This window comes from Enterobacter bugandensis (genome assembly GCF_900324475.1).
Taxonomy (GTDB): Bacteria; Pseudomonadota; Gammaproteobacteria; order Enterobacterales; family Enterobacteriaceae; genus Enterobacter; species Enterobacter bugandensis.
Window position 1 is genome coordinate 2522608 of sequence record NZ_LT992502.1, and the last position, 55783, is coordinate 2578390.

68 protein-coding genes and 1 pseudogene (2 of these 69 running past the window's edge) are annotated in these 55783 nt (G+C 50.5%); 22 read left to right on the forward strand and 47 right to left on the reverse strand.

The annotated features are described in order from the left end of the window. From DG357_RS12265 to DG357_RS12410, 31 genes are all read right to left on the reverse strand, one after another. A protein-coding gene (locus DG357_RS12265; RefSeq protein ID WP_088205519.1) for a phage minor tail protein L crosses the window boundary here: on the reverse strand, window positions 1-72 show its start. The gene continues 684 nt to the left of window position 1, outside the view; 72 of the gene's 756 nt are visible here — the first part of the coding sequence; the start codon lies at window positions 70-72; its stop codon lies beyond the left edge, outside the window. Further along, window positions 69-416, reverse strand: coding sequence for a phage tail protein (locus DG357_RS12270; RefSeq protein ID WP_088205520.1), 348 nt, complete (start codon window positions 414-416; stop codon window positions 69-71). The genes DG357_RS12265 and DG357_RS12270 overlap by 4 nt, the downstream gene beginning before the upstream one ends. Window positions 417-472: 56 nt before the next feature. Beyond that, a complete protein-coding gene (locus DG357_RS12275; RefSeq protein WP_023617196.1) occupies window positions 473-826 on the reverse strand; it encodes a hypothetical protein in 354 nt (117 codons plus the stop codon). A 76-nt stretch (window positions 827-902) separates the two neighbouring features. Then, window positions 903-3815 (reverse strand): phage tail tape measure protein, encoded by a 2913-nt coding sequence (locus DG357_RS12280; RefSeq protein ID WP_088205521.1) that lies wholly within the window; start codon window positions 3813-3815, stop codon window positions 903-905. Next, the gene (locus tag DG357_RS12285; RefSeq protein WP_032618388.1) at window positions 3812-4126 is read right to left on the reverse strand and encodes a DUF1799 domain-containing protein; all 315 of its coding nucleotides are present in this window, start codon (window positions 4124-4126) and stop codon (window positions 3812-3814) included. The genes DG357_RS12280 and DG357_RS12285 overlap by 4 nt, the downstream gene beginning before the upstream one ends. Continuing rightward, window positions 4123-4434: a phage tail assembly chaperone gene (locus DG357_RS12290; protein ID WP_023344275.1), complete on the reverse strand. Its 312-nt coding sequence runs from the start codon at window positions 4432-4434 to the stop codon at window positions 4123-4125. Before DG357_RS12290 ends, DG357_RS12285 begins: the two co-directional genes overlap by 4 nt. 64 nt (window positions 4435-4498) lie before the next feature. Beyond that, window positions 4499-5170 (reverse strand): phage tail protein, encoded by a 672-nt coding sequence (locus DG357_RS12295; protein ID WP_049136381.1) that lies wholly within the window; start codon window positions 5168-5170, stop codon window positions 4499-4501. 69 nt (window positions 5171-5239) lie between these two features. After that, window positions 5240-5650, reverse strand: a complete 411-nt coding sequence (locus DG357_RS12300) for a DUF4128 domain-containing protein (protein ID WP_088205522.1) — start codon at window positions 5648-5650, stop codon at window positions 5240-5242. Further along, window positions 5651-6232 (reverse strand): hypothetical protein, encoded by a 582-nt coding sequence (locus DG357_RS12305; RefSeq protein ID WP_108780334.1) that lies wholly within the window; start codon window positions 6230-6232, stop codon window positions 5651-5653. It lies immediately after the preceding gene. Between the two features lies 1 nt (window position 6233). Beyond that, window positions 6234-6584 (reverse strand): hypothetical protein, encoded by a 351-nt coding sequence (locus DG357_RS12310; protein ID WP_045336384.1) that lies wholly within the window; start codon window positions 6582-6584, stop codon window positions 6234-6236. Beyond that, a complete protein-coding gene (locus DG357_RS12315; RefSeq protein WP_088205524.1) occupies window positions 6584-7066 on the reverse strand; it encodes a DnaT-like ssDNA-binding protein in 483 nt (160 codons plus the stop codon). The genes DG357_RS12310 and DG357_RS12315 overlap by 1 nt, the downstream gene beginning before the upstream one ends. A 36-nt stretch (window positions 7067-7102) precedes the next feature. Next, window positions 7103-7402 (reverse strand): Ig-like domain-containing protein, encoded by a 300-nt coding sequence (locus DG357_RS23335; RefSeq protein WP_162497085.1) that lies wholly within the window; start codon window positions 7400-7402, stop codon window positions 7103-7105. Beyond that, the gene (locus tag DG357_RS12320; RefSeq protein WP_038419633.1) at window positions 7384-8337 is read right to left on the reverse strand and encodes a major capsid protein; all 954 of its coding nucleotides are present in this window, start codon (window positions 8335-8337) and stop codon (window positions 7384-7386) included. Before DG357_RS12320 ends, DG357_RS23335 begins: the two co-directional genes overlap by 19 nt. 11 nt (window positions 8338-8348) lie before the next feature. Next, window positions 8349-9119, reverse strand: a complete 771-nt coding sequence (locus DG357_RS12325) for a hypothetical protein (protein WP_022651278.1) — start codon at window positions 9117-9119, stop codon at window positions 8349-8351. An 80-nt stretch (window positions 9120-9199) separates the two neighbouring features. After that, window positions 9200-10297 carry a phage minor head protein gene (locus DG357_RS12330; RefSeq protein WP_088205525.1) on the reverse strand — a complete coding sequence of 366 codons (1098 nt, stop codon included), beginning with the start codon at window positions 10295-10297 and terminating at the stop codon, window positions 9200-9202. A 1-nt stretch (window position 10298) separates the two neighbouring features. Then, on the reverse strand, window positions 10299-11687 hold the full coding sequence (locus DG357_RS12335; RefSeq protein ID WP_088205526.1) for a DUF4055 domain-containing protein: 1389 nt from the start codon (window positions 11685-11687) through the stop codon (window positions 10299-10301). A 1-nt stretch (window position 11688) separates the two neighbouring features. Continuing rightward, a complete protein-coding gene (locus DG357_RS12340; RefSeq protein WP_025913025.1) occupies window positions 11689-12996 on the reverse strand; it encodes a terminase large subunit domain-containing protein in 1308 nt (435 codons plus the stop codon). After that, window positions 12974-13966: a terminase small subunit gene (locus DG357_RS12345; protein WP_063154286.1), complete on the reverse strand. Its 993-nt coding sequence runs from the start codon at window positions 13964-13966 to the stop codon at window positions 12974-12976. The genes DG357_RS12340 and DG357_RS12345 overlap by 23 nt, the downstream gene beginning before the upstream one ends. A 77-nt stretch (window positions 13967-14043) precedes the next feature. Next, entirely contained in the window at window positions 14044-14217 is a 174-nt protein-coding gene (locus DG357_RS12350; RefSeq protein ID WP_065419808.1) for a GnsA/GnsB family addiction module toxin, read from the reverse strand. A 966-nt stretch (window positions 14218-15183) separates the two neighbouring features. Continuing rightward, a complete protein-coding gene (locus tag DG357_RS12355) occupies window positions 15184-15702 on the reverse strand; it encodes a hypothetical protein (protein ID WP_088205527.1) in 519 nt (172 codons plus the stop codon). Then, the gene (locus DG357_RS12360; protein ID WP_088205528.1) at window positions 15699-16235 is read right to left on the reverse strand and encodes a lysozyme; all 537 of its coding nucleotides are present in this window, start codon (window positions 16233-16235) and stop codon (window positions 15699-15701) included. Before DG357_RS12360 ends, DG357_RS12355 begins: the two co-directional genes overlap by 4 nt. Next, window positions 16235-16537 carry a hypothetical protein gene (locus tag DG357_RS12365; RefSeq protein ID WP_088205529.1) on the reverse strand — a complete coding sequence of 101 codons (303 nt, stop codon included), beginning with the start codon at window positions 16535-16537 and terminating at the stop codon, window positions 16235-16237. The genes DG357_RS12360 and DG357_RS12365 overlap by 1 nt, the downstream gene beginning before the upstream one ends. A 985-nt stretch (window positions 16538-17522) precedes the next feature. Then, window positions 17523-17714: a hypothetical protein gene (locus DG357_RS12370; RefSeq protein ID WP_088205530.1), complete on the reverse strand. Its 192-nt coding sequence runs from the start codon at window positions 17712-17714 to the stop codon at window positions 17523-17525. Window positions 17715-17906: 192 nt separating this feature from the next. Then, the gene (locus DG357_RS12375; protein ID WP_088205531.1) at window positions 17907-18740 is read right to left on the reverse strand and encodes an antitermination protein; all 834 of its coding nucleotides are present in this window, start codon (window positions 18738-18740) and stop codon (window positions 17907-17909) included. Further along, on the reverse strand, window positions 18737-19099 hold the full coding sequence (gene rusA, locus DG357_RS12380; RefSeq protein ID WP_088205606.1) for a crossover junction endodeoxyribonuclease RusA: 363 nt from the start codon (window positions 19097-19099) through the stop codon (window positions 18737-18739). Before rusA ends, DG357_RS12375 begins: the two co-directional genes overlap by 4 nt. Window positions 19100-19101: 2 nt before the next feature. Continuing rightward, a complete protein-coding gene (locus tag DG357_RS23155; protein WP_088205532.1) occupies window positions 19102-19308 on the reverse strand; it encodes a hypothetical protein in 207 nt (68 codons plus the stop codon). Beyond that, window positions 19308-19910, reverse strand: coding sequence for a DUF1367 family protein (locus DG357_RS12390; RefSeq protein WP_088205533.1), 603 nt, complete (start codon window positions 19908-19910; stop codon window positions 19308-19310). Before DG357_RS12390 ends, DG357_RS23155 begins: the two co-directional genes overlap by 1 nt. A 39-nt stretch (window positions 19911-19949) precedes the next feature. Then, window positions 19950-20192 carry a hypothetical protein gene (locus tag DG357_RS23340; protein ID WP_224065701.1) on the reverse strand — a complete coding sequence of 81 codons (243 nt, stop codon included), beginning with the start codon at window positions 20190-20192 and terminating at the stop codon, window positions 19950-19952. 106 nt (window positions 20193-20298) lie between these two features. Beyond that, complete coding sequence (locus DG357_RS12400) at window positions 20299-20523, reverse strand: DinI family protein (protein ID WP_088205534.1); 225 nt, start codon at window positions 20521-20523, stop codon at window positions 20299-20301. A 366-nt stretch (window positions 20524-20889) separates the two neighbouring features. Beyond that, a complete protein-coding gene (locus DG357_RS12405; RefSeq protein ID WP_088205535.1) occupies window positions 20890-21339 on the reverse strand; it encodes a VOC family protein in 450 nt (149 codons plus the stop codon). A 614-nt stretch (window positions 21340-21953) separates the two neighbouring features. Next, the gene (locus tag DG357_RS12410; RefSeq protein WP_023324740.1) at window positions 21954-22739 is read right to left on the reverse strand and encodes an IclR family transcriptional regulator; all 786 of its coding nucleotides are present in this window, start codon (window positions 22737-22739) and stop codon (window positions 21954-21956) included. A 149-nt stretch (window positions 22740-22888) separates the two neighbouring features. Here DG357_RS12410 and DG357_RS12415 point away from each other — a divergent pair, with 149 nt between their 5' ends. Beyond that, entirely contained in the window at window positions 22889-24481 is a 1593-nt protein-coding gene (locus tag DG357_RS12415) for an MFS transporter (protein ID WP_088205536.1), read from the forward strand. Window positions 24482-24491: 10 nt separating this feature from the next. Next, window positions 24492-25520 carry an HlyD family secretion protein gene (locus DG357_RS12420; RefSeq protein ID WP_045337414.1) on the forward strand — a complete coding sequence of 343 codons (1029 nt, stop codon included), beginning with the start codon at window positions 24492-24494 and terminating at the stop codon, window positions 25518-25520. Window positions 25521-25776: 256 nt separating this feature from the next. On the opposite strand, the gene pdxR is transcribed toward DG357_RS12420, so the two are convergent. Further along, complete coding sequence (gene pdxR / locus DG357_RS12425; RefSeq protein WP_023324743.1) at window positions 25777-27156, reverse strand: MocR-like pyridoxine biosynthesis transcription factor PdxR; 1380 nt, start codon at window positions 27154-27156, stop codon at window positions 25777-25779. Window positions 27157-27265: 109 nt separating this feature from the next. Between pdxR and DG357_RS12430 the strand changes: the two genes are divergently transcribed. Genes DG357_RS12430 through DG357_RS12440 form a run of 3 tightly spaced genes read left to right on the forward strand, consistent with a single transcriptional unit; the run spans window position 27266 to window position 28803 of the window. Next, a complete protein-coding gene (locus DG357_RS12430; protein ID WP_023324744.1) occupies window positions 27266-27691 on the forward strand; it encodes a GNAT family N-acetyltransferase in 426 nt (141 codons plus the stop codon). Between the two features lie 8 nt (window positions 27692-27699). Beyond that, window positions 27700-28308, forward strand: coding sequence for an FMN-dependent NADH-azoreductase (locus tag DG357_RS12435; RefSeq protein WP_224222677.1), 609 nt, complete (start codon window positions 27700-27702; stop codon window positions 28306-28308). A gap of 15 nt (window positions 28309-28323) precedes the next feature. Beyond that, window positions 28324-28803 carry a carboxymuconolactone decarboxylase family protein gene (locus DG357_RS12440; RefSeq protein WP_059356660.1) on the forward strand — a complete coding sequence of 160 codons (480 nt, stop codon included), beginning with the start codon at window positions 28324-28326 and terminating at the stop codon, window positions 28801-28803. A 246-nt stretch (window positions 28804-29049) separates the two neighbouring features. On the opposite strand, the gene DG357_RS12445 is transcribed toward DG357_RS12440, so the two are convergent. The 5 genes from DG357_RS12445 to DG357_RS12465 form a co-directional block, all read right to left on the reverse strand. After that, window positions 29050-29499, reverse strand: a complete 450-nt coding sequence (locus tag DG357_RS12445; RefSeq protein ID WP_005131814.1) for a carboxymuconolactone decarboxylase family protein — start codon at window positions 29497-29499, stop codon at window positions 29050-29052. 479 nt (window positions 29500-29978) lie between these two features. Continuing rightward, complete coding sequence (locus tag DG357_RS12450; RefSeq protein ID WP_088205537.1) at window positions 29979-30665, reverse strand: replication protein P; 687 nt, start codon at window positions 30663-30665, stop codon at window positions 29979-29981. Further along, window positions 30662-31579, reverse strand: coding sequence for a replication protein (locus DG357_RS12455; protein WP_167401633.1), 918 nt, complete (start codon window positions 31577-31579; stop codon window positions 30662-30664). Before DG357_RS12455 ends, DG357_RS12450 begins: the two co-directional genes overlap by 4 nt. An 84-nt stretch (window positions 31580-31663) precedes the next feature. Further along, window positions 31664-32215 carry a toxin YdaT family protein gene (locus DG357_RS12460; RefSeq protein WP_088205538.1) on the reverse strand — a complete coding sequence of 184 codons (552 nt, stop codon included), beginning with the start codon at window positions 32213-32215 and terminating at the stop codon, window positions 31664-31666. A gap of 2 nt (window positions 32216-32217) precedes the next feature. Next, on the reverse strand, window positions 32218-32445 hold the full coding sequence (locus tag DG357_RS12465) for a transcriptional regulator (RefSeq protein WP_078774391.1): 228 nt from the start codon (window positions 32443-32445) through the stop codon (window positions 32218-32220). Between the two features lie 100 nt (window positions 32446-32545). Here DG357_RS12465 and DG357_RS12470 point away from each other — a divergent pair, with 100 nt between their 5' ends. The 12 genes and pseudogenes from DG357_RS12470 to ttcA all read left to right on the forward strand — a co-directional run bounded on the left by DG357_RS12470 (window position 32546) and on the right by ttcA (window position 42508). After that, entirely contained in the window at window positions 32546-32938 is a 393-nt protein-coding gene (locus tag DG357_RS12470) for a helix-turn-helix domain-containing protein (protein ID WP_078774392.1), read from the forward strand. A 108-nt stretch (window positions 32939-33046) separates the two neighbouring features. Continuing rightward, complete coding sequence (locus tag DG357_RS12475) at window positions 33047-33505, forward strand: hypothetical protein (RefSeq protein WP_078774393.1); 459 nt, start codon at window positions 33047-33049, stop codon at window positions 33503-33505. Next, entirely contained in the window at window positions 33502-34545 is a 1044-nt protein-coding gene (locus tag DG357_RS12480) for a serine/threonine-protein kinase (RefSeq protein ID WP_078774394.1), read from the forward strand. Before DG357_RS12475 ends, DG357_RS12480 begins: the two co-directional genes overlap by 4 nt. 2 nt (window positions 34546-34547) lie before the next feature. Then, window positions 34548-34715 carry a hypothetical protein gene (locus tag DG357_RS23030; protein WP_167401634.1) on the forward strand — a complete coding sequence of 56 codons (168 nt, stop codon included), beginning with the start codon at window positions 34548-34550 and terminating at the stop codon, window positions 34713-34715. A 324-nt stretch (window positions 34716-35039) separates the two neighbouring features. Further along, window positions 35040-35195: pseudogene (locus DG357_RS23165) on the forward strand (hypothetical protein); the annotation flags it as partial. Beyond that, on the forward strand, window positions 35188-35352 hold the full coding sequence (locus DG357_RS23170; RefSeq protein ID WP_088205539.1) for a YdaE family protein: 165 nt from the start codon (window positions 35188-35190) through the stop codon (window positions 35350-35352). The pseudogene DG357_RS23165 and the gene DG357_RS23170, both read left to right, overlap by 8 nt. Window positions 35353-35492: 140 nt before the next feature. Beyond that, window positions 35493-38630 carry a RecE family exodeoxyribonuclease gene (locus DG357_RS12485; protein WP_088205540.1) on the forward strand — a complete coding sequence of 1046 codons (3138 nt, stop codon included), beginning with the start codon at window positions 35493-35495 and terminating at the stop codon, window positions 38628-38630. Window positions 38631-38639: 9 nt separating this feature from the next. Continuing rightward, on the forward strand, window positions 38640-39725 hold the full coding sequence (locus DG357_RS12490; RefSeq protein WP_088205541.1) for a RecT family recombinase: 1086 nt from the start codon (window positions 38640-38642) through the stop codon (window positions 39723-39725). A 38-nt stretch (window positions 39726-39763) separates the two neighbouring features. Next, on the forward strand, window positions 39764-40006 hold the full coding sequence (locus tag DG357_RS12495) for a DUF4060 family protein (protein ID WP_020882485.1): 243 nt from the start codon (window positions 39764-39766) through the stop codon (window positions 40004-40006). 64 nt (window positions 40007-40070) lie between these two features. After that, the gene (gene xisR / locus DG357_RS12500; RefSeq protein WP_088205542.1) at window positions 40071-40283 is read left to right on the forward strand and encodes an excisionase family protein; all 213 of its coding nucleotides are present in this window, start codon (window positions 40071-40073) and stop codon (window positions 40281-40283) included. A gap of 1 nt (window position 40284) precedes the next feature. Beyond that, on the forward strand, window positions 40285-41523 hold the full coding sequence (locus DG357_RS12505; RefSeq protein ID WP_088205543.1) for a site-specific integrase: 1239 nt from the start codon (window positions 40285-40287) through the stop codon (window positions 41521-41523). A gap of 49 nt (window positions 41524-41572) precedes the next feature. Further along, window positions 41573-42508, forward strand: a complete 936-nt coding sequence (gene ttcA, locus DG357_RS12510) for a tRNA 2-thiocytidine(32) synthetase TtcA (RefSeq protein WP_088205544.1) — start codon at window positions 41573-41575, stop codon at window positions 42506-42508. Between the two features lie 42 nt (window positions 42509-42550). Here the strand turns inward: ttcA and dbpA are convergent, their stop codons facing one another. The 4 genes from dbpA to DG357_RS12530 all read right to left on the reverse strand — a co-directional run bounded on the left by dbpA (window position 42551) and on the right by DG357_RS12530 (window position 46688). After that, window positions 42551-43924, reverse strand: a complete 1374-nt coding sequence (gene dbpA, locus DG357_RS12515) for an ATP-dependent RNA helicase DbpA (protein ID WP_047368661.1) — start codon at window positions 43922-43924, stop codon at window positions 42551-42553. Window positions 43925-43951: 27 nt separating this feature from the next. Then, the gene (ynaL, locus tag DG357_RS23260; RefSeq protein ID WP_126345854.1) at window positions 43952-44134 is read right to left on the reverse strand and encodes a proline-rich small protein YnaL; all 183 of its coding nucleotides are present in this window, start codon (window positions 44132-44134) and stop codon (window positions 43952-43954) included. Window positions 44135-44407: 273 nt separating this feature from the next. Continuing rightward, window positions 44408-45391, reverse strand: a complete 984-nt coding sequence (zntB, locus tag DG357_RS12525) for a zinc transporter ZntB (RefSeq protein WP_028013350.1) — start codon at window positions 45389-45391, stop codon at window positions 44408-44410. Window positions 45392-45545: 154 nt separating this feature from the next. Further along, a complete protein-coding gene (locus DG357_RS12530; protein ID WP_063437906.1) occupies window positions 45546-46688 on the reverse strand; it encodes a methyl-accepting chemotaxis protein in 1143 nt (380 codons plus the stop codon). Between the two features lie 444 nt (window positions 46689-47132). On the opposite strand from DG357_RS12530, the gene DG357_RS12535 reads away from it, so the two are divergent. From DG357_RS12535 to DG357_RS22950, 3 genes are all read left to right on the forward strand, one after another. Continuing rightward, window positions 47133-49262, forward strand: a complete 2130-nt coding sequence (locus DG357_RS12535) for a putative bifunctional diguanylate cyclase/phosphodiesterase (protein WP_088205545.1) — start codon at window positions 47133-47135, stop codon at window positions 49260-49262. 92 nt (window positions 49263-49354) lie between these two features. Then, entirely contained in the window at window positions 49355-50587 is a 1233-nt protein-coding gene (locus DG357_RS12540; RefSeq protein ID WP_088205546.1) for a sensor domain-containing diguanylate cyclase, read from the forward strand. A 74-nt stretch (window positions 50588-50661) separates the two neighbouring features. Further along, a complete protein-coding gene (locus DG357_RS22950; protein WP_048338867.1) occupies window positions 50662-50802 on the forward strand; it encodes an Ecr family regulatory small membrane protein in 141 nt (46 codons plus the stop codon). Between the two features lie 190 nt (window positions 50803-50992). Here the strand turns inward: DG357_RS22950 and DG357_RS12545 are convergent, their stop codons facing one another. After that, the gene (locus DG357_RS12545) at window positions 50993-51892 is read right to left on the reverse strand and encodes a LysR family transcriptional regulator (protein WP_088205547.1); all 900 of its coding nucleotides are present in this window, start codon (window positions 51890-51892) and stop codon (window positions 50993-50995) included. 142 nt (window positions 51893-52034) lie between these two features. Between DG357_RS12545 and DG357_RS12550 the strand changes: the two genes are divergently transcribed. Continuing rightward, entirely contained in the window at window positions 52035-52964 is a 930-nt protein-coding gene (locus tag DG357_RS12550; RefSeq protein WP_063437903.1) for an aromatic alcohol reductase, read from the forward strand. Window positions 52965-53096: 132 nt separating this feature from the next. Beyond that, a complete protein-coding gene (locus DG357_RS12555; RefSeq protein WP_088205548.1) occupies window positions 53097-53423 on the forward strand; it encodes a conjugal transfer nickase/helicase domain-containing protein in 327 nt (108 codons plus the stop codon). 154 nt (window positions 53424-53577) lie between these two features. Here the strand turns inward: DG357_RS12555 and DG357_RS12560 are convergent, their stop codons facing one another. The 5 genes from DG357_RS12560 to DG357_RS12575 form a co-directional block, all read right to left on the reverse strand. Beyond that, window positions 53578-54060 carry a hypothetical protein gene (locus DG357_RS12560; RefSeq protein ID WP_088205549.1) on the reverse strand — a complete coding sequence of 161 codons (483 nt, stop codon included), beginning with the start codon at window positions 54058-54060 and terminating at the stop codon, window positions 53578-53580. A gap of 13 nt (window positions 54061-54073) precedes the next feature. After that, window positions 54074-54526 (reverse strand): hypothetical protein, encoded by a 453-nt coding sequence (locus DG357_RS12565; RefSeq protein ID WP_088205550.1) that lies wholly within the window; start codon window positions 54524-54526, stop codon window positions 54074-54076. A gap of 277 nt (window positions 54527-54803) precedes the next feature. Further along, window positions 54804-54932 carry a hypothetical protein gene (locus DG357_RS23265; protein WP_260603484.1) on the reverse strand — a complete coding sequence of 43 codons (129 nt, stop codon included), beginning with the start codon at window positions 54930-54932 and terminating at the stop codon, window positions 54804-54806. Window positions 54933-55014: 82 nt separating this feature from the next. Continuing rightward, on the reverse strand, window positions 55015-55440 hold the full coding sequence (locus DG357_RS22955; protein ID WP_126818153.1) for a DUF6201 family protein: 426 nt from the start codon (window positions 55438-55440) through the stop codon (window positions 55015-55017). Beyond that, window positions 55437-55783, reverse strand: partial view of a DUF6402 family protein gene (locus tag DG357_RS12575; RefSeq protein ID WP_088205551.1) — the final stretch only. The gene runs 535 nt beyond the window's last position; only the last 347 of its 882 coding nucleotides appear in the window; the start codon falls outside the window, past its right edge; it ends in the stop codon at window positions 55437-55439. Before DG357_RS12575 ends, DG357_RS22955 begins: the two co-directional genes overlap by 4 nt.

Consider the following 55783-nt stretch of genomic DNA (forward strand, 5'->3'; position numbering starts at 1 on the left):
CGCAGAACCGTCTACCTCAAGAAGACGTATTTTTTCACCCGGTTCGAGGCGTTGATAATCTTCAGTAATCATGGTGCGTATGCCTGTTTGAAGGTTGCTTTTATGGTCATCACTTTGCTGGATAGCGGCTGGGCTTTAATGGAATCAGCTTCAATCCGGTATAAACCGGTTTCGCCAACAGGAGACGTCCAGATAAAGGATTTTGTGATGTGCTTGCGGCAAAAACTCAGCGCATCGAGCATCTCAGCCTTTTTTCCCGTTAAGGTCATCGGCCATGACTGTTTTTCAGGGTTGATGCCTTCACCGGCGATCTGTTCAAATCCGTCTCCGAAGGATGCAGAGCGTGTTGCGTAAGTGAGCTCCCCTTCCATTCCCGCCTGAATCTGGGTTCGCCAGGTGAACGTTTCTAAGGCCATGTTTGCTCCATAAAAAAAGCCACCCGAGGGTGGCTTGTGACAGTATGAGAAGGAAATTAGCGGGTTTCACAACCAAGCTGAGATTTGTCGATAATCTGCGTGCCTTCAACACGGTAACCATATGTGCCGAACAGAAATGCGTGGTTTAATTGATAAATAACAACGTCGCTTAAGCCCACGGAACACTTATCTTTTTCAATAGCCCGATCCATTGCAGTTTTAACGCTTGGAATGCCCAGCGGGAAAATAACAATTGGAGCTTTGTCTTCACCAGTCACACGTTGACCTTTTTCAAACTTAGCTGCGTTCAGGTTGTAATTTTTGGTACTACCAACGGTCATATCAGCAACACGAACAGTACAGCCAGACAACATTAAAGCCCCAACAGCTAAAGCCACTACCTTCTTCATTTTACGTTTCCTTTGATTGCAATCGGAAACATCTTAACATGATGAATAATATGATCAAAAAAAACACCGATTAGTCTTATCTTGATTTTGTTGCATTCCAGATGAGACCACCAGGCTGGAGCTGTTTGGCAATACCTGCGCGCACTGACTGATCAATGGTCTGCTTGTAAGCCCGCGAAATAGCGTCGTTGTCACCAGAAGTCTGCTGCTGAGTGTTCTGGTTATGAACGATCACGGAAGTTTGAACGGTTACGCCACCAGCTGCATTCGATTGCAGCCCATACATTGGGGCTGTGCCAACATAACCGCCGTTTGCATACCCCTGAGCTCCACGCATAAGCGCATAGAGATTGCCGACACCTAATGCACTTGTCGCTTCCTTCGTAAACACAAACTCACCGCCGTGTACCACGCCTTTCGGTTGGTACTTACCCCCATCTCCCGTGTAGCCGCCTCCATCAAAACCGGGGACCAAACCACCACCTGAGAAACCAAAGAACGCACCGATACCGGTTCCACCAAACGCTGACTTCATTCCATTAACCAGAGCCAGTTGGGTCAGCATCTGGGCAATGCCCTTGAGGAAAGTGGAAAGGAAATCTGAGAAGTTAGATTTACCTGTTGTGAAGAAATCAGTCAGGGTGCTGGCCATGCCGGTGAACGCGTTACTGGTAACCGTTTGCACCTGGGAGTACACATTGGTCGCGCTGTCTTCAAACTCCGCCCAGCCCTTTTTCGCACCTGTCAGCCAGTCACCGCGCAGCTGGTCCTCGGCATCGTAATAATCATTAGCTGCCTTAAGCTGTTTCTGATAACCCTCGTCGTCAAGCGTGCCGCCTGAGTTGATCCAGCCAGAAGAAAGCTGGCTCTTTGCCAGTTCACGTTGTGACAGGCGGTCACTCATCCCGCCACCACTCACTAATGCAGCCTGCTTCTCTGCCATCTGAGTGACGTATTTCTGCGAGGTATCCATTCGCTTGTTCAGCTGTTCCTGTGCGGTAATCTGATCACCTAACAGGGCTTTCTGCCGTGCCAACTGAAGCACTTGGTCTTTACTCGCCAGCAGGGATTGCTCCTGCTTTGTCAGAGAGCGAGATCGGGAGGCCTCTTCCAGCACCTGAAATTTCGCTTCCGTAGTCCAGAGGTCTTTGCGCTGTTGGCTAATACTATCGTTCAGCCCTTTATGCTGCTGCAGGGCCCGAAACTGTGCCTGAAGCGCTAACAACTCGGCCTGGGCACCATACATGCTGCGATCGCCAACCGATACAGTGCCCTGTTTTCCGGGTTTCGTCTTTTTGCCAAAAGCAGCGACCTCTTCTCGATCCTTATGAGTGGTCGCGGTTTTTATCTTGCGGGTGGTATCAAGGTATTTACTTGCACTAATGTCTGCGGCATCCCAGTCTTTTTTCAGTTGAGATACGCTGTCGCCATAAGCACCGGCCATTTGTTCGTTATAGTCCTGCCATCCCTGCAAAGTATCCGTTTTCGCCCAGTCGGGAACGAGATTAATCGCAGCAGCGATAGAGGAAGAAATGATCTGGTTCAGCTTCTGGAAAACGATCGCTACGCTGTAATAAATTGCGTTGAATTCCTTCAGTGTGTTTGATGCCAGCTCTGCTACCCACTGACCGATATTTTGCATGGCCTCAGATGCCCAGTCTTTGATATCCAGCCACAGGCGACCAAACGGTGTCAGCGAGTCATAAGCCTGCTCTCCGCGCTCAGCCATTGTATCGCCAAACAAATCCATGGCCTGTGTAACTGCAGCAGTCTGGTCCTTCTGCTTCACCAGCTCATCAATATGCTTAAGCTGCGAAACAGTCAGGAAGTTGTATTCTTCGTTTAGGCTCTGAAGGGCTCTAACCGGATCCTTTTCAATATCCTGATAGGCCTTGGTGATGTCCTGCGCCGAAACAATACCGGTTTGAACTGCAAGTGCCGTAGAGCCTGCCGCTTTTTCAAGCTGCTGCTGTGTGAGCGAACCCATGCTAATCAGTTCAGTCATCAGACTTTGAACGGTTTCTACAGTAGCGCCAGTAGAAGCAGCAATCGACTGGGTGGAAGCCATTACCTGGAGCGCTGACGTGCCTGCAATGTTGCCAGTCCTGATAATGGCCTTGTTAATTTCGTCGTAGGCTGTGAAGTAGTCCGCTCCCGCTTTTGCAGCAATCAGAACAGCACCGGCCAGGCCACCAATGGCCACTCGGGCAGGAGTCACCATCGACAACATCGCTTTGAGAGCATTGCCTACACCGCCAAACGAATCGCGCAGCTGGCCGCCCTGCTGAATGGCTACCATATAAACCGGCATGCCGGACGCCAATGAAGTTACGATGTCGGTCATTTGCATTGGTAGATAACGCATCGCGTTGCGGTATTGCCCCGCGCTGATCGCTCCTGACTTCCACGCTTCCTCCTGCTCTTTCAGTCGGGCGATCATCGGTGCAGCACGATCGGACACGCCAAGTTGGGCTGCTTTTAGCTCTAACAGTTCTGCGCGCGTTTTTCCGATTGCTGTGACCTGCTCTTCCAGCGAATCGATAAAGGTTTTGCCCGCCGCAGCTGCACGCTGTGCTGCCTGTGCCTGTTCAATGCGAGCCCGCCCCTCTGCGGTCTCAGACTCCATGACCTGCGCCAGTTTAGCTCGGGTCGTCTCAAGCACGCTGTTGTAGCGAGTAAAGTCTTCATCCCCTACCAGCCCTTTACCTCGAAACTTCGCCAGGCTCTCCTGGATCGTGTCCAGTTCATCCAGCGCCTTGTTTACCGGGCTAATTTTATTCAGCAGGTTCTGCAGCTCCTGGCGCTGTTGCTTCAGGCTTTCGCTGTTCTTCTTCTGGTTGTCGATACCGGTGCGGAACGTACTGTTCAGGTCATCCGCTTTACCTGCCGCGGCGGACGCGGTCTCCTGAAAGCGATCCAGTACCTGGTTACCGCGCTCCAGCTCAGTGGTATTTACGCGCAGGGAAATCGTGGCGATATCGTTACTCATTCCGCCCTCTCTTTATGCATAACTTTTAGTGCGGCGCTCTCCATGATTCGGATGTCCGAAAGTGCGGTTGCCTCGTCCTCGACGTGGTGCAGGCGCATTACCCAGGGCAGCACGTTGTAATCAAGCCCTGATGCACCACCCATGCCCGTGCGCCACTGCGTACTGACAGCCTGAAACACCAGGAATGAAGGCCATACATCTGGCCAGACGTCGATGTATTGATCGTCGTAGTCATCCGGCGTAAGCCCATAGGGCGCCAGGTCTGCCGCTGTGGGTTCAGGCGTATAGAATGCAGAGGCAACCGCTATCAGTTTTTTTCGCGCTGCCCCATCAGTTCGCGATAGTAGGTTTCAGGGATAGCCTTCATCGCCGCCGGATAGTTTTCCAGAAGCACCGACAGGTTTTCTGCGTTGAAAGCATCGGGAAGTGCCCAGCCAGAAATGATTTCCATCAGAAAATCAGTGGCGGTTTTGCCTTCCAGTTTTTCCAGATCAGCCAGCTCTTTAAGTGGCTTATGATTGAACGTGAAGGTGAGCACGCCATCCTCATCGCCGGCGCGCGGGATCGAGACGTTGGCCTTAAATGTTGGTTTGGGCTGGAGGGTGAATTTGGTAGCCATTGATACCTCTTACGAAAAAAAGCCTCCGCAAAGGGAGGCATAGGATATTGAAAGCTCTGACGGGTCAGGCGGCAGCGTCAGTCACCTTGTAGAACGTCATCGCCGGTGACTGCAGGTTCAGCACCACACTCACTGTCTCTACCTCGTTAACCGCAGTAGTCGGCGTGTCGTCAAAAGATGCCGTGGCCGCCCAGTAACGGTTTTCTTTCGCCTTCGGCACGTACATGTACGCCGCCACAGTCTCTTCGTCTTCGTCCAGTTGGCGCAGCAGCGGATATACCGGGAGAGTTGAGTCGTGAGCAATCGAGTAAGTCTGAGAGACAGCGGATTTATAGGTATTCAGGTTGCGCTGGCGATCATCGCTGAGGAACTGAATCTGCGTGGTGTTCTGATCACCACCAGATTTCGATACCTCAGTGATTTGTGGCAGCTCGGTCCATTCTTCAATTTTGCGAATAGAGCCGGAACCGCCACCAGCAGCATATTTGTTTTTGTTGGTGGTGTTGATGTTGCGAAGAGTGACAGCATTCTCCGCAATCGCGTCGATTTTCGCGATAACGTTATCAATACCCGACCAGTTGCAGTTCACGTGAACGATATCGCCGACCGCTATATCGTCTGCGGCGCTAACTGTGATCACCGCGTGCTCAGCATTCGTCGCGCCGGTGAAAGTAATGGCCGGGCCGTAGCCCGATGCCAGATAGACATGAGCGCCGTTAGGCAATGCAAAGCCCATAATGGTTACTCCTTTAGAAACGGGAAAACCGGCTCAAGGCCGGTCACTTGTGGGACATCACGGAGGGAATCAGTTGATAATGTCTGCCCGATAATTCAGGCTGACAGGAACGGAGTAGGACACAGGTGTAGGGACGCCGCGGAATATGCCAGGCGCGCTGCTAATCCAGCAGGTAAAGTCTTTGCCTGCAATTTCCAGCCCCTCGGGGAACAATTCCGCTACTCTGCCAGCCAGGGCAACGACGGAGGTACGGCCGGAGCCGGCTGGCGCCACGACATTAATCTGGTACACGCCTGAATAAGTCCGGCAGCGCAATCCGAGATCGATTGTTCGCGGCGTAACGGGCATATCGTGAACGGCCAGGTACATCTCGTTAGCAGAAGGTGTGAACGGCACGTTCTCCCATGCAACCGAAATGCCCTCGGCATCGGCCCAGGCACCCAATCTGGCGGCCAGTGCAGATGCAATATCAGGAATCACTTAGTCACCTCCCTGACCAGCTTCCTCAAAGAAGCGTTGAAACTCAGCTGCAGTTATGCGGACCATACCGCCCGGCGCCTGTGTGGAATGCCCCATTTCAAGCGGGTAGGCATAGGGCACGTTGTTGCAGAAATAAATGGCCTTCATCCCGACTTTGAAGAGCGACAGCGTGTAGTTCCCGGCCGCTTTTGTCAGATCACCTGTCTTATCAACCCGGCCTGTCTCGTCAGTCGTTGGCGCATCAAAGGACACCTGCCAGTTACCGCGAAAGCGTCCGCCCGTATACCCCGGCGGTGCTTTGATATCCATCCCATCCACCAGCCGTGCCTTTTTCTTAAGCCGTCCTGTTTTGGTCAGGTTGGCAGGGTCCGATTTTTGCGCTTCGTTATGGTCGTATACCGCCTGATTGTAAGAAGCTGCCGTCTGGTTGATGCCCCAGAGTTCGGGATTGCCGACAGGTGACATCATCACCAGTTGATTAAGTATCCGAATGCCGACGGCACGTACGACCGCTTCCTGATTCGCTTTGGCTTTGTCCACGAACGCGGTGATGGCAACCGTAAACGCCTTATTATCGCTCATGCTATGTCCTCAACTGAGATTTGTAGCAGAGCACCACCGCACCCGGTTTCACGGGGTTAGGTTTAACTACGCGGTGGCTTACGCCGTCCACGACGATCAGATCGCCGGTTTTAATTTCCTTCTCAGCGGTGAAGACAATCCGAATATCACCGTTTTCAATGACGGTTCCGTCAATTTCGCCTGGCGCGTAATCCGTCTTAACTCCTGTGGCGGTGAACTGGATATCATCGGAACGATGCTCCACACCACCGATGACGATTAACGTGCCCTTACGCGTGACGTTGTATGCAATGCCGTTCTGCTTGAGCATACGAGTCGTTGTCGCCTGCATTCGCTGATAGTTGATGGCCATTACGCGCGCTCCGCGAAAGCATTAATTGCATATCCACGCCCACCAGCCAGGTCGCCGAGAATAGCCATTACCGCCGGGTAGGATGGTGTGAACACCTCACCATCAGCAACCGCATAGGTCATGGTTACGGCGCCTTCAACACGTTCGGTTTTTACAGCGGCTTCGCGCACGCTGGAGAGTAAATCGCCGTCGATTGCCTCTACCGCCAGCATGCACTGCGCGGTGATAACCTGCCGTGGCACCTGGTCGGGTGGGAAGTCGTGTCCATCCAGAATCACATTTGCGCGTGGCCAGGCCAGAGGCTGTCGAGGGTCTGCTTTGGAACCTACCCAATCAAGCCCTTCCAGGTAGTCCATCGCCTTAATCAGTAACGGTGCGAGCTTTTCAGGCAGCTCAATCCCTCTCAGCGCGGCAAATGACGCCAGTTCATCTTCGCTGGCGTAACTGTTAACGTCAGCGGCGGTGATATCAGTATTAATCATCTGAGCATCCGGTGAATGGGGCTTACGCCCCATCGATTAGCCAGCTGCAGGTGCGGTGAAGGTGATTTCCTCACTCGATTTAGCAATACCATCAACAGTACCAGTGACTGTGAAAGTACCTGCCATATCAGAGGTAAGTTTGACCGTTGCCCCACCAGCAGAGCCGGTTTGAGAACTGGCAGTGCTGAGCGTGCCGCCGGTTGAATTCCAGGCAACGGTTTTGCCGGAAACACCTGCGCCGTTTAGCGTGTACTTAAGGGAAATGGTGACCGCATCGGTGCTGTCAGCGGTTGCGGAGGTTTTATCCGCTGACAGCGTTACTCCCCCGCTGCGGATCCCAGCTTAATCAGCACGCCAGCCGTAGATTTGTTACTGGTGAAGTGCTTCTTCCAGTTACCAGCGGTGCCGATTTTGGTCAGGTCCGGGTTGTCACCTTTGGAGGTATCCCAGCTGTAACCCAGCAAGTCGACATTCACCACGCCTTCAGCACGGTACCCGATGGCCAAGTTTTCCTGATCGTTGATGTCGTACGAACGGAACCCCGGCGCCTGAGATTCGGTGACGGTAACCGCTCCGGCTACGAGCCCAAGGATCGCATCAGCGTCCATGGTGTCGGTAACCAGCACAGGCTTACCCAGCGTTCCCGGCTGCCCGCCGTAAACCACCACGCCCGCTTCTTCGTAGATTTTGTTGGCGATCGCTTCATCCACGATGTCGAAGTAAGTGGCGGAGTGCATAACGAAGAGCACAACGCGGTTGAACTTGTCGCCGTACTTACGCAGGCCGCGCGTTAGGGTCTTCTTACCGTCTGTTTCGATATCGGCGGTAACCACCATATCCGCGTTGGCGCCGATAGCTGCCGTAAGCGCCTTCAGGCCGTATTTCACGTAGCCTTCCAGCGTCGCGTCAGCCACATCAGTGCCGATCACTTCGGAGAACTCGTCAACTGAGCGGCCGCGCCGTTTAAACGCTTCTTCGGTAGTTTCGTATGGACCGTATTTCCACGGTGCTTTGACGGATACCGCTTCACCGGCGCCAATCTTCTTACCCGTCACTTTTTCGGTGGAGTTAACGTCACGCGATTCGATTGAGCCGCCAACCTTGTAGAAGGCACGCTTGCGGAAGTCGCCTTCAATCAGCTCGTTATCCAGGAGGATCGCTCCGTTGGAGGACGCGTTGAAAATTGCCAGGTTGTCCTGGCGGCGCTCGAGGAAAGCGGTCTGCGCCAGATCGTCATAAATGATCAGGTCACTATTAACAGTGGTAGGCATGGGTTAATCCCTTATTTCGGAAGTTTGAGGAAGGCCTGCTGGCCATGCTTGCGGATGTAGTCCGCTTTGTCGCTGGCGCTCATTTCGGAACGTTTCAGGCTGCCACCGCCGTTTGGTTTGTGTCCGCCCGCGCCGGTGCCTTCTGCGCGTGGGAAAAGATGCGGAGCCGTCTCCTTAAGAGACTCCGCCCACTCAAGCGGGCTTAGTGGAGTTTTGCCGTCTTTACCGAACAGAACGTCGCCATTTGCATCAACTGCTACAGCCTCGCCTTCGTCGTTGAGCTGGAATGTGCCTTTGGCACGCAGAATCAGATCGTCAGATGCTTCCGGTAGCGCGCCAGCTTTGGACGCTGCTGCACGGATTGCATCCCCCAGAACTCGATCCCGGAATTTGTTGGAGAACGCTTCGGCTTTGTCCGCGCGTTCATTTGCGGCTTTAATCTGCTTATCGACGTCAGCACGCAGACGCTCGGTGCGCTTATCGAGCACCTCATCAATTTTCCCGGCGGCAATCAGCTTTGCCTCTTCGTCGTCGGAAAAACGCTGGAGGATCCCACGTACAGCATCAGGATCGATACCATCGAACCGCGACAGGGTTTCTTTTTGCTGCTTGATGGTGCCCAGCAGCTCAGAGTTTTTCGATTTCAGGCCTGTAACTTCGCTGGTCACGCGCTCATCAATCAGCTTCTGGATTTCTGGCGTGATTTCGATACCACCGCCCCCGCTGCCCTCTCCGCCGCTTTCTGGTGCGTAAAATTTCAAGAGCATGTTTCGAATTAACATAATTTCCCCTTGGGATTTTGCCGGGCCTCGCCCATAAAAAAGCCCCAGCGGATGCCAGGGCGTGAAGTATGAAATGGTTGTTAGATGTCAGTGCCTGAGAGCTGCTTCAGACGTTCCAGGCTGATCCATTCGCCTTTGTCTGTGAACATATCAGCCAGGTCGATTTCACCCGTGCGGAAAAGACGGCCACGCTCGGCACCCAGAACTTGATCCTGCCTTTGAGCTGACTGACGCGCGAGCCATTCCAGATACGAGGTTTTCCCCGGTACCTGTCCATCCATGCTGGCACGAGTGCCCTCGTCCATCTCGTCGATATCAATGCCGAGTTCGCGCCAGGACTTGAGAATTAGGGTTTCAGTAGAACGACAGCAGAAATGAATTTTCCCGGGTCCCTGCAGGTAAGGCACCTTATGCCCGACCGGTTTGTTATCCAGGGTGTAGCGCAGCAGGTCACGAATAATGCAGTCGTGGCTGGTTTTATTGTCCAGTGTGGACAGCCACTGCTTACCTTTCACGATATCGCTGTTGGCACTTGTGAAGCTGTTGCGTGCTGTTGCAGCCAGATGATTCACAGCTGTTTTAGCGATGCTGGCGGCGTTTGCCCTGCTCATCTGCAGCGCGCCATCGCGATAGTCTTTGTTGGCGTGACCACGAACATTTCGCGCGATAGTTTCTACCGTGTCGCCGGCAAGATAACCCCTGCGGACGGCGTTCACGATACGCGCCAGCCTGTCCGATTCCAAATTATCCGCCCACTCACTCAGCAGCCGCCCCTGAAAGGGCTGCGCCATCGCCGCGGCATACACCATATCGGCGGTGATGCCCTGCAGCGGATAGTGAGACAGGACATGTGAAGGAAGAAGGGAGTCGAACAGGCTCATCTGATAACTGACCTCGTTCTTTGCCAGCGCCACCAGCTCACTCTCAAGCCCTGCCTGCATGGTAGCTATGGCCTGATGGTTAAGATCGCGTACGCTGCCCAGTAAACTCTGTAGGCGATTAACGGTGAAGCTCTCCGGCGGCAATCTGTCCAGCGCATCCAGTAACCGCGCCGAAAGATCAGAGTCCGTCTCATTAAGCAACTTCACCATCCGGTTTGCCACGCCGGTGGCGTAGCGGCTTAACCAGACGGAATGTGCGATCGATTCATCACGCAGGCTTTCGTTGATGGTGGGCATATCAGCCCCCCGTCAACGTTGGTGCCTGATTGCGAAGCGCATCAATAACCTCGTCCGGGCTATCCGCTGGGTCGATAAGATCAAGCTTCTGCAGTGCGCGAATCATATCGCTATCTCGCAGCGCACCGGACTGCCAGGCGTTGACGATTGCCGTCACCATACCCGACTCGGCAACCTTAGCAATGAATTCCTGGTTAATCGTGTAGCTCGTCGATTCGCCCTTGATACCCAGGTATTTCGCACACCATCCCAGCGCCAGCGTATAGGCCTCAGAAACGTTTGAGACGCAGATACCGAGCACCGATGTTGATGATGTTTGCTCACCGCTCGCCTGCGTCGCAGTCTTCGCCGTGGCGTTCTGCTCAATCAGTCGGGCGCCCAGCTGCACCATGTAATCGCGTTTACTGTCCATGGCCTCTTTAGCCAGCATGTTGGGCTGCGCCTGGGCGTAACCAAACGAGCCTTCTTTGGGAAGCAAAAGCGGTGATCGGGAACCAATTTTTACGCCTTTCTTCTCGAGGTGGTCGCGCCAGTTGGTATCGAGCCCTGTCATATACGGCTGCACCTGGCCACAGAACCACACGCTGTCTTCATAGTCAGCACTGTTACGGTAATGACCGTGGTTTATTTCCACCAGCGCAGCCAGCGGAGAGTCATCGATAGTGGGATCGTTGTTCTGGGCGCCGACAAAGGTAAACGGAATTTCATCCCAGTAGTCCTTTCCTTTGGGCTTAGGATGATATTCGCTGTCGACGGTGTAGGTTCCGCTTGCTGTGCCACCTGCCCGGCGCCATACGCGGCATATGAACCTCCCTTCTTCCAGCGCCAGCTCGCGGTACTGGATTTCATCCTTGTAAGAGTAACCATCCGGCTCTTCTACGCATTCGCGCAGCACCACCAGCACCAGTTGATCGCGCCCGTTAATTCGCTTTGTTCGCCAGTTGATAATGTTCTCTGCCGGATAGCGGAGAATGATCGCCTCATCGGAGGCTTCAGCGTAATCGACGTAAATGCCCTCTCGCGCAACCTCCAGCACGTTCTCTGCCACCAGTTGCGACTGCTGATAGATGCTGGTACCGGCTCCGTCAGCATTGTCCAACAGGTACTTAAGCTTCTCCGGACCGTTAAACGTGGGGTCCTTGCGATACGCCATCCCAAGCATGCCGATCTTCGTATTGCCGGCAATGGCGTAGAACACCGCTCGGCTCAGATAATCTTCGTTGCGTTTGCGGTTACGCGTGGATTTATCGGTTGGGTCGAGATAAGGCAGATATTTATTACCCGCCGCCTTTACGGCCTCAGCTCCTTTGCAGAAGTCCCTGTATTTCCGCCAGGCAGCAGAAGCCGCCCGGTGTTCTGGTCGAACCCAGGTGATATCGTCGTTTGCCATATCAGAAAGTTGTGTCCATTGTGATTGAGTATGCCGGCTTCACGATCGGATAATCCTTCACGATGAAGTACCCACCAGCATCATTGGGGTGATCGTTATCTGCTGATTTATCCGGTTCTCCATTGGCCGCCCAGATTTGCTGTTCGAGGCTTTCGGTATAAACCGGGCAGTTCTGGACGTTCACCAGATAGCGGCGTTCGCCGTTGGCGTTACAGAACATGGCGTTCATCGAGTTGATACGGTCCTTAACCGGCGGGTTGGCATCATCAACAATGACGCTGAATCCGGCATCGTTGAGCTGAGCAATATCGGTCTTGCTGGCGTTCTGCGATTTGCGTGAGTCACCAGAGGCATCCGGATAGATGTAAATCTCCCGGCTTTTAACGTATCGGCCATCCTCGTAGCGCCAGAACTCTTCCTGGATACGCTTAATCATCGCTGGCGTATCGTAGACCTTCACCAGCTCACGGACCGCGCGCGGCAGGCCATTACGCTTAACGTGAACAATCGCGGCCATTTTTCCCACGTTGAAGTCCATACCAATGAACAGCGGATCCCCGTCCTGAATCTCGTCAGAACAGTTATTCAGCTTACGGTTAAAGGTGTGGTAAATGGTTCCGCTATTGAGGTTTGTGAACTTCCCGCGCAGATAGGCCTGAATCAGTTCATCAGGGTAAGAACTCAGCAGCGATGGGATGTAATCAGGCGGCAGATTCTTCGCATTGTCAAACGTGCTGGCCTGAATCAGGCCATACAATGCGGCAAGCTCTGGCTTTTCACGTACCGCCTTCACGAACTGCTGGTAGACGAACTTGAACCCTTCTGGCGTGGTCGTGACGTCAATACCGTTACGCAGACCATCAACCTTGTAACGCATACGAGCAATGATTTTTCGCCACGCCTGCTGCGCTTTGGCAGCCGCCATGACGTCCAGCTCATCCACCATCGCGTTACCGATTTTGAAACCAACTATCGAGCCGGGCTTCTCCATCGAGCGGCAGATTGTCGTCCCGCGATAACGCCGTCCCTCGTAGAAGTGAACCTCTTTGTTCCCCTCATTGATTTTCACGCTCAGCCCCCAGTCGAAGGCCACCTCTTCAATCGTCGGGTAGAAGATGTCACGAATCTGCGGGTATGTCGGCGCGAAGTAACCTTGGTTAATCTTCGGATGCTCCCACATCCCTTTGCAGATGCCGCCACAACCCACCCATGTCTTACCGGAACCGAACCCGGCAACGTAGGCTTTGAATTTGTGCTGCATCGCGAGGAACCGCGCCTGAGGAATGTTAAGTGTCGGGCTGATCCCCATCGTCTGCCCTCGCATCCACTACGTTGATATTGATCTGCACTGGGGTTGGTTCATCGTCCTCACTATCACCCGCCAGCTCTTTACGGAGTTTCTCGACCTCAAGCTGCCGGCGCTCGATTTCAATCCGCTGCAGGCGCTGCGCGAACTCGCTATCGGCCAGGCCGAGTCGTTTCATTACCGCTTCGAACATTCTTTCGCGGCTGATTGCGGTTATCTCGACGCCATTCTTGCCGACCTTCACGCCGGAGTATGCGAGCCGTGAGACTTGAGGGAGTTTCCGGGTGTCCGGGAAGTAAGGATGGCCAATACCATCGCCGTTGCAGCGCGGGCATTCAGGGTTAGGCTCTCTGTTGTGGTCGTAACCATAGCCGCCAGTATCCTGCGGCAGCTTGGCACCTTCCCGCCCCTCGACTTTTGCCGTTTCCTCATCAAACTCAACTGCATCGCGCCACTGGTAGTGATGGCCAAAGCCCCAGCAGTAACGGCATGCACCGCGTCGATATTGTGAAAGCTGGTTTGCATCGAAGGTGGCGAGCTGCCACATCTGCGCAAGGACTTCATCGGCACTGCCAAGCGTGCGCGCAATGGAGGCTTTCTGCTGCTGCGCAATGGCTTGCGCAACTGAAGTTTTCTGAAGGAGTTGATAGCCGATTTGTTCAGCAGATTTTTTACTGTAGCCAGCCCGGATACCTGCCTGTGTGGCATTGCCATCCTTCAGGTACTCCGCGACAAATAAGCGCTGCTGAGCAGTAAGTCCATCATCATCCACCAGCTCTTTTGCGCTTTGTTCTTTCTGCGCAGTGCGCACTTTTTTTAGCGCAGGTTTTTGCGCAGTAGGCTTTTTAATGTATCGGCGCGCAGTCGCGTAATTCAGTCCCTGCGCTTCACACCATTCTTTCGGTGATACGCCTGTTTTGGCATGTTCGGACAGGAACCGTTGCTGAAGCTCGCCCCAGTCCGGTTTTGCCATATTTTTTCCTTGCGTCACTCACTGTCAAATAGCAATAAAAAAGGCCGCATTAGCGACCTTGTTTTGTGAAGTTACGATTAAAGGAGTTTGATTTTGACCTCGTACCCTTCAAGACCTGTCATCGCTTCACGAGCGATAAACTCAATTTCGGAAACTTCATGGCCTGTTTTTTTTCGTAACTCTGAAATTTTTTTTGATATTAGGGCAGAAATTTCTTCTTCTGCCTTGTGCGTCAGTTCTTCAATTTTCATTATTACCTCTTTTGGCCGTTTACTATTTCCATTATCAAGTAAGGCGACAGCCATAGATGAGCTGCCTTTAACCTAACTGTATGTAAATAGTAGACTACCTGTGTTACAGATGCTGAATGGGCTAACGTTCAGCTTGTCCCCTATGGGGTCCCCAGCGTCAGTGATGCCCCAAATAATGATAAAAAAAGCTCCTTCATCATTACAAGAGCTTTTGCCATATGGTGCAGGATGCCTCCTGGTGAATCGTCTCTTAGCCCCCGTAACCCCGCAGCCTCATTTGGTCAAAATTGGCGCATGACAAGACGAACAATCAGACACATCCCTGCCACTATGAACAGGGCCAAGTCAAAACCTTCCGCTAAAGTGAAGCCAGCTATAAATGATTGCCGTTTCCGCCTGAGATTGATAGAGCAGGATGAGGGGCTTCACGTTATTGCATTTAAAAGTGCATTTAATTTGCAATATCTGGGTCAGATGTTATTTTGCCAAAGCCTTAGAGCAAGAAGCACATAAGCATAACAAAAGATTCGACTAATACTTGCCCCGTATCAGGGGCATTTTTTATGGCCGAACGCAGTTCAACCCATTCCTTTTAGTGTGTGTAATTTTGAGTGAAATCTAATCTCCTTATAGGGGATATTAGGTAGAACATATGCAACATGTAAGAACTATCAAAGATTGTCAGCCTGAGGAAATTCCTAATACTTTTCGCTTACGCTTGTTGATTATTGGTTAACTGCCAGGCTATCCAAGACTCAGATGCGGAGAATGCCAACTCCAGGGAATCATCGATAAAAAGAGCATGTGAAACTGAGACTCCTGTAGCCCTCCTTGTGGGGGCTTTTTTTGGAATTGATGCGCTTCGCTTGTGAAATATTGAGTCTTTTCTAGAATTTAAAGGTGCTTTGCTATGTCAGGTAAAAGCCGTCGTTAAGAAATACCCGTGTGCTCAAGGATGAGCCATCCCTAGTTTTTCCTTTCCAGCTCTATCTGCCGTATACCAGCCAGGTTATTGTTGCCCTTCTCAATCACGGCCAGCAGCGGCTTAATCCAGAGCACAGCCTGGCAGTACGTTATTGAGCCGGCGGTAGCGGTACTATCATCGGCTGCGTCAGGTCCGTCGGTATCGGCGTGCATTGCGCTGGAACGTAAACGGTACGTGTATTCGAGCAGCCCACCAGCAATGTCAGCAGGAACAGGCAGATTACAGGTTTTTTCACGACGGAGAATCTCATGGTATTCGATTACGGTTTCTTCGGTGCTGTTGTCGATGAGGGAGTTAAGCCTATTGGCATGTTCCGCAACCTGATTGAATCGATTGAAGTTGAATGCTTGAGTGGCGATCACCTGCCCCTGCAAAGTGTTGTCACTTCGCAGAACGTTATTATCGCTCTGAAGTTTACTGGCGACCGAGCAACTCTTAACGAGGGCGATCGAAAGGCTAGCAACAACGACAACGCTGATAAGACCCGGATTAATTTTCATTGGTCCAGTCCCCAGCACGCTAGCGCACTTTCTTGATCGCGACGCTCGACCTGCCCATAGCAGCCATTCTTCTGGCCTTTGGTTAGCCGACAATCACGGCCGCCGTCTTTAATCCACCAGCGAATTGCCTCGCATGCCCCGTGGCGGTCACCAGCATTAATGCGCTTATAGAACGTGGACGGGAAGCATTTATCCGGCCCGATGTTGTAAGGACAGAAAGATGCGATTCCAGCCTTCTGCGGTTCGGTTAGCGGTACCGAAATATTGCGGTCAACCCATGCCAGAGCCTTATTGCGTTCGATAGCATTCACCTGATTGCATTTGGCCTGTGACAATTTCATGCCCTGCACAACCGGTTTACCATCAACCATCGTGGCGCCGCGGCAAATAGTCCAGATACCACCGCCATCTTTGTACGCCGTAAGGCTGTTACCCTCTTTCTCATTTAGAAACTGATCGAGAATGACTGATGCTGGCGCTCCAGCCAGTACCAGCCCCAGAACCGCTGCACTCAGTTTTGCTCTGGATCCCATCACTCACCTTCCTTTTGTAATGCCTCAACTACCACGCTTGCAGCAGCAGGACGCTCGTGAAGGGGTTTATCACCAACGCCTTGAAGGTAGTCATTGACCATTTTTGTTCGCTTTTCGTCCTCTCTACGCCTGCGGTTTGCATCAACTCGCCCGTTAATGTAGGACGCAAGCGAGATAAGCAGACCAGCAGCGCCAAAGAACATGAACACCATATCCTGAGTGGTAAATCCAATGGCTGAAGCCAGAGCTGCTACCCACGCGAAGAACTGTGTGAAGATGTTCCCTGAATCATTCATTTTCATGGTCTCTCACCTCGCTTTGTGCGGGTGCTGTTTCTAGAAATAAAAAAGGCCGCCGAACGGCAGCCTTATGAGGGTTGAAACCTGCTGGAGCTTCCTTCTTCTGAGGAAAGCAAAAAATTAAATAATCCTTAAGAAGAACTATTTAAATCTTTAAAACAATTAACCGTTCACATAGTTTTCAGATGTTATCATTTGCGTTAAGTTAAAAGCTTATCCTCATAGGGATATAAGAGATACAAGCGGGTAGCAATGGCATTATTAATGCGGAGAAGATTGATGTCGTTCTCCGCACTTTTTAGTGCACTGAGCTAGCTATCAAATGTCCACCAGCCACTATATTAGTGCCAGAAACATGATCAGACATTTAGCCCCTCTTGCTCTGCCTCCCCATTCAGAAAATTTGAGTGGATAGATAAAAAAAGCCCGCTCTTTTGAAGCGGGCCAATCAGTTGACTATTTGTAAGGTAGGTGTGAGTGGGACCTATGCTCAGGAGTGAAACTGTATCGGCTGATTCACTATAGGCTCAGGAGAACCACCAGAGAGGTAGGCACATCTCACAACTCAAAGCGTAGCAGCAGATTACAAAACCATAAAAAAAGGCCTGCTTTTTATGGCAGGCTCTCAAGGAAATTGAAATTTGTATTGTTGTTGTCAGGGTGCCGGGTGCCTCCCGGTGACTCTACCCCAGTCAGCAAAGACGCGCGCATACCTGCAGATAGCAGTTGACTGGAACGCCCTTTCGCTTAGAAAAGATTCACCACAGAAATAATTTACGCGCCATCCATTCCTGTGGTCAATGCTTTATCTATGAACAAAAAAAAGCCTACTCAAAGAGTAGGCAATCTGAGACTAACAGCATGCACGCTGTTAGTGAAAAGCACTAAGTACAAGCACTTCCATATCCATTCCACCGGATACTTAGAAGAGTAGTTCGAAAAGGATGAAGTGCAATAAATACAGTGCAATAACGTGCGATTAATCTTTTTAGCTAATTGGTGGAGAAAGTGGGCCGGAGAGAACTTCCGCTTCTCCGTTATCGCAGAGGGGATCTCCCTGCGTCAGATGCCAGACACCAGTTATAGTCTGGCCAGTTTCAAGATCCTCGGTTACACCATTGGTGTAGTAGGCAACCTGAATCCTGCCGTTGTGCTGTATCCAGTAGAAACCTTCTTCCATTTTCCCTCCTGCGTGGTTGGGAAAATTATAAGTCAACGCGGGGGGGGGTGGTTTTAGAAATTCTTAAATCGCTATTAAGCAAAAAGCCCCACGGTGTTAACCGCAGGGCTTTAAACGAAGGCAATAACCCATCGTTAGAGCAAAATTACCACAGATTCGGGAAAAGTAAATAGCTCACGATAAATTCATGCCCTATTTTGTTATCTGCTTGAGCTGCGCATCAGCCCACGCCTCTTCGATATCAAACTTGGTAATGAGCTGATCGTAGAAAGGCTTAACAGACTTCTTCCAGGTATCGAGGCTGATTGCATCCGTTATCTGGCACATCGCGGCGTAAGCCTCAGTTGATGGAATTCGTTCATACCCGCGCCCGCTGCAGCGCTTGCAATCAGCCAGAACCGGAACACCCTGCTGTTCTGTAAGAGCCTGATTAACGGCTTTCCCGCGTCCATGACAGTCTCTACAGGCACAACTAACGACCCTCTTACCCTTACACTGCGGGCAGAGAACGCGTGCAACCTCCCTGACCTGCCTGTGTACCTCATAGTCGGAAGGGTGAATATCTTCGACGCCCATATGCATAGACATCTTCACGAACTTCTTCTCTTTTGCCGGAGTGTGAGACTTCATGCTGAAAACCTCAGAGTCAATAAACCCTTCCCCATTGCAGCCATCGCACTGCTTCACGCTGGCGGCGCTGCGGGAATAGTCCTCGAAAGCGAAGGTGGCCAACTGGTGCATCACTAATGGCTTAACCCTGGTATCCAGTTTGCGCAGCGCAGCCACCCGATCGCACTTGGTCAGCGCGTACTGGACCAGCAACTCAATCGCCCTTTCCCGGTCATTGTTGCTGATGCCCATTTTCCCGAGAAAAGCACTGTAGCCCATGGCGGCCCGCTCCTGGGTCATGCCCATAGCGGCCATGATATCCGTTCCGGTTAATGCATCTGATGCCGTAGTCCGGGGAGAGTCGCTAATCATTGTCGATTTGGCGAAGTGATATTTGAGTGTATTTTCGAGATTCATGCGGTCTCCAGCTCGGTAATGGTCAGTTCTAATTTCCCGCCCTTAACGACAGGCATTTTCACAACGCGATAATCCACAACCTGGCAGTCATCTAGCCAAAATCCCGCCTTGGTTAAAGCGTCGAATGCAGCCTTCTGCAGATTATCCAGATCACGGCGCCGGCGGTCGGGCATGTGGCATTCAATTCGAATTTTGAGTGGTGCTGTCGTCCGGATATTAAGCCGGGCGCTTCGAATGATACTGGCCACGGCATAGCGGTATGCGACACCATCAGCACTGATATGCGTGCGTCCGCGGTTGTGCCGGTAATATCGGTTATTGCTCGGCGGCCAGGGTAAAGTGATTTGATATGTCTTCACGTTCACCCCCATATCCGGTTTCGCCAGCGGCTATCCGGGCGCGCTGGTGTGTTAGATGTCGGAAGGAATGCACTGACAGTCCAGGTCACGTAATCCTGGTTTAGGCTGCGCTCTACTCGCACTCCGCGCGCTTTGTAACGCTTAACCAGTTCGTCGGCCTGTTCGGTGCTGCAATCGGTGTGGTGGAACCAGGTCTTCTTCATCCCCATCACCCCGCAAAGCCAAGCAGCTGCGCGGCGACATTTTCTGCCTCATCACGACTGCGGAATGAACGGGACAGGACCCAGCGCCAGAGAACATCGAGCGCAGCTTTATAGAGTTGCTGAAACTCGAGTTCGTCCATGTTGGCGAATGAGATGCTACGAGGATGCTTTTTGAGTGTTCCGTCTGGCAGCTGAATGGCATCAAAGTGCCCTGCCTCAACGATCACCCATGAGCGGTAAGCATCGAAGGATTTGCACAGGCTAATGCCATTCGTGACGCGCCGGTAAGCAACCTGCTCAAGATACTGCTCAGCAGCATCGATCAGCGCGCCCTCATTCCCGCCATAAGAAGCCAGGAATTTTGCGTAGCCGGTGATCAGCTTCCGCTCGTTGCTCGAGATAGCCCCGCCGGTTGGCTCCCAGTATTCAAAACCGAGATTAAGAAGCGCGAAAAAGCGCCGGTGAAATGCCGGGTTTCGTACCCGCCTGAACTCGGCAACAAGAACATCGCCGAGCCGGGTTTTGGATTGCAGAATATTGCTGGTCTCGGGCGTAGCCGGGATCAGTATTCCTGAGTGGTGTTTTATAAGTTGTAATTCTAGCGCCATGGTTCTCTCCGTGGCGCATCAGGTATAGGGTGTTCAGGCCTATGAAAGAATAATATCAGACGGTGGTGTTACTCGGTACCCCAGTCGTTTTGCAAATTGCATAAACCCGTTTAAAGTGAAGATCTCTTCCTCTTCGAGTAACGGTCGTAATGAAACTATTCCATTTACTCGATAAACCAGATATCTCCCTTCCGCCGGGAAGCTATAGATAACTGCTTTATCGGCCCTTCTGACCACGTCGTACCATTGATCATCTGCATTAAAGGCATCTGCACTACACACTATTTCCCCCAGAGCGACTTATTGACGCGGTAAACAGTAATCGGGAACAGCCAGGGGAACGCAAACAGCGATACTCTTTGAAACTGCTCCAGTGAAATTCACGCGATTAATAAAACCACTCGTCCGCGCTTTCCCAGGTCTCCTGTACGATATGTTCGACCTCTTTCTTGTCGTCCCCGAAAACAGTCAAACCATCATTACTGGCACGCTTAATCGTAAGCTGGCATTCATCGAACTGCTTGCTGAGTCTTTTGAGCAGTTCTGACTCGAGTGCAGGTATAGCTCCATCAGGAAGTTTCTTCATGCGATCAATGGCTAACTCGATTTTCATTTTTCCCTCCGCAATGAACACCTGTATGCATATACAGTATATTTATAAACGTATCTTACGGATTTTGCAACGATTAAAGAGTGTTAGAAGGATGAAGCGCTTCCAAGCTTGCAGGTATCGGTTTTAAGAACGATTTGGGACAGATCTCAGATTTGGTGGTCTACACAATAGTTATGTTGAATAGATTTCAGAGGAGTTTAGTGCAGTTTCACTACTAAATTGTGGTTTCGATATGAGATTTATAAAATGAAAATTCGTAAAGGCTATTATTGAGCTTGCTGTTACTAAGCAACAAATTTGTCAGCAAGCTCTAAAACGACATGAAACATTACCAGTGCGTAATGTAATCCAACCGGTTATCGAAATTTACTGAGATGCAGGCACTTTATCATCCTGACGGAAAGCCTCGATCCCGACTTTCTGACCATAAGAAAGTTCAAGTGTGTTACCATCAGGATCAGCGAAGAAGACATAATAACCTACCGGTTCGCCTGCCTGAACCGGTTCTTTTCGCAAGATGCCTTCCATTCTGGCCATCGCTACCTTATTGTCGATTTCTTCAATGCTTGAACAAGCTACTCCCAAGTGACCGAAATTACCTAGAGGGGTGTCAGTAACAGCATCAACCTGAACAAGGACAAGTGCAAAAGGGCGAGTTCGGTCACTTAACCACGCGACTTTACGTGCCTCCGGAAGGTCAGGCTCTCGCCTGTGTACGACTTCCATGCCAGCATAACGGCTGTAGAAATCAATACTTTTTTCCAAATTTCTAACAACAAACGCAACGTGCGTAAAACCTACATCAATATCTTTCATTAGGCTAATCCTTTGACTATCTTCAGAGTCGCCATCTTAAAAACTCAAGTTAACTTGAGGTCAAGAGCTTTTCAATCTATGCTTTTGCTGGATTTCTTGCACGTATTGTTCAATGCCGTTCAGGGTTGCGGCGTATGCTAACTCCAGCTAAATGAAGATTTAGACTGCTACGCAAAGAAAAAAGTACTCAGTTGAGATGCGGTAAACGGAGCAGGCTTAAATAGTTGGTCTCATTTTCGCTCACACATCCCCTTACCCTCCTACCAGCTTTCATCCAATCATATTTGGCTTTTAAAGCTCAGCTGGTATCGAGCAGTCAGCGATACTTGCGCAGCAAACGTGCCGCGCAATTTGGTTTTCCAGTAAGTCACACAAGCGCCTCGTCATTACCCGAAGCGGCTTATCACGTGAAGGTAGTTTTTACAGTCATACAAAGGCTGGAATGTCAGCTTTGTGCCAAAAGCGGACGTAGCTAACAGTACTTAGTGTTGATCAACGGGAAGCTGGTCAACTCCATTACCAACTGATCGTTGTATCTAATATTGGGGCAGGTCGGGCCGGGCTGTGCAAGCGGCCTAACAAATTTCGTTGAGAACACTTATTCCTGTTGTTAGTTATTCTCCTACCGAAATTATTCTTCCAATTTCATTAACTATCGCCTCCTTGCATTGCATGAGTTCTTTCCGATAAAAGGCTTCATGTTTATGGAAACGTGGCGCTGGAACTAATAATGAGATAGAAAAACGACCAAAAAGTGTGTCTAGCGCTACTGCTATCGTGCAGACGCCCTCAAGAGTTTCACCCAGATCTATAGCCAGCCCATTGGCACGAACATCGGCGATCAGCTCCAGAAGCTGTGGAAGAGTTTTAACTGTCATTCCGGTTAGATCTTCATAGGCATCGCCTACCAGTATGCGGACATCTTCATCCCTTTCCATAGCCAGTAACACACGACCGCCGGAAGTACTGTAGAGCGGCAAATTAAGTCCAATACGAGGTACAACACGTAATTCACGTGATGCTACAACGTAATGGACGATTGCCAGCTGGGTACCACTGGCACGTGCCAGGGTCACTGTTTCATTAATATTGGCCGAAAGCTGCTCCAGGAAGGGACGTACAAGATCCACTACATCGCTGTGCACACTGGAAATAAGTTTGAGTAGTGCTGGTCCCAGACGCAGACCACCTGCACCGCTGCTACGCACAAGTTGAGCACTGTCTAAGGCCGCGACAATACGCTGCACCGTTGAACGAGGGAGAGCAACCTCCTGCGCAATTTCCCCCAGACTCATGCCGCCTGGGTGTTTACCCAGCACATTCAAAATTGCAGCTGCACGGGCGATAACCTGAATCCCGCCGGGTTTTTCATCCTCAAAGCTTGAAGCATTAACGGCCATATAGAGCTCCTTATCGTCCGGTGACGGACAGCCTGTTATCTCAGTTCTTGTCTTAATTATCACATTGCAATGGACGCTACCACAATGTAAGATGCCACATTGTACCACAATACGGTACATTGTATCGATTTAATGCACGAGAACTTTGTATGAATGCACAGCGTTCTACCCAACCCTTGCCCCCCTTTACCTGGCGCCTTGCAATGGGGTTTGTGGGTGTACTGATTGCAGCCTTGACCTCCGGACTTAATGGTCGGGTTATAGATATAGCGCTTGCAGATGTGCGTGCCGGAATTGGCGTGACTTATGATCAAGCCAGCTGGTTCACATCTGCCTACCAGGCCGCGGAAGTAGTGGCGATGATGATCGCACCATGGTTTGCTGTGACTTTTTCGCTGCGTAAATTCGCGCTTGCTTGCGCTGGCGGTTTTATGGTTTGCGGCATACTTTTACCCTTACTGCCGAATGCGCCGTTGTTTATTCTCTTGCGAACGATACAGGGCCTGTTTAGCGGCGCACTTCCTCCCTTACTCATGACTGTGGCGCTACGTTTTCTGCCACCATCTATAAAACTTTATGGACTTGGAGCTTATGCTCTGACTGCGACTTTAGGTCCAAATGTGGCACCTTCACTGGCGGCATTCTGGACAGATGAAGTGAGCTGGATGTTCATGTTCTGGCAAGCGGTCCCCGCCATTTTGATTTCGATGATATTTATTGGCTGGGGTTTGCCGCAGGACCCGATTTATCTCGACCGATTTAAACAGATCGACCTGTTCGGTATGCTTACCGGCTGTTCTGGTATGGCGTTTTTAATAATCGCCATCACTCAGGGTGGACGTCTGGACTGGTTTGAATCGCCGTTATTTAATTGTCTGTTATCCAGCGCCATCGTGTGCCTGGCGATTTTTCTGATTAATGAATGGTTTCATCCCCTCCCTTTGTTCAAATTACAGATGCTGGAGAGAAGTAACTTTTCATATGGCCTGATGGCGCTCGCTGTAGTGTTGGTACTGGCGCTGGCTGGCTCGGCTTTGCCGTCCAATTTCTTTGGCAAAGTAGAGGGCTTTCGAACAGCGCAATTTGCGCCGCTGGCTTTGACCATTGGGCTCCCGCAGTTAATTATCACTCCACTTGTTGCCGCACTGCTTAGTCTGCGCTGGGTTGATTGTCGCTGGCTGATAGCTTTCGGAATTGCTCTGATGATTTTCGCCAGCCTGATGGGTATGCAGATAACCAGCGACTGGGCACGCCAGAATTTCTGGGCCATACAGGTTCTGCTGGCGATTGGATTACCGTCAATTATTTTACCGTTGCTTATGAGCGCAACCAGCGTTGTGGCTCCCCCGGAAGGACATTATGCCTCTGCTATGTTCAATACCGTACGGGGTTTTTCAAGCATCGCTGCTGGCGTATTAGTGGAATGGTTTATAAATCACAGAGAACAATTTCATTCTAATGTTCTGGTCAATAACGTAGCCAACCGCCCATGGTTGATATCGACACCGGTCAGTGAGCAGGCCAGCAGCAGCATCCCTTTATTACACGACGGCAGCATCAGCAACACCGAGAACATCGCGGGATTTATCACCTTATTAAAACATCAGGCAATTGTTCTGAGTCTGGGCGACAGCTATCTGCTGATGACTGGCTTTGCCGTCCTGCTGTTATTACTCACTGTCTGGTTGCCAAAACGTGTCTGGCCGCCCCAGACACGTTTTCAACCTGCCATGACTAAATAGAGGTGGTTAAATGAAATTTTCTGTATCCAGAAGGACGATTCTGCTCAGCGCATTATTAATTCTGATGATGACGATGATATTTTTCGTCTGGTCGACAATGCTGAATAATGATACACGTACCAATGATGCCTATGTGAATGCGGATTACACACTGGTAGCACCAAAAGTATCGGGTTATATCAAAAATATCTATGTCGCGGATAACCAACGGGTTAAAGCAGGGCAAACACTGGCCACGCTGGATGACCGAGACTACACAATAGCGCTTGAAATGGCGCAAGCTAATTTGCAGCTTAGTCAAGCAAAACACCTGAGCAGCCTTGCACAACTGGAGCAGCAACAATCCATTATTGCTCAGACTAAAGCGACCCTTTTAGCCAGTCAGGCATCGGCGCAGTACGCCAGTCAGAACGCTGAACGTTTTAACAAACTTTATCAAAGAGGTACCGTCGCTGCGGACGATCAACAAAAAGCCCATTCAACGCAGCGTTCTGCATCCGCAGTCGTTCGTCAGAACGAAGCTGCTCTGACCTCAGCAGAAAAACAGGTAGGCGTGTTGAGGGCTGCATTACGTCAGGCGGAAGCCGATGTTGCAGTCGCGCAGGCAAAGGTCAGTCAGGCGAGGCTTAACCTTTCTTATACGCGTATTGTTGCACCAGTCGATGGGATGGTAGGCCAGCGTTCGGTGCGCCTCGGTGCCTACGTTAACGCAGGGACACGTCTGCTGGCCGTGGTTCCGCTACATCAAACTTACATCACTGCCAATTATCTTGAAACACAGCTGGCAAATGTTCAGCAGGGGCAGAAGGTCTTAATTAAAATTGATGCCATGCCTGGCAAAAAGTTTACTGGACATGTCGATAGTATCGCTCCTGCAACCGGCGCAACGTTTTCAGCCATCCAGCCAGACAATGCAACGGGTAACTTTACTAAAGTCGTCCAGCGTTTACCGGTGAAAATAGTGCTGGATGGTAATCAACCCGATGCAAAATTATTGCGCGTCGGGATGTCAGCCGTTCCTGAAATTGAGATCCGCTAATATTCCAGATACACTCAAAAAACCGCTCTATTTTTGAACGTCTGGCTTAGAAACGGTGTTCCCGTTAGCGATACGTAATATCCTGTAGGAGATATATGGCACCGACACCAGACTAAATTCCTGTTAAAAAACACATGTAGTATCACGATCATATTTAGTCGACCCTCATTTACAGGGAGTGATCGACTAAATATTTTTATCAGGCAACGATACGGCTAAACAAGAGATTATTATTCACGCCTGGCTATCAAAAAACTTAATGCTGCATAAGCGCCAGTGTTTTTTCCTTAACCCGCTCCAAAATTTTCTGCGCCTCTTCGGTTGAGCGAATATTAGTGTATCCAATGACTAACCCATAACGTTTTTGTGTCTGCGCATACCAGCTCGAGAGTGGCCGGACGTAAAGCTCGTGCTGTGTCCATAATGCAGCTAATGCGGTATCTACAATGCCACGTTGCAGAAAGGCAACAATATGCATCCCGCCATCTGTAAGCTCAAATTCAAATAACCCTGGAAAGCTCGTTTCAATTGCTTCAAGCATCATGCGACGCCGCTGCTGATAGAGTAAGCGCATCTTTTTTATATGCCGGTAGAAGTGCCCTTCGCTAAGGAATTGCGCAAGTATTTTTTGCGGCAGTAATGGTAGACCCGTTTCAAGGATTTCGCCCAGTTCACTGAAACGGGCTACCGTCTCCTGTGGTATTACCATATAGCCGATACGCATAGCTGGCATTAGCGTTTTACTAAACGTACCGGTATAAATAACCCGGTCATGCATATCGAGGCTTTTCAACGCCGGGATTACTTTTCGTGTGTAATGAAACTCTCCGTCGTAATCATCTTCGATTATCCAGCTACTGTTTTGCTGTGCCCAGGCCAGCAGCTGATGCTTACGCGGTAATGAAAGGCTAACTGCGAGCGGACTTTGATGAGTGGGTGTAACGATAGCGAAGCGTGCATCATTGTGATAGCGCTGAAGAAAATCAACATCCATGCCCTGCCGATCAACAGGTATATAGTGCAGATTGGATGCCATTCGCTTCAATAATTGCTGACCATAAAAGTAGCCAGGATCTTCAAACAGCACTTTATCGTCAGGCTGTGCAAGTACCGACAGAATTAACCGTAAGTTGGCCCGATAGCCGCTGGTAACAAAGATTTGCTCTGGTCGGCAATTCATTCCTCTTGAAATATTGAGATAACTTGAAATGGCCTCACGTAGCGGCTGAAAGCCCATTACCGGGGGCATGAGCATTTCTTCTGGACGAAGACTTCGCGCAGCTTTTCCCGATATTAGTAACCATTTTTTATGGGGAAATTCATCCAGGGCAGGGATTCCGAGCCTCAGATCACCCTTCCTTTCAGTAATCTGTGTGTTAAGTGAACAAGACGATACAGCGTTGTCTGCGCTGACCGTTGAAGTTAGCCTGAGCTCCGGATTTATATAGGTCCCCTTTGCCCCCAGACTCACGAAATAGCCTTCTCCAATAAGAATTTCATACGCGGTTTCTACCGTTTTTCGCGCTACCTGCAACTCGCTTGCTAGCGAACGAATCGAGGGAACGCGCGCTCCCGGTTTCAGAAGACCGTCCTGAATCTGCTGACGATAGCGGGCATAAATCTCTTTGTACCCCATTAAATGCACCTTTAGATGTCCTATCAATTAAGTGCAATAATGGCCCTTTTTAACCAGACATACAAGATTAAGATATGGCTATTAACTAAGCCACTCAATATGAGGCGTCATGAAGATTGAACATTACGACACCGCTACTGACCTTGCCCGTTGCTTTGCGCTGATGCGGGAACTACGCAGCAAACTGACGAATGAGAAACAATTTATCGCCCAGGTACAGCGCCAGCAGGCGCAAGGCTATCGGCTTGCAGGACTGGAGCAGGATGGCAAACCAATAGCGCTGGCCGGTTATCGACTGCTCGAAAATTTTATTCACGGGCAATTCTGTTACGTCGACGATCTGGTAACAGTGAGCGAGGCTCGCGGTCAGGGGATGGGTGCAACGCTGTTGAATCACTTAGCGGTAATCGCACGTGAATACGGTTGTGGTCAGATGGTCCTTGATACCGCCATTAGTAATTCAGGAGCCCAGACATTTTATCAGCGTGTCGGATACACCGCCCTCGGCCTGCACTTTTATCGCGATCTCACCTGAGGAAAAAAATGATGAAACTGCTTCACATTAAAGTCAGTCCGGATTTATCAGGATCGGCATCCCGCGCGGCGTCTGAACGCCTTGTAGAAAAATTACGCGCGCATCATGCCGAGCTTGAAGAATCAGTTCTGGACCTGGCTCAACGGCCGCTACCACATCTTGATGCATTTACCATTGCTGGTTTTTTTACCCCACCAGACCTACGTAGTGAAGCTCAGCTCACCGCTATTAAGACTTCGGAACAACTGGTAGATCAGCTTTTTGATTGCGACACACTGGTTATCTCATCACCGATGTGGAACCTCGGCCTGCCTTCCGTGCTGAAGGCCTGGTTCGATCATATAACCCGCGCCGGACGAACTTTCGCCTTTACGCCAGAGGGCAAAAAAATAGGGCTAGTCAGCGGCAAAAAAGTGTATTGCGTTGTCGCCAGCGGCAGCGTATTTGCCCACGGTCCATTTGTAGCAGATGACCAGTTCACGCCCTACATTCGCGTAGCGCTTGAATATATTGGCATTACCGACGTGCAATTTATTCGGGTAGACGGCACGCATGACCCCGTAACTCGTACTACAGCATTACCCCATGCACTGCAAACCATTGATCGTTTATTTTAAAAAGAGGATTACAATATGTCGTCACGTGTGAATCATTTCAAAACCATCCCGGCACTGGCTAAAACACTTGCCGATGCTTCTATGGCATTAGGAAAAATCTCGCTGGATAAAAAACTTAAGCACTTAGTGGATATCCGTGCCTCACAGCTAAATCATTGTGCATTTTGTCTGGATATGCATGTTAAAGAAGCAAAAATGCATGGAGAGCGTGAACTGCGTCTTTATCACGTTGCAATCTGGCGGGAATCGCCATTGTTCAGCGCCAAAGAGAAAGCTGCTCTGGCACTGACTGAAGCTTTGACCCGCATTGGTAATAATGGTGTAAGCGAAGCGCTTTACAACGAATTGCGCGAACATTTCTCTGAAGTGGAAGTATCAGAGTTAACATTCACCGTTGCTGTAATTAATGCCTGGAACCGTCTGCAGATTTTATCGCAGATGGCACCAGGCTCGATGGATAGCGCTTACGGTCTGGATCGTGCTGAATTACATTAATAAATGTCCGCCAACAACACTTCTTGTTGGCGGCTTTATTTTTTAATTATAAGCTTACATATACTGTAATAACCGCACACGAATAGTATTCATAGTGTATTTTCAACCTAATATTATACATGCTTAAAAGAATATTAAGATCGATTATATTCATCGCTAGCTGTTAAAAAAGTAAAAACCGCCTTTCGGCGGTTTTTACTTTTGGGGAAATGAGTAACCAATCGCGAGAAGAAAATGAATGGTAATTTATGCCTTGGCCAGCGGCTTCATTCGAAAGCTGACGCCCATACGATTAAGTGCATTCATTGTTGCAATAACGATGGTCAAATCGACCAAATCTTTTTCACCAAATACTGAAAGCGCTGCAGAATACGCTTCATCCGAAGCATGTGTCTCACTTACTCTGGTAACTTCTTCAGCCCATGCCAGCGCCGCTTGCTCCAGATCCGAGAATAAATATGTAGCCTCCTCCCATACGGGAATCAGAACTATTTTCTCTACCGACATGCCACACTTCATAAGATCGCGGGTGTGAATATCAATACAATGCGCGCAGCCATTAATCTGAGATACTCTTAAAAAAACCAAATGTATTAACTCTTCCGGGAGATTTGTTCCTGTTGTGGCGAAATGATGCAGCGTTCCCAGTGCTTTTGAGCCTTCTGCAGATACCTGGAACCAATTTGGACGTTTCATTTGTTTTCCTTTAGAAAGTGTTACTTGATTGATTTATCTACGGAAATATGCCTCACCTTCTTCAGAAGGATTACTGATGGATACTTCAGTGTTAAGTCATCATAATCAAAATTGACATATAAAAAAGACACAAAGAAGAGGAAAACGCGTAGGACATGTTAGAAATGGAATGCCATGAAACTAATATGGGTTTAACTTTGATTCAACAATGATGATTGTTTGAATGGCCAATTTTAGTCTTTATGCAGAAATGGCACCTGAGGATGTGACTTGGTGAAGGCCTTCATCATTATGGTAAAAAAGGTGCAGGATACATTGTCGGATCACTCTTTCTTCTGGCTGAACTGCCGATTACCAGCAGGCTAAAGCCTGGCTATCCCAAACGACAATCGACGTTCCCAGGGAAGAAATGTTTAATTCATATGTAATGAAATTCGTTCTGTACGTACACCTCTCGCTCATAGCGGACCATTTCTTTCCTATGCCCTTCCTTCAGCCTTCATCCGCTCGTATTTGGCTTTGAGACGCTCTGCAGGTGTCGGTCCCTTCGACGATACTGGTGCTGCCAACGCTCTACGAACGGGCGGAATCGGCTTCCCGGCCAGCACCCGCTTTTCCCACACATCCAGAATGTCACTGGCTTCACGCTCGAGTTCTTTAAGACTCAACTGACCATTTGTTCCACGGCGCCGCAGTTCAAGGCAAATGTGGTAATAAACCGCCTTTGGCCACGGATATAGCTCGCTGCTCGGGTACCGATAAACCAGCTTCCTCCACTTCCAGTATTCAGCCATGACGTCAGCAGTGGTGATCCCCAGCACGCAGTGCCCTTCCCTGCACCACTTGATGAACTGGCCTGGCGACGGCAGAAATGGACGCTCCTGACGGCGTACCTGGCGCATACCGGCTTCAACCTGCTCCATGGTGTTTATCCCGTTTTCTTTGAAGGCCAGCACCCACTGTCGGCGGATCTCGTTCACGTCTTCCTGGCTGCGATTAACCAGGCTTGCCGGGAACGCGGCCGCCAGCTGTACAAATAGCCCGTTGATAATCTGCGCCACCTGCTGCGTTTGTTCGCGTTCAGTGTACTGCTCAGGTAGGTTGTGCGCCACACGGCGAGCCTGTTCCCGGTCAAAACTGCGAATGCTCTCTGCAAGATGTTTCATTCCAGCACCCCGTCAATCCAGTCGGTGTTATGCAGGTCGATACCGCCCCGGGAAGGTTTTACCGCTCCGGTTGCGCGCAGCCGTTTGGTGGTGAGTTGATCCCACTTCTTGCGCAGACTCGAAGGGCTCAGGATGTTGTCTTTCCAGAACTCGTCCCGGTTGGCCCACTGGAACAGGTCACAAATATCATAGTGTGTGCGCTTGTCCTGGATACGCATCAGCCTGATGGTGTTTGCCCATTCAGCCCAGTTGGGTTCGGAGAGCGATGCGTTGACGGTGAGGAGCCTGTCGTAAATCCAGCGGGCGGCCTTGAGGTCGTCAGCGGATCCCCATGATTTACCTGCTGGGGTGTATATCCCGTCGGCAGCTTCAGGATGGCGAGAGAGAAACTTTTGAGTTTTCTGGTTTCGGAATTCGTCAGAATTCCGAGACGAGGATATTTTATTATTGTTCTTGTTATAGTCTTGGGTGTCTACCGTTTCCGGGAAGGTTTTTCCCGTTTTCGGTAACACTTTTCCCGATTTCGGGAAGACTTTTCCCGTTTTCGGTTTGTCTAAAATCCAGGCGGAAAGGTCAGTATTTATACCGACCGTTTTCATTACGCCCTGCTTTTGACTGAAGATGATTTTGCGTTCTGCGAGTGATTTGAGCGCATCAGAAACATGCGAATCACTCAGCCCTGTAAGCTCGGCAATCACCGTGTTCGTCACGCGGTCCTGTTTCTTGTTCCAGCCGTAGGTAAGCCAGATCACCGCCTCAAAACATTGCCATTCCCGGCCTGACATTCTCAGACGAGGCTTGAGCTTTTGGATCTCGTTAGCGACCTTGGTATACCCGTTCGACAGGTCGGCCATACGACCTCCCGGTTGTTCGGTTCTGTGGGGGAAATTGATAATTTCAGCTGTGTTTGACATACTTAGCTCCGCAATTACACTCCGTTTTTGCACCTGAAAGTCGGTTCTGTTCGCGCAGACCGGCTTTCGCCTTTTCTGAAGTCTTCACATTGCCCCCAACATGGTTGTGACCATCGCCAGCAGCGGCGCTGTGAGATCCGGATCGACACGGAACATTTCGAAAATCCCCTCTCCTAACTCCTTCAGCTTTTCCTTCTTCGGTGCATCGAGCATCAGAGCTTGCTTCGCCTCACTTACCTCTTTTTCCAGCCGGGCCATTCGGTAAGCAAACGAGTCGTTCTTTACGACACGGTCGCGGTATCGAAGCGGCAATACAGACATAATCGCTGGCAACAGTTGCTCGACGTTTCTACGGTAGGATGAGGAATCGTCTTTATTGTCCAACCAACGGAACAGCTTCACGTTCCAGACATCTGCCTCGCCTGAGAAATCCACGCCATCAAGTTGAAGTTCTTCCGCCGCTTCTTGGATTTGAAGCGCAACAGCTACGCGCCCTTCTGCCGCTGCCCATGCCCGGACTGCAGAACAAATATCTCGATGATCAACATCCTGCGCTGCCGATTCGCTTTTATGACACGGGAATATCATTGGATTAGAGGAAGCTCTGCTACTCTGTTGAAATGAAAAAGTTTGCATTGTTAAGGCTCCTGTTTAGGTAAACCGTCTGTGGGGTTTGGGTAGAGATCTGGACGTAGTTCGTGGGGAGTTACGCCGGTCACACTATAAATTGGGAGTACTCGATCAGCTGGAACCACTCCCATATAGCGATTTCTCCAATGACTGATGGTCATTGCGCTTACTTCAAGCAGCCCCGCTAAACGGGTTGCTGTTCCGGCTTTGATGATGGCTTTATCAATTGCTTTCATAATTAGCTCCAGTGTCAATCGACCTAATTAAACAAAATGTTTATTTCAATGTCAACATTTTGAAAGTTGAGGTCTTAAACTTTTGGTTTAGAATCCGTACATGAAAGAAAAAATTCATCAGATAAATAACCCGCAAGTTCAGAGACTTAACGAGATCCTTGAACTTAAGAAGCTGACCAAGTCAGACATGGCACGCATTTGTGGCGTCAGTGCTCAGTCTGTCAATAATTGGTTCGTTCGTGGGACGATTGGGAAAAGCTCAGCTATAAAGCTTGCGGATGCGCTTGGGGTAAGCCTTGAGTGGATTCTTGGTCAGGATGTTGGTGAGAGAAACGGATTGAAGCCGGACGAACAACGGTTGCTGGAACTATATCGTCAGCTTCCAGAAGAAGAGCAACAGAATATGCTCCGCATTTTTGCGATTCGCCTGAAAGAGTTGGACGAGCTATACGAGAAGTACATAAAGGGGCGGATTCGTACGCAGGATGAATAGTAGTGATATTCAGCCAAATATTTTTAATATGGAACTTAAAATCATTTTTTGAGCACGTTTAATTTATCTAAGATCTTTTAATATTTAATCATATTTTGAGGGCTTTAAATGAACATTCTTGGTGTTAGAGCGGCTCCCAAAGTCGCTTCATTCATTGTTTATAACACGGAAAGCTGTCAAGTACATTGCTCAGATGTCATAAGAATCCCGGCGACACTGGATATACCCGAAAAACTAAAATATGTTAGAAATAATATTTTAGATATATTACGATTTTACAATGTTGAAGTTGCCTCCATTAGGGTGGCTGAGTCAAATTCACAGAACCTTAATATTGAACGATTATATATCGAAGCTGTTATTCAGGAAGCATTCTCAAGTAGCGAAGTAAAAAAATATATTACAATTCGCCAGAACGGTATTAAATCATCACTAAACCTCTCTCAAGAAAATTACAAAGCATTTTTAAAATCTGAACTAACGATTCACGGGATAGACAATTCTAATTTCAATTCTGAAACCAATGAGGCTTTGTTATCTGCATTAGCAGCAGGGGCTAGATTATGATTAATCCACATAAGCGCGCGGACGTTTCATTCACTAAAATCCGAGATTTAGATGAACAAGGCTGCTTTTCAACGGTATATTTAGCTCATGACCAGAATTTAGATCATGAATTGATTATAAAAGAGATACCTAAATCTGCCGGGGCAAGTAAGGATGAGTATTTTACTGAGGCACGACTTCTTTATAAGCATTCTCACTCCAACATTGTTCAAGTACAATATGCAGCAGAATGTAATGATAATGTTTACATTGCAATGCCGTTTTATCAAAATGGTTCGTTACAGAAAAAGATTGAGACATATAATTTAACAAGCCGCGAAATCATAAGATACTCTATACAATTTTTAAGCGGTTTATACCATATACATTCAAAGGGGCTTATGCACTTTGATATAAAACCAAATAATATACTTATATCTAATCGTGATGAAGCATTGCTTTCAGATTTTGGATTGTCAAAGCTAATAAACACTAATGGCAGAGCAACCCCTGATACCGGTTATTTTTTCCATATTCCACCTGAATACTTCACTCTTGCAGCAGCGGAATTTAATTTAACTTACGATATTTATCAGGCTGGGTTAACAATGTACAGAATGTGTGTTGGAAATATAGCATTTGAAAGTGAGCGTTCTCAATACCAAACAGAGGACCAACTCGAAAATGCGATTTGCAATGGAACCTTCCCTAGCAAAAACTATCCTCCGCATATTCCTAAAAAGCTTATATCAATTATTGATTGCTGCTTGGAAGTTGATCCTAATGACAGATATCAATCGACTTTAGATGTTTTAAATGACTTATCTGATATTAGTGATGGCGCGCTTGACTGGAGATATCAGCCTTCAACTACTGCCGGTCAGCATGAATGGCACAAAACAGATAAGGATGTTATAGTATCTATAGTTTTCGATGCATCAACAGCATCTACGACGGGTAAGCGGATCTATCCCGACAACTCAGTACGGAAAATTACAGCTTTGTCGATTTCATCAGGGTGCACCCCGGCCAAGCTGTATAAATTGTTGAAGGACAATTAGATATGAAAAAAAACGAGGGAGTAGTTAAGCTGCCTCGTCGCAGGCGAGAAGCAGCCCTAGCAAGCCCTTATACAAAAGAAGAATTTATTGATAGCTCTCAAGACGCTGATTGCAAAAATCATAAAAACTTCTCCAAAGGTTCACTTGCTTTAAAATACTTCAAAATGTAGCCCGGCCTTTGCGCCGGGTTTTTCATGTCGCCCCCCTCCATCTATCCATCTATCCATCTCCAAGTCGTGGTTCCTCACTCTCTCGTCCTGAACTTTGCCTTTGAATTTTGAGCCAGCAACTTACAAATCATACCCCTAGAATTTGTGGTTAAACTTTTTGTTTATCCGTACTTATTCATTTTGTTGACATTAGTTTAAACTTTGTGTTTAATTTATCTCACCAAGACGCACTACGAACCACCAAGGCAAGACGCCCACGCAGTAGCCGCCGACGGCATACGAATAGTCGGATGAGGTGGAGAGATTAACGCGCATCAGGTGTAAACGTTCCGCTGGCCGGCGATAAGGCAAACGAGGGTGAGAATGATTGATTTCGCACGCAAACCAGGACGGCAGCAAGCCGTAAAACTGAACTTCTTCGAGGTGATTCTTCGCCGCCTGTGCTACCTGCTGGCGCAAAAGGGGAATCCAGATGTGTAATTCAACAAAATGCGGGTATTGCGGCAAGCTGGTTACACCGGGGGAAGTAGTCAAAAGTACCCTTCTCTATCGCAACGGCTCACAGCTGGCGCGCAAAGAAAAAGAATACTGCTCTGAACGTTGTGCTTCGCACGACCAGATGGCCCACGAGGCATAACGTAAAAGCCGCGCAAGGCGGCCCGTACGTCCGGTGCTCCCGACCAAAGTTACACCGGAAAACTACTAAAAAAACCAAAGTTCACCCAATGGGCGCTATCTCTGGCCCGGGGATCTTACATCCAAAAAAGAGGATCTCACATGGAATTTTTCTATGTAGTTAAGGCTACGCAGAAATCTGGCAAAGAAGACGCAGTGATTTGGTTCACTGCTAAATCAGAAGCCCGTGCCAACCTGCAGCTCGATGTTGAGCTGGAAGATGCCGGTATTGAAACCGGCCGCGGTAAGGATTATGCCAAACCGGTTCGCACTGATTTCCCGGTATATAACGACCTCCCGGAAGAAAGCACCGTGGATTACACCTGGTGCAAACGCTACGAACTGCAGGACGATGGACGCACCTGGCTGCCAAAGGCTGGCGCTGAGTCGACTAGTGCCGTGGACAACACTGCCGCACCGGAGACGTCCGTTAATGTCGAAACCACCGTCGAGAGTGTCCCGGTTGAAAACCGCACTCCAGCGGTTCGTTATGCCGTCCACCTGACCAGCGACAAATACCAATCACATATCACTAAAGAGCAGCAGCTGACGGCCAGCGAAATGTCTCTGGATGAAGGCAACACTTATCTCCAGAACCTGCTACAGGCGAAGAACGGCATTCCTGAAGTTGCCGAACTCAGCCTGAACGCTGAGTGGAAACTGGTTCAGGCGATTAAGCAGGTATTCGCGCCAGATGAGGCGCACGAAACTGAAATTATTGCTGCATTCATGGCTGACTGGGCGAGAGCAGATGCCGGCGACCGCAATCAGTTAGTTGAAGAGTGGAGAAGCGGAAAGCTTGCTCTTCTCAAATCAGAAATCACCAGCGACGCCGATGTTACAACCGATCAGGTTCCAGAACCCGAAAACGGTATTCAGATTGACGAGAATGATGACGAAACCACACGTTATCCGGTCGTTCGTATGCCCTTCCGCAAGCAGCTACTCGCTCAGTTCACCGCCGACGAACTGCGCCACCACTTAACCCGAGAAGAGTACGAAGCTATCAGCGCGCTGGAGATGGACACTGACAACGGCTATGTCCAGAACCTGTTGCTGGCGGCAGAAAACTGCGAAGAGGTTAAGGGTTACGATACCAAAGACCTGTGGCGCTACACCGACGCCATTCGCAAGGTGTTCAGCCAGGAGAAGCGTCACGAACTCGCTTTGGTTCTCCGATTCACCCAAATCTGGGCGGCAACTGATTATATCGATCGCGGTATTCTCGTTCGCGAATGGGCAGCCGGTAATCGTATCAGTAATGTTCAGCGCACTGATTCTGGGACCAATGCAGACGGTGGCTACGTAACGGATCGCGGCGAAGGCGCGCATCACACTCTGGACACCCTCGATCTTGAGATCGCATGCGCCCTACTGCCTATGGACTTCCACCACTTCGAAATTCCTTCGAGCGTGTTACGACGTGCCAAAGAAATCGTGGCGAAGAAAGAAGAACCATGGAAATCATGGAGCGCCATCCTGCGTAATCAGCCCGGCATACTGGCGGTGAACCGTGCGGCAATCTTCAACTTGATCCGCATCGCGCCAGAAAACATTCACCACACGCCAGCGGCTCATCTTGAGTTTGTGAATAAAACCATGATGGCTGAATTTAACTCTGCTGTGGAATTACTGCCGTTGCCTACTCCTGTAGTTGAGACTGAAGCCCCAGCTGAACAACCGCAGGTTGAAAATCTCGGCAGCGGCGTGTTCTCCATCGATGGCCTGATGGGTGGAAATACCGAACCGGTCGTCAATACCTCCTCAAATGAAGTCGAAAAAACGGAAAACACAGCGGAGACCACCAGCGATGTGCAGATGGAAACGGCTAAGCCAGAAAAAGACAAAGATGTTGGTTCGGTACCACCGAGCGAAAGCACTGATGCAGCTAATTCGCAGACAGATTCCGTAGCGTTGGAAGAACAGCAAGCAGTACCGGTAATTGAATACCCGGCTTACTTCGAGCCTGGCCGCTACGAAGGCCTACCGAATGACGTTTATCACGCAGCAAACGGCATTAGCTCAACCCAGGTGAAAGATGCCAGGGTCAGCCTGATGTACTTTAACGCGCGCCATGTGGCTAAAACCATCCCGCGAACAGCATCCAAAGTGCTGGATATGGGAAATCTGGTGCACGCTCTTGCACTGCAGCCGGAAAACCTCGAAGCAGAGTTCAGCGTAGAACCTGAGATCCCCGAGGGTGCTTTCACCACCACCGCAACTTTGCGTGAGTTCATCGACGCGTACAACGCCAGCCTTCCGGCACTACTAAGCGCTGACGAGATTAAAGCGTTGCTAGAAGAACATAACGCATCCCTTCCCGCTCAAGTGCCGCTTGGCGTCAGCCTGGAAGAAACGGCTCAAAGCTATATGGCTCTCCCAGCTGAGTACCAGCGTATTGAAGAAAGCCAGAAGCAGACAGCAACAGCAATGAAGGCATGCATTAAAGAGTACAACGCCACCCTGCCCGTGCCGGTTAAAACCAGCGGCAGCCGTGATGCGTTACTTGAGCAATTAGCAATCATCAATCCAGACCTGGTGGCGCAAGAAGCGCAGAAACCGACACCGCTGAAAGTGTCCGGTACCAAAGCAGACATGATCCAGGCAGTTAAATCAGTTAAGCCCGATGCCATCTTCGCCGACGAACTGTTGGATGCCTGGCGCAACAACCCTGGCGAAAAGATATTGGTTACCCGCCAGCAGTTGGCCACAGCGCGGGCAATTCAGTCTGCACTCCTGGGGCACCCGACCGCCGGCATGCTGCTGACACATCCAAGCCGCGCCGTTGAAGTGAGCTATTTCGGTTTCGACGACGAAACCGGATTAGAAGTGCGTGTACGCCCTGACCTCGAGATTGAACTGGACGGCGTGCGCATCGGTGCTGACCTGAAAACCATCAGCATGTGGAACGTTAAGCAGGAAAGCCTGCGCGCTAGGCTGCATCGGGAAATCATTGACCGGGACTACCACCTCAGTGCGGCTATGTATTGCGAGACCGCGGCGCTGGACCAGTTCTTCTGGATTTTCGTCAACAAGGACGAGAACTACCACTGGATCGCCATCATCGAGGCGTCAACCGAACTGCTGGAACTGGGGATGCTCGAGTACCGCAAAACGATGCGCGCCATCGCAACCGGATTCGACACGGGCGAATGGCCAGCGCCGATCACTACCGATTACACCGATGAACTGAACGACTTCGACCTGCGCCGCCTCGAAGCGCTGCGCGCTCAGGCTTAAGGGGGATTTATGCATAACACTAACGTTACCGTTGCTGACCAGAACACCGTTATTAACTCCAACGTGGCTTTGTTCGATTCCCAGTATCTGAACGCCATCAGCACGTTCGCGCAGATTATGGCGCAAGGCACCGCGACTGTTCCTAAACACCTGCAGGGCAACCAGGCCGACTGCATGGCTGTAGCGATGCAAGCGGCACAGTGGCAGATGAATCCCTTTGCCGTGGCGCAGAAAACGCACCTGATTAACGGTGTGCTCGGGTATGAAGCGCAACTGGTTAATGCCGTCATCTCGCGCAGCGGCGTGCTGGCCAGCCGTTTTGAATATGAGTGGTACGGGCCATGGGAAAAGGTCGTTGGAAAATTCCATATCCGTAAAGGAGACAAAGGCGAGTACCGCGTCCCGGGCTGGACCCTGGCTGACGAAGCCGGGATCGGCATCATTATCCGCGCAACGCTTAAAGGCGAAGATCAGCCGAGAGAACTCGATTTGCTGCTGGCTCAGGCCCGTACCCGAAACTCTACCCTTTGGGCTGACGACCCTCGCCAGCAGCTGGCGTACCTGGCAGTCAAACGCTGGGCGAGGCTGTTCTGCCCGGATGTGATTCTGGGCGTCTACACCCCGGATGAACTCGATGATCGACGAGAAGAACGAGAGGTAAACCCGGCACCTGCGCAGCACGTTAGCCTTGCAGAAATTTCAGGTGACAACGTCACTACGACTCAAACGGCTCAGGAATCAGCTCAAAATATTGATGCACTTGCTGATGATTTCCGTGATCGCATCGAGGCGGCTCAGGATGTGGATAGCGCTAAAGCTCTGCGCGCAGATATTGAAACCGTCAAAGCAACGCTGGGTTCTGCCCTGTTCACTGAGCTGAAAAACAAGGCCGTGAAGCGTTATTACCTGGTTGATGCACGGAACAAAGTCGAAGCTGCCATCAATTCCTTGCCACCTTCAGATGAGCCCGATGCAGCTGCGCGGTTCGCAGAAGTAGAGCGCGTTCTTGCATCGTCGAAACGCCATCTGGGCGACGAACTGCATAGTCAGTTCAGCATCACCCTGGCGGATATGAAACCGGAATACGTGGACTAACGAGATCGGGAGGGGAAACCCTCCCTCAAGGAGAAGAAATGCGACTGATTAATCGAGGCAGTAAGCAATCCCCTTTGGCTCGCCAGGCATGTGAAATCGCACTCGCAGCCCACCAGCAAAGATATGGTGACTATGGGCGCAGCAAGATGAAAGAGACCTATACGGTGAGAGTGGAAGGCGTGAAGGTCTGGGTTGAAGTGGTCAACTGCAAGGCAAGCTACGTGGCCACAGCAATGACCGGAATGCGCCGACTGCGTTCCCTGCCCGGCCAGGCAAACTGAAACTGAAATATCAATGACTAAAGACCGGCATATCTATACTCATGCCGGTTACCTGAGGTGAACCATGTCGCAGGTAATTTTTAACGAAGAATGGGTTGTTGGCGCAAGACTCACAGAAAAAACAGGCCTGACCGAACGACAGATTAAGAAGTATCGCCAGGGCTGTTGGGTGGAAGGTGTCCATTTTAAACGGGTTTCTCCTTCCGGAGAAAAAACCTTGCGTGGCACAACCTGGTACAACTATCCGAGAATTAATCAGTTAATAAGGGATGCGTAAGATGGCAGCTTTGCCTACAGGTGTCGAAATCAGAAACAATAAGATATGTATCTGGTTTATGTACCGGGGAAAGCGTTGCCGCGAAATTCTCAAAGGTTGGATTAACACCCCGGCGAACATCAAAAAAGCCGGGAATCTTCGGGCTGTGATCGTTAGTGAGATCAACCTTGGAGAGTTTGATTACCACCAGCGCTTTCCTTCATCGTCCAGAGCAAAAAAAACAGTAACCACTGTTTCAGTTCAAACCTTTTCAGAGCTGTGTGAACTGTGGACGAGCATTAAAGAAACCGAAATTAGCGCGAATACCATGCGTAAGACGCGCTCACAACTCGGTACGTTAATGCACATCATTAACGGAGATACGCCTGTTTCAACTATACGCCACAGCGACATTCTGAAATACAGAAAGGAGCTGTTGAACGGTGAGACACTTTACCTGGCAAATCCCAGAAGCAACAAACAGGGACGCACTGTGCGTACCGTGAACAACTATATATCGCTACTGTGTTCCCTGCTTCGGTTTGCACACAAATCTGGCTTTATCAGTGGCAAGCCCTTTGAAGGGATCAAGAAACTACACAAAGGGAAAGTAAAACCGGATCCTTTAACGAAGCAGGAGTTTAGTTTGCTTGCGGAATCCGAGCGTGGCCAAAGCCTCAATATGTGGACGTTCGCAGTTTATACTGGTGTCCGTCATGGAGAGCTTGCAGCTCTTGCCTGGGAAGATATCGACTGGGAAAAAGGGACGGCTCATATACAGCGCAACCTTAATGCGCTAGGAATGTTCGTCCCACCAAAAACCGATGCAGGTGATCGAGTTATCACGCTATTAGAGCCAGCACTAGAGGCCTTGAAGGCACAGCGTACTCTGACTTCGTTACAGCCCAAAACCGAGATTGTTTTTCATCACCGTGAGTATGGTGCGATGGAATATCAAAACCTGCGATTTGTTTTCATGCCCAGGATGCGCAAGGGCATACAGAAGGCCTACTACTCTTTATCGAGCATAGGTGCGAGATTCAACGCAGCTGTAAAACGTGCTGGTATTCGCCGCCGGAATCCGTACCATACGCGGCATACTTTTGCCTGCTGGCTTTTATCTGCCGGCGCTAACCCGTCTTTCATAGCCAGCCAGATGGGGCATGAAAACGCGCAAATGGTTTATGAAGTCTACGGTGCGTGGATTGAAGAAATGAATGGCGAACAGGTGCTGATGCTTAACGATAAGCTGGCACGCTGAAAAATTTTTGCCCCTATTATGCCCCTATTGGCTCCGAAGGTAGTAATAAATGCAAGAAAATCAATCAAATACAAAGAAAGAGCAATACAACCTGAATAAACTGCAAAAGCGCCTGCGCCGTAACGTGGGCGAGGCCATTGCGGACTTCAACATGATTGAAGAAAGCGACCGCATCATGGTTTGCCTGTCAGGGGGTAAAGACAGCTACACCATGCTGGAGATCCTGCGTAATCTTCAGCAAAGCGCGCCGGTGAATTTTTCCCTGGTGGCGGTCAACCTTGACCAGAAACAGCCGGGTTTCCCGGAGCACATTCTGCCGGAATATCTGGAGCAGCTGGGCGTTGAGTATAAAATCGTCGAAGAAAACACCTACGGCATCGTGAAAGAGAAGATTCCGGAAGGGAAAACCACCTGCTCGCTTTGCTCCCGTCTGCGCCGCGGCATTCTCTATCGCACCGCAACGGAACTGGGCGCGACCAAAATTGCTCTGGGCCATCACCGCGACGATATCCTGCAAACGTTGTTCCTGAATATGTTCTATGGCGGCAAGATGAAAGGCATGCCGCCTAAGCTGATGAGCGATGACGGCAAGCATATTGTGATCCGCCCTCTTGCCTACTGCCGGGAAAAAGACATTGAGCGTTTTTCTCAGGCGAAAGGGTTCCCGATCATTCCATGCAATCTGTGCGGCTCACAGCCGAACCTGCAGCGTCAGGTGATTGGCGACATGTTGCGCGACTGGGACAAACGTTATCCGGGCCGTATTGAGACCATGTTCAGCGCGATGCAGAACGTGGTTCCTTCCCACCTCGCTGACGTAGAGCTGTTCGACTTCAAAGGTATCAACCACGGCTCGGAGGTGGTGAATGGTGGCGATTTGGCGTTTGACCGGGAAGAGATCCCAATGCAGCCTGCGGGCTGGCAGCCGGAAGACGAGGACAATCAGTTCGAAGAGTTGCGTCTGAACGTGCTTGAAGTGAAATAAGCGATGGGCGTCTCAGAAAGACCTTCTGAGACGCTTTATGCCTTATTTCAGCAGATGTACGCGGCAGGTTTTGCCTTTAATCTTGCCGTTTTGCAGCTGCTTCCACGCCTTATGCGCAACCGCCTGGCGAACCGCCACGTACACGTGTGCCGGATGAACCGCAATTTTCCCAATATCCGCCCCTTCCAGCCCCACATCTCCGGTCAGTGCGCCCAGCACATCCCCCGGCCGCATCTTGGCCTTTTTGCCGCCATCAATGCACAGCGTCGCCATTTCGGCCTCCAGCGGCACGAGCCTGACGTTGCCCGGCGCGTTCACCCAGTTCAGTTTGATCTGCAACATTTCTGAGAGAATATTGGCGCGCTGCGCCTCTTCCGGCGCGCAGAAGCTGATGGCCAGACCGCTGTTTCCGGCGCGAGCAGTGCGACCAATACGGTGGACGTGCACTTCAGGATCCCATGCCAGCTCATAGTTCACCACCAGTTCAAGGGATTTGATATCCAGGCCGCGTGCGGCCACGTCGGTCGCCACCAGCACGCGCGCGCTGCCGTTAGCAAAGCGCACCAGCGTCCGATCGCGATCGCGCTGTTCAAGGTCGCCGTGCAGCGACAGCGCGCTCTGCCCCGCCGCATTCAGGGCATCACAAACCGCCTGGCAGTCTTTTTTGGTATTACAGAACACCACGCATGACGCAGGCTGGTGCTGGCTCAGCAGTTTCTGCAGGAGCGGGATTTTTCCCTGCTGCGAGGTTTCAAAGAACTGCTGTTCGATGGCCGGCAGAGCATCGACGCTGTCGATCTCAATGGTGAGCGGATTATTCTGCACGCGACCGCTGATCGCGGCGATGGCTTCAGGCCAGGTCGCAGAGAACAGCAGCGTCTGCCTCCCGGCCGGCGCGAAGCGGATCACTTCATCAATGGCATCGCTGAAGCCCATATCCAGCATCCTGTCCGCCTCGTCCATCACCAGCGTGCTTAAGGCATCGAGCGAAACGGTGCCTTTTTGCAGGTGATCAAGCAGGCGGCCGGGCGTGGCGACAATAATGTGCGGCGCGTGCTGGAGCGAATCGCGCTGTGCGCCAAACGGCTGCCCACCGCAGAGGGTTAAGATCTTGGTATTGGGCAGGAAGCGCGCCAGGCGACGCAGTTCACCCGCGACCTGGTCTGCCAGCTCGCGGGTCGGGCACAGGACAAGTGACTGGGTCTGAAACAGCGACGCGTCAATATGCTGCAGCAGACCAAGACCGAAAGCGGCCGTTTTCCCACTGCCCGTTTTCGCCTGCACACGCACGTCCCGGCCTTCAAGGATAGCGGGCAGCGCGGCCGCCTGAACAGGCGTCATCGTGAGGTATCCCAACTCGTTGAGGTTGTCGAGTTGGGCGGCAGGCAGAACATTCAGGGTAGAAAAAGCGGTCACAATAATCTCTCGTGGTCATCTTTACGGTCAGATGGCGCGTATCCTCGCAGATCTCGGGGTTCGATGCGACAATTTAATCGGTTCTTCGTCCGGCGGCGGGTCTGGCATCGGCTGCGGACGCGGAATGGGATCGGGCATCGGCACGGGATCGGTGGGGACAGGATCGGACTGACGCGCGTGTTGCATTAGCAGAGCGAGTAAAATGCTCATCTTTCCCTCCAGGATTTGCTGTCGTCCCTTTTAGGGTAGACGCTGAGAAACAGGAGGCAAAAAAAAGCCGACTATAAAGTCGGCGTCGTACGAATCAATTGTGCTATGCAGTAATTCAAAAAAGGAAGTAAGACAATATGGAGCGCAACGCCCATCGCTTGACGTTGCATTCACCTGCGGGAGTAATATTGCACCTTACGGGGGTGATGTTTATTGACTTCGCTCAATTAAAAGAGCGTTTTAATCCTCGAAAAAGGTGAAAAAATCGTAAATTTACAGCCATTTACTACGATGCAACCACCATGCAACACCACCAATCAAAACAACTAACATGACGCAAAACGCGGTGAAGCCGTACCGATATTCGCCGCCGGGTATACCGCCCAGATTGACGCCAAAAAGCCCTGTCAGAAATGTGCTGGGTAAAAAGACCATCGCCATCAGGGACATCGTGTAGGTTCTTCTCGCCAGCGACTCCTGCATCACCTGCGCGATTTCATCCGCCATCACCGCCGTTCGGGCAATACAAGAATCGATCTCATCCAGACCGCGGCCCAGCCTGTCAGCAATGTCCTGCATCCGGCGGCGCTGATCGTCATTCATCCAGTTGAGCCTTTCACTGGCCAGACGGGCATATACATCCCGTTGTGGTGTCATATACCGACGCATCACGATCAGCTGCTTGCGCAATAGCGCCAGAAAGCCGCGCGGCGGGATCTGCTGATCGAGCAGATTATCTTCCAGGTCGATGATTTTATCGTGCAGCTCTTCAATAAATTCGCTCGCATGATCGGTCAGGGCGTCACAGACGTCCACCAGCCAGCTGCCGCAGTCAACCGGTCCGGTCCCCTCTTTGAGGTCGTTCACGATGTCATCCAGCGCCAGAACCTTACGCTGACGTGTGGAAACAATCAGCCCATCGTCCATATAAACGCGCATCGCAACCAGCTGATCGGGACGTTCATCCGTGCTGCCGTTTATACAGCGCAGGGTGATAAGCGTCCCGTCACCCATCCTGCTTACGCGAGGCCGCAGGCTTTCCCCCGCCAGCGCATCGCGTACGTTGTTAGGCAGCAGCGGAGTCGAGGCCAGCCAGTCAGCGCTGTCCGGGTGGGTATAGTTCAGATGTAGCCAGCAGGGATGCTCTTTATCAATGACATCATCATCTTCCAGCGGTCGGGCGCCGCCGCGACCGTCCAGCACCCACGCAAAAACTGCGTCAGGAACGTTAAGTTCGGATCCTTTTATGCTCTCCACAGCGCCTCCCCTGTTTGGCTCTTTCGATGTCAGTCTAGCTTCCATCAGGGGTTAAGCAACAACTATGTTTCGCATCGCGCTGAAATCGCTCAGGAATTGTACACGCTATATTTTGAGAATAAAAAAGCCTGGCATGCCAGGCTTCAGGAAGCTGTCAATGAGAGTGCTCGGGGAGCTGATGGTACGAAACAGGGCTGGCTACTGGTGACGGGGGGTGCCCCTGGTCCAGCCTGAAATTTCGGGTCCGCGTCTGCAGTTCGATCACCTGATTACGCAGCACATCAGAGGAACCGTTGAGCTCCTCCGCCATCGCTACGTTGCTTTGCGTGACCCGCTCCAGTTCGGACAGCGCCAGCGTGATCTGGGAAATGCCCTTCTCCTGCTCTGCGGTTGAGGTAGAAATTTCGTCCATTAACCGGCTGACGTTGCCGGAGCCGGTCACGATGTCACGCATATTCTTCTCCGCTTCCGACACAACGCTGGCACCCTGGGTGACATTACTGCTGGTAACGTCAATCAGCGTTTTGATGTTTTTCGCCGCCTCAGCGCTGCGGTGAGCCAGGTTTCGGACTTCCTCTGCGACCACGGAGAACCCTTTCCCGTGATCGCCCGCCCGCGCGGCCTCGACGGCCGCGTTAAGCGCCAGAATATTCGTCTGGAATGCAATCCCGTCGATCAGGGAGATAATTTCCGTCATCTGCTGCGCGCACTCGGTAATGGATTGCATATTGCTGGCAACCTGTTCCATCAGATCTCCGCCCTTGCGCGCCTGCAACGTCGCGGCATTCGCCTGCTCGCTCGCCAGCCGGGTATTATCGGCATTGTTTCGGGTACTTGCCGCCATCTGCTCCATGCTTGCCGCAGTTTGCACCAGAGACGCAGACTGCTGCTCTGTTTTCACCGAGAGCTGGGCACTGCGGGAAGAGAGCTGATCCGACAAGGCCATGGCGTTTTGTGATGATGCCCTGATCTCACGCACCAGCGTAGCGATGTTGCTGGAAAGAGTATTAATCCCGGGAATTAATCGCCCCGCGCAGTTATTGCCAAACTCGGGGATAGAGACGCCTAAGTTGCCTGCGGTCACTTCTTCAATACTTTTTTTCACAGTATTGATCGGCGTCACAAGAAACTTCGTCATATAACTCCAGAGCAAAAATAATCCAACGAAATTGACCAGATTAATCGAAACGAAAAGAGGAAGATTGCTGGAAAATAGAGCAACGATACCTGCATTCACTAAAAACAGGCACAGCAGGAACCAGGCAATGAAGGTCCTGACACTAATATTTCTTAGCATGATTTTACCCACAACTTATATTTTGGTCGGCATTTAGATTTATAGCATTCACTTTTGCGTTTGTCCTCACATAATACGCTGGTTTCTCGTTTCGCCGTTACCCACCCTGTATTTAACTTAAGTCAGATAAAAAAGGGGTTTTAGTAGAAATGTCATGCCCTATATACTGTATTGCTGGTCCAAAGCCCCCTGAAGCGATACCATTATCTGCGGTGCATGCACACATATTTAAGACGCTTTGCTACAATCTATCGACTATGTTTAGCAGTACTTAATGCATTAACATAAAGAATATATTTTATATTTCGGGTAAGTTTGACCTTTTATATAAGTGGCTATTTTCCACGATAAATAACTAATATGGTTTGAATGCGCATGTTCGTTGCCAGATAAAGACGTGCCGGCCGGCAAAATCGGTAACCCTCTCAGGCGTGGGATTGCATAATGCTCAATATATCGTGGGACCCTGTGTTGATCGCTGTCTCTTATCTGGTGGCGTTTATCGCCTCCTTTGTGGCCCTGGACAGCGCCGGGAAAATTCCCCTTTCCAGCCGTAAAGCGGCTCTGTTCTGGCGCATTGCCGGCGGGAGCACGCTGGGCATCGGGATCTGGTCAATGCACTTCATCGGTATGCTGTCGATGCAAATGCCGATGATGATGAGCTATGACCTATGGCTAACCCTTGCGTCTCTCGGCGTGGCGATCGTTGCCTCCACGATAGCAATAAATATTGCCGTTACGGGCAAACACCTCTCTCCCTTTCGGCTGTTCTTCGCCACGGTTATCCTCAGCGCTGGCGTGGTCGCTATGCACTATATCGGCATGGCCGCGTTGATGCTGGAAGGAAGCATCCTCTGGGATCGGCGCATTGTGGGTGTGTCCGTGATGATTGCCGTGGTCGCCTCCGGCGTGGCGCTGTGGCTGGCTTTTCGCCTTAGAGATAAGCACAAAGGGGTCTTTGTGACTCGCATTCTCGCCGCGTTAGTCATGGGCGCCGCCATTTGCGCGATGCACTATACGGGCATGAGCGCCGCGCATTTCCATGAGATGGCGCATACGCTCCCCGGCGGGGTCAGCGAGCTGGGGTTATCCATCTGGGTTTCCGTCACCACGCTCGCCCTGCTCGGCATGATGTTAATTATTTCGCTTATCGATTCGCACTGGCGGACCAGCCGGCTGACGGACAATCTGCGCCAACTCAACCGTCAGCTTGAGCTACAGGTTCGCTTTGACGCTCTCACCGGCCTCGCAAACCGTCAGCAGATGGATATCCGAATGCAGGATTGTCTGCACAGCGCCTTGTTGAGTAACAAACAATTTGCCGTGATTTTTCTGAATGTCGATCGCTTCAGACGCGTGAATGATACCTGGGGTCACAGCGTCGGTGATGAGTTATTAATTACCATTGCCCAACGCATCACCTCCCTACTTACCCGTGAGATGACGCTGGCCAGGCTGGGTGGGGATGCCTTTATCCTGCTGGTTCCCGAATGCGACGAAGAAAAGCTCACTACCCTGCTCACGACGCTGCTCGCGGATATGCGCCGTCCGCTATCCCTTTGCGGACATACGCTGAGTACCACCCTCAGCGCGGGTGTAAGCCTTTATCCTCAGGATGGCGAAACGCTGCATGAACTGAAGTTTAAGGCGGATGCCGCCTTACACCACGTTAAGCAAGAAGGTCGTAACGGCTGGGCGTTTTACCGCCCTGAGATGTCAACGGCGGTTCCGGCGCAGCCGGGTTTTCTGCAGGAACTTTATCAGGCGCTGGAAAGCGATCGGTTTGAACTGTGGTATCAGCCAACCTGGCATGCTAAAGATAAGACGATCCACGGTTTTGAGGCTCTTCTGCGCTGGCGGCATCCGGAGCAAGGCGTTTTGCTGCCAGGTCTGTTTTTACCCACTCTGGAACAAACGGGTTTGATTATTCCGGTTGGCAACTGGGCTATTGAAGCCGCGTGTCGGCAGCTTCATTTCTGGACTGAACAAGGTTTCAGCCAGTGGACGTTATCGCTCAATTTATCCCCTATTCAGTTCGAACAGCCGGATATCTTTCACATCGTGTCGTCCATGCTGGATAAATATAATCTGTCGCCCTCAAGGCTGATCCTGGAGGTCACGGAGAGTACCGCGCTAAAAAATCTCGACCGCAGCATCGAACTGCTCAACGCCTTTAACCATGCGGGGATCACCGTCTCTATTGATGATTTTGGCACGGGCTATTCCAACCTGCTGATGCTGAGCGTTCTTCCGGCAAAAGAGCTTAAAATCGACAAGAGTTTTGTATCCTCTATGCTGGGAAATGAAAAAAGCCGCAAGCTGGTGGAAACCATTATTAATATTGCCCGCACCATGGAGATGACTGTCGTTGCCGAGGGGATTGAAACGGACGAACAGCAGGCAATACTGACCAGCCTCGGCTGTGACTATCTCCAAGGCTACCTTTTCTCCCGTCCCTTGCCCGCTGAACAGGTTCCGTGGCTGCTGCTACAAAAAAACTCAGACAAACAAATTATACCCATAAGTAAAATTCAAACGGACCCCGAATTTATTTCACAAAAAAATCATGCCTGACGGGATTGAGTAGAGTATGTTTCAAGGGAGTACATGCGGGTCAGTTCTGCCATGATTGCCAGGCGTATCGTGCCGATGAACAGGAAAATACTATGTCGCAAAATAGTTTTGATGCGCTTAATGCAATTAAAACGCCCGTGTGGCTCATTTCTCCTGTTTCGGAACAGATTATTTTTGCAAATGTGGCCGCAATACAGCTAACGGGTAATAAAACGCTGAATGACCTGCGTAAAGGGCCCTGTTCAGCAAGTGCGCAAACCGTACTGTCGATGTATGTTCCAGAACTGAAAAACGATCACGATATTGTCGAGATCTGGACAGTTAGCCGGAGCGGGCAGGACGTACCGATAAGCTGTCGCCTCTCCCTCACCCACGTCACACCGGATGGTGATGTTATCGTTTTCGAAGGGATCTCTTCGCACGCCCCCTCAGGCCTGAAAGCCAGCCGTTCCGCAACCTATCAACGCAAAAAACAGGGGTTTTACGCCCGCTTTTTCCTGACCAACAGCGCACCAATGTTGCTAATCGATCCTGCCCGTGACGGGCAAATTGTCGATGCAAACCTGGCCGCGCTCAGCTTTTACGGTTATTCACATGATGAGATGTGCCGGAAGCACACCTGGGAAATTAACACGCTTGGCAGAGGCGTCATGCCCATCATGACGGAGATCGCCGCGCTGCCCGGCGGACATAAGCCGCTTAATTTTATTCACCGCCTTGCCGATGGCACCACCCGCCACGTCCAGACCTACGCGGGGCCCATTGAGATCTACGGCGACAAACTGATGCTGTGCATAATCCATGATATTACTGAGCAAAAGAGGCTTGAGCAGGAGTTGGAAAATGCTGCATTACGTGACTCGATGACGGGGTTACTCAACCGACGTCAGTTTTATAACGTTATCGACCAAACCAACCTGAGCCACCTCTCAGCCCAGCAGCAATTTAGCCTGCTGCTGGTGGATACCGATCATTTTAAAAACATCAATGACCTCTTTGGTCACCTGAAGGGTGATGAGGTGCTCATCGCCCTCTCCCGAACGCTTGAAGCCTGCAGCAGACAAGATGACCTGGTGTTCCGCTGGGGCGGTGAAGAGTTTGTCATCCTGTTGCCGCGTACGTCTCTCGAAACGGCGCTGAAGATTGCCGAATCCGTCCGTGCGGCGGTCACCCATATTACCCTCCCAGGCTTACCACGCTTTACCGTCAGTATTGGCGTGGCTCGGCATGACCCGGAAGAGAGTATTGACGCGCTGTTTAAACGTGTCGACGATGCGCTCTATCGCGCCAAAAACGACGGGCGTAATAAAGTCCTTGCGGCATGAAACTGGAGTATCGTGAAAAGCCCCGCTACAATGCCCAGCTTAAGTAAATTAACGACGGGTGGGTTGTGGCAACAATGGGAAAGACAGAAATAATACTCACCTTAATTATTTTATTGCTTATTATATTTGGCTTATGGTTTATTTTCAGCGGTGAGATTTGGTTTTTCGTTGAATATCTGGAAAACAGTCTCTACCCCACTATTGACGCACTGTAGTGCACGTTTAATTTATTGTTTCACCTACCGAATTTGTCAGGTATCTGCATTGCCCTCAGCCACGTAAGATACGCGGCGTTATCCTCCAACAATGTTGATAACGAATCACTAAATCATTTGCTTATTTCGCCCGTTCTCTGACGGGCTTTTTTTATTTCCGGCTATTAAGCAAAATCAGGGTTTTCGCCCGTCAGTCACTATGTTGGTGTAGCACCGCTCTGCTCCAGTCATAAAAGGCGCGTACCGAAGGCGGGAGAAAGCGGTTTTGTGGATAGACAAGCGAAAGCGGTAAATCGAAAGAGACGTCCTCCATACAGCGAACCAACGCCCCGCTCTTCAGATACGGCTCAGCCAGATAGCTGGCCACGCGAATTAATCCGAGCCCTTGAATTCCGGCCTGGATATAGGCGTCGGTGTCATCGACGATCAGCGTCTCCTTCATGCGGATTGCACAATCGCCGTCATCACGCGTAAAAAACCAGTCAATGGTACGCCCGGTGCGGTGGTTCAGGTAGCCGACTGCGTAATGCTTTTCCAGTTGGTCGAGATTTTCCGGCTTACCACAGGCGGCTATATAGCCCGGAGAAGCCAAAACAACCCATCTGAAGTTCGCCAGAGGGCGCGCGACCAGCGTCGTTGAATCTTCGATCCTCCCGGTGCGGATCACGCAGTCATACCCTTCCTGAATAATGTCCTCCACGTTATCGCTGGAACAGAGTATCAGCTCCAGTTCGGGATACTGGCGGAGAAATTCAGGGAGACTGGGAAGAATGCAATGTCGGGCGAGAGACTGCGGCATCCCGACTTTAAAACGGCCTCTTGGCTGCGCGGATCTGCCGGGAAAGGAAGACTCCATTGTCGCAATATCCGTCAGCAGCCGTTTGCTCTCGTCATAGTAACGTCGGCCTTCTGCGGTCACGCTGAGTTTCCGGGTGGTGCGCTGTAAAAGCTGAATGCCCAGGTATGTCTCCAGCTCCTTAACGACCCGCGATACGGTTGAGCGCGGTAGCCCCAGCACTTCTGCCGCCCTGGCGAAGCTGTGGGTCTCGACCACACAAACGTATACCCGCATTGATTCCAGTTTATCCATATTCCCACCGCGCCTGAAAAGATCGATTATCCCATTTTTACGAACAGTCTAACTTATGCTTGTCGTCTTATCGAATGCAGCCATCTGACATAACCTTGCTCAAGTTGAAGTAATCAAGCGATTTAACAAAGAGAGGCTCAGTATGAAAGAACGTGGTATCACGACAGGCGAAAAAGTATTAGTGCTTGGTGCAGGACAATTGGGCGCTGCCGTGCTGGAGTATCTGGTTCCGGCAGTCACGCAGCGCGACGGCGCTGTCTCTGTTATCGTATCGCCCGGCTCCAGGGACAGACGGGGTAAGCTTCAGTCCGAAACGCATCAAAAACTGGCTGATGCAGGGGCCAAATTTATCTCTGTCGATGTCGCTGCCAGCACGATTGACGCGTTAAAAAACCACTTCGCGGATTTTGATACTGTTATCAACTGCATGGGGTTTGTCGCTGGCGCGGGAACACAGATAAAGATTACTCGCGCGGTACTGGAGGCTGGCGTTAAACGCTATTTTCCCTGGCAGTTTGGCGTGAATTACGATGTGGTAGGCAAAGGGAGCGGTCAGCCCGTCTGGGACGAGCAGTATGATGTCAGGACGCTACTGCGGGAACAGAACGCGACGGAATGGGTGATTGTTTCAACCGGCATGTTTACCAGTTTTCTCTTCGAACCGGCATTTGATGTGGTGAATTTATCCGAAAAAACCATTAATGCGCTCGGAGGATGGGACACACAGGTCACCGTGACATCACCTGCGGATATTGGCCGACTCACCACCGAAATTTATTTGCATCAGCCGCGGATCGTAAATGAAGTGATATTTGTCGCAGGTGAAACAACCTCATACGGAAAACTGGCAGAAACCGTTGAACGTGTGACCGGCCAAACGTTCACTAAAGACGTGTTACCCCTCTCTGCGTTACTGGGTGAGCTGCGTTTGAAACCGGATGATACGATGACAGGCTATCGCACGGCCTTCGCCAGGGGAGACGGTGTATGGTGGCCGATGAAAGATACCTGGAATGTACAGAATAACCTGCCGACCCAGGATATAGCGTCATGGCTAAAAACCGTCATTTGAGGACATCTCTTTTCAGGACGCTAATGAAAACTGGCGCTGTCAGCCGCGCCAGCTCTGGTTTAGCTGTGCTGACCTGACATTCTACCCGTTCATGCCTGGTTATGTACTCGTACTGTAGCACCATGTCTGATAATGGTTTTTTCTTATCTGCAAAATATCTTTTTCGCCTGGCTCAAAGCCGGGAGCGCCACCCGCTCGTTAACACTGAATGCAGCTCGTTCACTGGCGCATCTTGTGGATGGTAAGCTGTTTCTGGTGTCACCGGACATTTTTAAGCAGTACCACAAAGAAACCCGCGGCGATGCGGGCGAAAAAGGGCACAGACGCAAAAAGACTTTCAGAAACTCAAACTTCTCCTGCGCGGCGTGGACGGTTCAATATCTGGAACTGAACTATCAAAAGTTCGGGAAGCACGAGAATCCTCCAGGGCTACCTGTTGAGCAACGCCGCAACAGCTGAAATAACGGGATCTGCGCGGATCGCGGATAACCCCCATTCTTCATCTTGATCTTGAAAATGCTTCCACTCAGAAGACACCAGGGCTGTGACCTGGCAAAAACATCATATCTATCATCCCAAATTAATTCCTTACAGGCGTTTCCGTCCGGAATATTCAGGCCAAACTGTCAACTGCCCGAAAAAAATGATCTTCCGTCATGACGGCATTCTCTTTTGCACTCTGGTGCTCACGCCGGATAAACCATTCCTCTTCCGCTGCCATGCTCAGGTAAAACGCCTGGCTGATGCCGGGCGCAGCAACCCGCATTGTCACACAGCCCGTCTCCGCACCACGGCAGAGTTGCTCCGGCATGATACTAGCGCTGCGGTCTCCGTTCACCAGACGGATGGTGGTGATGTCATACCGGCATATGCCACTGCTGAGGCTGTAACCAATGGTGCTCAGGTCGTGGATGTGCTTTGTCGCGGTGATGATCTCAATCCCGCTACCCTCAAACCACGCATTTATCTGCTGCACCAGTGCGTCCATCCGCTGGCAAAAGGCCCGGATTTCCGCCTCCGCTGATTTGTGACTGGGCGGCGGGGTACTGTCGCTGTTCTGCTGCACTTTCCTGAAAAAACGTTCTCTGGCTGACACGCTGTCGTCCTTGTTAGTTTTCACTCTCTGTTAAAACCAGATTCAGTGCGACATGCGCTGACCTGCTATTTTCTTTTTTTTTCAACCGCTCCCGCGCTTTTTTTACTGACAACCGGCTCCGGTGCGGGAACAGTTTCAGCAGGTCCGGAAACAACAGATGGTCATTTCTGGCAAGGAGCACCCGCTCTTCCTCACTCCATATCCGCTGCCCGGCACTTTCGCCCCCCTGGTAACGGATACCCATATCGCAGGCCTTTAATTTCACCGCATCAGCAGTGCGCCCCGGCAGACGCTCTGCCACCGCAACCCCCTCCTCCGGATACCAGGTCGCCAGAATATGCTCTTCTTCCTGGCTCCAGGTCCGGGCGCTCACCACGCCCAGCCGGTTCGCCATCCACTGAACCGTCTGCCGGGTACGTCCGGGCAGGAGCGTCATGACATGGGCATAACCATTCACATAGTGCATACGGATAATGTCTTTCTCTTAATCGCTCCTTGGCGTGTAGGCGTTATTTCCGGACGAACGGCCCATCGAATGCGCTGCCGACCTGACGGATGCAGGCGAGCGCCCGAGCCGTTCCGCTATCGCCACGGTCGACATGCTGCCGTAATGTTTGTCCACAAAAGCCAGTTCACGCAGGCTCCATGGTGACCAGTGGTTGCGGTAGCGGGAATGATTCATCGGGTGCAGTTCCGTATGGCTGTTTTAACTCAGAGTATGATGGCCCGTCAGTATACAAGGATTATTCCGCCGTTTTTTGCTTCAGCAGGGCATAGCGGGCAACGGGGCGAGCGTGGCGGTAAACTGCACCTGCGTCGGGTCGGTTCATCACCTGCCATCCCCATACGGATGCACCTGCCAGCACCAGCATGGTCAGCATTCCGGCGACAAACGGCTTCCAGGGCTCCTGCCATCAGGTTTCTTTATTTTTCAATTCAATTAAGTCCGCGTATTTAATGGAATGCCGAAATAAACTGACTCCACCATCTTTTGTTATTAACTGGAATTGTATACCCTTCAACATAATCATTAACACCATTTATTGAAAAAGATTCTTCTCCAGGAATATCCCCCGGAAAAAAAACGGCATCAGCAAAAACACCATCAAGTTCTGAAAAGTGAAATGGTGAACTTTGCCCCAGGTACCGGCCATTTTTATCATATAAAACAACAAATATATCATTACATATAAAAGACTGATATGCTGCATATGGCGTTGCAGGTAATACATTGTAAGCCACCACTTTAAATTCGCCGTCTGGACTTATTTTTTCATAAGCACAATTAAATTTACCAAAAAAAGCCACGGGCGAAATAACAAGCCATATAAATAATATCGTCATGCAAATAATAACTTTCACAGCAGAGTACTTTTTCATAAATCAATCACTTTATCTTTATCCAATGGATAAACCCATAAAACATCAGAAAAAACAATATAATCCCCACCCTTCCCGTGTTTTTCTTGCCACTTCCTAAAATCGGAATTAAATACAGGTACAAAACCAGAATACTGCCGCACTAAAATACCAAATCCCCCAGAAGTATACGATGTCATATAGGAAGCCGTTTCAGTCTTATTTAGTACTCTGCTCTTCCCCCATACGCCAAGACACTCAGGTATATCAATACCAAATTTATCGTCATCAAGAAAATCATAAGTATCTTTAAGATAAAAACCTAAAGCATCAACATGTACCGATAACTTCTCATTTGCGCTTA

Bases quoted from the DNA above. Each gene is read 5' to 3' on its own strand.
- ynaL (WP_126345854.1), bottom strand. From the start codon at position 44,134: ATGAGCATTTTACTCGCTCTGCTAATGCAACACGCGCGTCAGTCCGAT.
- DG357_RS12440 (WP_059356660.1), top strand. From the start codon at position 28,324: ATGTCGTCACGTGTGAATCATTTCAAAACCATCCCGGCACTGGCTAAA.
- DG357_RS12295 (WP_049136381.1), bottom strand. From the start codon at position 5,170: ATGGGCTTTGCATTGCCTAACGGCGCTCATGTCTATCTGGCATCGGGC.
- DG357_RS23030 (WP_167401634.1), top strand. From the start codon at position 34,548: ATGAAAAAAAACGAGGGAGTAGTTAAGCTGCCTCGTCGCAGGCGAGAA.
- DG357_RS12355 (WP_088205527.1), bottom strand. From the start codon at position 15,702: ATGAAAATTAATCCGGGTCTTATCAGCGTTGTCGTTGTTGCTAGCCTT.
- DG357_RS22950 (WP_048338867.1), top strand. From the start codon at position 50,662: ATGGGAAAGACAGAAATAATACTCACCTTAATTATTTTATTGCTTATT.
- DG357_RS12535 (WP_088205545.1), top strand. From the start codon at position 47,133: ATGCTCAATATATCGTGGGACCCTGTGTTGATCGCTGTCTCTTATCTG.
- DG357_RS12430 (WP_023324744.1), top strand. From the start codon at position 27,266: ATGAAGATTGAACATTACGACACCGCTACTGACCTTGCCCGTTGCTTT.
- DG357_RS12480 (WP_078774394.1), top strand. From the start codon at position 33,502: ATGATTAATCCACATAAGCGCGCGGACGTTTCATTCACTAAAATCCGA.
- DG357_RS12465 (WP_078774391.1), bottom strand. From the start codon at position 32,445: ATGAAAGCAATTGATAAAGCCATCATCAAAGCCGGAACAGCAACCCGT.
- DG357_RS22955 (WP_126818153.1), bottom strand. From the start codon at position 55,440: ATGAAAAAGTACTCTGCTGTGAAAGTTATTATTTGCATGACGATATTA.
- DG357_RS23265 (WP_260603484.1), bottom strand. From the start codon at position 54,932: ATGCTGGTGCTGGCAGGTGCATCCGTATGGGGATGGCAGGTGATGAAC.
- DG357_RS12470 (WP_078774392.1), top strand. From the start codon at position 32,546: ATGAAAGAAAAAATTCATCAGATAAATAACCCGCAAGTTCAGAGACTT.
- DG357_RS12490 (WP_088205541.1), top strand. From the start codon at position 38,640: ATGCATAACACTAACGTTACCGTTGCTGACCAGAACACCGTTATTAAC.
- DG357_RS12375 (WP_088205531.1), bottom strand. From the start codon at position 18,740: ATGAATCTCGAAAATACACTCAAATATCACTTCGCCAAATCGACAATG.
- DG357_RS12420 (WP_045337414.1), top strand. From the start codon at position 24,492: ATGAAATTTTCTGTATCCAGAAGGACGATTCTGCTCAGCGCATTATTA.
- DG357_RS12270 (WP_088205520.1), bottom strand. From the start codon at position 416: ATGGCCTTAGAAACGTTCACCTGGCGAACCCAGATTCAGGCGGGAATG.
- DG357_RS12460 (WP_088205538.1), bottom strand. From the start codon at position 32,215: ATGCAAACTTTTTCATTTCAACAGAGTAGCAGAGCTTCCTCTAATCCA.
- DG357_RS23155 (WP_088205532.1), bottom strand. From the start codon at position 19,308: ATGGGGATGAAGAAGACCTGGTTCCACCACACCGATTGCAGCACCGAA.
- DG357_RS12350 (WP_065419808.1), bottom strand. From the start codon at position 14,217: ATGAAAATTGAAGAACTGACGCACAAGGCAGAAGAAGAAATTTCTGCC.
- DG357_RS12280 (WP_088205521.1), bottom strand. From the start codon at position 3,815: ATGAGTAACGATATCGCCACGATTTCCCTGCGCGTAAATACCACTGAG.
- DG357_RS23170 (WP_088205539.1), top strand. From the start codon at position 35,188: ATGTGTAATTCAACAAAATGCGGGTATTGCGGCAAGCTGGTTACACCG.
- DG357_RS12320 (WP_038419633.1), bottom strand. From the start codon at position 8,337: ATGCCTACCACTGTTAATAGTGACCTGATCATTTATGACGATCTGGCG.
- DG357_RS12540 (WP_088205546.1), top strand. From the start codon at position 49,355: ATGTCGCAAAATAGTTTTGATGCGCTTAATGCAATTAAAACGCCCGTG.
- DG357_RS12330 (WP_088205525.1), bottom strand. From the start codon at position 10,297: ATGCCCACCATCAACGAAAGCCTGCGTGATGAATCGATCGCACATTCC.
- DG357_RS12475 (WP_078774393.1), top strand. From the start codon at position 33,047: ATGAACATTCTTGGTGTTAGAGCGGCTCCCAAAGTCGCTTCATTCATT.
- DG357_RS12305 (WP_108780334.1), bottom strand. From the start codon at position 6,232: ATGAGCGATAATAAGGCGTTTACGGTTGCCATCACCGCGTTCGTGGAC.
- DG357_RS12530 (WP_063437906.1), bottom strand. From the start codon at position 46,688: ATGCTAAGAAATATTAGTGTCAGGACCTTCATTGCCTGGTTCCTGCTG.
- DG357_RS12415 (WP_088205536.1), top strand. From the start codon at position 22,889: ATGAATGCACAGCGTTCTACCCAACCCTTGCCCCCCTTTACCTGGCGC.
- DG357_RS12315 (WP_088205524.1), bottom strand. From the start codon at position 7,066: ATGATTAATACTGATATCACCGCCGCTGACGTTAACAGTTACGCCAGC.
- DG357_RS12290 (WP_023344275.1), bottom strand. From the start codon at position 4,434: ATGGCTACCAAATTCACCCTCCAGCCCAAACCAACATTTAAGGCCAAC.
- DG357_RS12370 (WP_088205530.1), bottom strand. From the start codon at position 17,714: ATGGAAGAAGGTTTCTACTGGATACAGCACAACGGCAGGATTCAGGTT.
- DG357_RS12455 (WP_167401633.1), bottom strand. From the start codon at position 31,579: ATGTCAAACACAGCTGAAATTATCAATTTCCCCCACAGAACCGAACAA.
- DG357_RS12435 (WP_224222677.1), top strand. From the start codon at position 27,700: ATGATGAAACTGCTTCACATTAAAGTCAGTCCGGATTTATCAGGATCG.
- DG357_RS12555 (WP_088205548.1), top strand. From the start codon at position 53,097: ATGGTTTTTTCTTATCTGCAAAATATCTTTTTCGCCTGGCTCAAAGCC.
- ttcA (WP_088205544.1), top strand. From the start codon at position 41,573: ATGCAAGAAAATCAATCAAATACAAAGAAAGAGCAATACAACCTGAAT.
- DG357_RS12405 (WP_088205535.1), bottom strand. From the start codon at position 21,339: ATGAAAGATATTGATGTAGGTTTTACGCACGTTGCGTTTGTTGTTAGA.
- DG357_RS12345 (WP_063154286.1), bottom strand. From the start codon at position 13,966: ATGGCAAAACCGGACTGGGGCGAGCTTCAGCAACGGTTCCTGTCCGAA.
- DG357_RS12545 (WP_088205547.1), bottom strand. From the start codon at position 51,892: ATGGATAAACTGGAATCAATGCGGGTATACGTTTGTGTGGTCGAGACC.
- DG357_RS12445 (WP_005131814.1), bottom strand. From the start codon at position 29,499: ATGAAACGTCCAAATTGGTTCCAGGTATCTGCAGAAGGCTCAAAAGCA.
- DG357_RS12360 (WP_088205528.1), bottom strand. From the start codon at position 16,235: ATGGGATCCAGAGCAAAACTGAGTGCAGCGGTTCTGGGGCTGGTACTG.
- DG357_RS12450 (WP_088205537.1), bottom strand. From the start codon at position 30,665: ATGAAACATCTTGCAGAGAGCATTCGCAGTTTTGACCGGGAACAGGCT.
- pdxR (WP_023324743.1), bottom strand. From the start codon at position 27,156: ATGGGGTACAAAGAGATTTATGCCCGCTATCGTCAGCAGATTCAGGAC.
- DG357_RS12310 (WP_045336384.1), bottom strand. From the start codon at position 6,584: ATGGCCATCAACTATCAGCGAATGCAGGCGACAACGACTCGTATGCTC.
- DG357_RS12275 (WP_023617196.1), bottom strand. From the start codon at position 826: ATGAAGAAGGTAGTGGCTTTAGCTGTTGGGGCTTTAATGTTGTCTGGC.
- DG357_RS12400 (WP_088205534.1), bottom strand. From the start codon at position 20,523: ATGAAAATCGAGTTAGCCATTGATCGCATGAAGAAACTTCCTGATGGA.
- DG357_RS12550 (WP_063437903.1), top strand. From the start codon at position 52,035: ATGAAAGAACGTGGTATCACGACAGGCGAAAAAGTATTAGTGCTTGGT.
- DG357_RS12365 (WP_088205529.1), bottom strand. From the start codon at position 16,537: ATGAAAATGAATGATTCAGGGAACATCTTCACACAGTTCTTCGCGTGG.
- DG357_RS12485 (WP_088205540.1), top strand. From the start codon at position 35,493: ATGGAATTTTTCTATGTAGTTAAGGCTACGCAGAAATCTGGCAAAGAA.
- xisR (WP_088205542.1), top strand. From the start codon at position 40,071: ATGTCGCAGGTAATTTTTAACGAAGAATGGGTTGTTGGCGCAAGACTC.
- DG357_RS12335 (WP_088205526.1), bottom strand. From the start codon at position 11,687: ATGGCAAACGACGATATCACCTGGGTTCGACCAGAACACCGGGCGGCT.
- DG357_RS12495 (WP_020882485.1), top strand. From the start codon at position 39,764: ATGCGACTGATTAATCGAGGCAGTAAGCAATCCCCTTTGGCTCGCCAG.
- DG357_RS12325 (WP_022651278.1), bottom strand. From the start codon at position 9,119: ATGTTAATTCGAAACATGCTCTTGAAATTTTACGCACCAGAAAGCGGC.
- DG357_RS12390 (WP_088205533.1), bottom strand. From the start codon at position 19,910: ATGGCGCTAGAATTACAACTTATAAAACACCACTCAGGAATACTGATC.
- DG357_RS12505 (WP_088205543.1), top strand. From the start codon at position 40,285: ATGGCAGCTTTGCCTACAGGTGTCGAAATCAGAAACAATAAGATATGT.
- DG357_RS12565 (WP_088205550.1), bottom strand. From the start codon at position 54,526: ATGCACTATGTGAATGGTTATGCCCATGTCATGACGCTCCTGCCCGGA.
- DG357_RS12410 (WP_023324740.1), bottom strand. From the start codon at position 22,739: ATGGCCGTTAATGCTTCAAGCTTTGAGGATGAAAAACCCGGCGGGATT.
- DG357_RS12340 (WP_025913025.1), bottom strand. From the start codon at position 12,996: ATGGGGATCAGCCCGACACTTAACATTCCTCAGGCGCGGTTCCTCGCG.